The sequence below is a fragment of the Stenotrophomonas sp. TWI587 genome (genome assembly GCF_039674145.1).
Taxonomy (GTDB): domain Bacteria; phylum Pseudomonadota; class Gammaproteobacteria; order Xanthomonadales; family Xanthomonadaceae; genus Stenotrophomonas; species Stenotrophomonas maltophilia_AY.
Window position 1 is genome coordinate 342252 of record NZ_JBDJMW010000004.1, and the last position, 55616, is coordinate 397867.

55 protein-coding genes (2 of these 55 cut by a window edge) are annotated in these 55616 nt (G+C 66.0%); 20 read left to right on the forward strand and 35 right to left on the reverse strand.

All coding sequences use genetic code 11. The annotated features are described in order from the left end of the window. Positions 1–239: the beginning of a sigma-54-dependent Fis family transcriptional regulator gene (locus tag ABE464_RS09030; RefSeq protein WP_346471664.1), read on the reverse strand. The gene continues 1645 nt to the left of window position 1, outside the view; the window shows 239 of its 1884 coding nt (coding positions 1–239); its start codon is at positions 237–239; its stop codon lies off the left edge, out of view. Between the two features lie 238 nt (positions 240–477). On the opposite strand from ABE464_RS09030, the gene adh reads away from it, so the two are divergent. From adh to ABE464_RS09050, 4 genes are all read left to right on the forward strand, one after another. Next, positions 478–2007: an aldehyde dehydrogenase gene (adh, locus tag ABE464_RS09035; protein ID WP_346471665.1), complete on the forward strand. Its 1530-nt coding sequence runs from the start codon at positions 478–480 to the stop codon at positions 2005–2007. Positions 2008–2093: 86 nt separating this feature from the next. Continuing rightward, on the forward strand, positions 2094–3122 hold the full coding sequence (gene adhP, locus ABE464_RS09040) for an alcohol dehydrogenase AdhP (protein ID WP_346471666.1): 1029 nt from the start codon (positions 2094–2096) through the stop codon (positions 3120–3122). 85 nt (positions 3123–3207) lie between these two features. After that, complete coding sequence (locus tag ABE464_RS09045) at positions 3208–3585, forward strand: DUF779 domain-containing protein (protein WP_346471667.1); 378 nt, start codon at positions 3208–3210, stop codon at positions 3583–3585. 56 nt (positions 3586–3641) lie between these two features. Continuing rightward, entirely contained in the window at positions 3642–4037 is a 396-nt protein-coding gene (locus ABE464_RS09050) for a hypothetical protein (RefSeq protein WP_346471668.1), read from the forward strand. Here ABE464_RS09050 and ligD read toward each other — a convergent pair whose 3' ends face one another. The 3 genes from ligD to ABE464_RS09065 all read right to left on the reverse strand — a co-directional run bounded on the left by ligD (position 4038) and on the right by ABE464_RS09065 (position 8023). After that, positions 4038–6584, reverse strand: a complete 2547-nt coding sequence (gene ligD, locus ABE464_RS09055) for a DNA ligase D (protein WP_346471669.1) — start codon at positions 6582–6584, stop codon at positions 4038–4040. It abuts the gene before it with no gap. A gap of 6 nt (positions 6585–6590) precedes the next feature. After that, positions 6591–7532: a Ku protein gene (locus ABE464_RS09060; protein ID WP_346471670.1), complete on the reverse strand. Its 942-nt coding sequence runs from the start codon at positions 7530–7532 to the stop codon at positions 6591–6593. A gap of 95 nt (positions 7533–7627) precedes the next feature. Beyond that, the gene (locus tag ABE464_RS09065) at positions 7628–8023 is read right to left on the reverse strand and encodes a hypothetical protein (RefSeq protein WP_121043771.1); all 396 of its coding nucleotides are present in this window, start codon (positions 8021–8023) and stop codon (positions 7628–7630) included. A gap of 144 nt (positions 8024–8167) precedes the next feature. Here ABE464_RS09065 and ABE464_RS09070 point away from each other — a divergent pair, with 144 nt between their 5' ends. Then, a complete protein-coding gene (locus tag ABE464_RS09070) occupies positions 8168–8512 on the forward strand; it encodes a hypothetical protein (protein ID WP_346471671.1) in 345 nt (114 codons plus the stop codon). 1 nt (position 8513) lies between these two features. Here the strand turns inward: ABE464_RS09070 and ABE464_RS09075 are convergent, their stop codons facing one another. Then, positions 8514–10640 carry a TonB-dependent receptor gene (locus tag ABE464_RS09075; RefSeq protein WP_346471672.1) on the reverse strand — a complete coding sequence of 709 codons (2127 nt, stop codon included), beginning with the start codon at positions 10638–10640 and terminating at the stop codon, positions 8514–8516. A gap of 176 nt (positions 10641–10816) precedes the next feature. Here ABE464_RS09075 and ABE464_RS09080 point away from each other — a divergent pair, with 176 nt between their 5' ends. From ABE464_RS09080 to ABE464_RS09090, 3 genes are all read left to right on the forward strand, one after another. Continuing rightward, positions 10817–12019, forward strand: coding sequence for an amino acid aminotransferase (locus ABE464_RS09080; RefSeq protein WP_346471673.1), 1203 nt, complete (start codon positions 10817–10819; stop codon positions 12017–12019). A 167-nt stretch (positions 12020–12186) separates the two neighbouring features. Next, positions 12187–13203, forward strand: coding sequence for a class 1 fructose-bisphosphatase (locus tag ABE464_RS09085; RefSeq protein WP_346471674.1), 1017 nt, complete (start codon positions 12187–12189; stop codon positions 13201–13203). 109 nt (positions 13204–13312) lie between these two features. Continuing rightward, entirely contained in the window at positions 13313–14023 is a 711-nt protein-coding gene (locus ABE464_RS09090) for a 2OG-Fe(II) oxygenase (RefSeq protein WP_346471675.1), read from the forward strand. Positions 14024–14107: 84 nt separating this feature from the next. On the opposite strand, the gene ABE464_RS09095 is transcribed toward ABE464_RS09090, so the two are convergent. The 17 genes from ABE464_RS09095 to dnaA form a co-directional block, all read right to left on the reverse strand. Next, complete coding sequence (locus ABE464_RS09095) at positions 14108–14317, reverse strand: hypothetical protein (protein ID WP_346471676.1); 210 nt, start codon at positions 14315–14317, stop codon at positions 14108–14110. Positions 14318–14682: 365 nt separating this feature from the next. Then, positions 14683–15045: a hypothetical protein gene (locus ABE464_RS09100; RefSeq protein WP_346471677.1), complete on the reverse strand. Its 363-nt coding sequence runs from the start codon at positions 15043–15045 to the stop codon at positions 14683–14685. A 102-nt stretch (positions 15046–15147) separates the two neighbouring features. Then, positions 15148–16239: a PA0069 family radical SAM protein gene (locus ABE464_RS09105; RefSeq protein ID WP_346471678.1), complete on the reverse strand. Its 1092-nt coding sequence runs from the start codon at positions 16237–16239 to the stop codon at positions 15148–15150. Positions 16240–16524: 285 nt separating this feature from the next. After that, a complete protein-coding gene (locus tag ABE464_RS09110) occupies positions 16525–17268 on the reverse strand; it encodes a pyridoxine 5'-phosphate synthase (RefSeq protein WP_346471679.1) in 744 nt (247 codons plus the stop codon). 4 nt (positions 17269–17272) lie between these two features. After that, on the reverse strand, positions 17273–17533 hold the full coding sequence (locus ABE464_RS09115; RefSeq protein ID WP_346471680.1) for a hypothetical protein: 261 nt from the start codon (positions 17531–17533) through the stop codon (positions 17273–17275). A 68-nt stretch (positions 17534–17601) separates the two neighbouring features. Further along, positions 17602–19062, reverse strand: a complete 1461-nt coding sequence (cls, locus tag ABE464_RS09120; RefSeq protein ID WP_346471681.1) for a cardiolipin synthase — start codon at positions 19060–19062, stop codon at positions 17602–17604. Between the two features lie 116 nt (positions 19063–19178). Next, positions 19179–19592 carry a biopolymer transporter ExbD gene (locus ABE464_RS09125; protein ID WP_046272258.1) on the reverse strand — a complete coding sequence of 138 codons (414 nt, stop codon included), beginning with the start codon at positions 19590–19592 and terminating at the stop codon, positions 19179–19181. A 3-nt stretch (positions 19593–19595) separates the two neighbouring features. Beyond that, entirely contained in the window at positions 19596–20021 is a 426-nt protein-coding gene (locus ABE464_RS09130) for a biopolymer transporter ExbD (RefSeq protein ID WP_046272259.1), read from the reverse strand. Positions 20022–20078: 57 nt separating this feature from the next. Then, positions 20079–20837 (reverse strand): TonB-system energizer ExbB, encoded by a 759-nt coding sequence (gene exbB, locus ABE464_RS09135; RefSeq protein WP_019184055.1) that lies wholly within the window; start codon positions 20835–20837, stop codon positions 20079–20081. A gap of 86 nt (positions 20838–20923) precedes the next feature. After that, the gene (locus tag ABE464_RS09140) at positions 20924–21481 is read right to left on the reverse strand and encodes an energy transducer TonB (protein WP_259260794.1); all 558 of its coding nucleotides are present in this window, start codon (positions 21479–21481) and stop codon (positions 20924–20926) included. A 256-nt stretch (positions 21482–21737) separates the two neighbouring features. Continuing rightward, positions 21738–22931, reverse strand: a complete 1194-nt coding sequence (locus tag ABE464_RS09145; protein WP_346471682.1) for a tetratricopeptide repeat protein — start codon at positions 22929–22931, stop codon at positions 21738–21740. 142 nt (positions 22932–23073) lie between these two features. Then, positions 23074–23880, reverse strand: a complete 807-nt coding sequence (locus tag ABE464_RS09150; RefSeq protein WP_259260731.1) for a M48 family metallopeptidase — start codon at positions 23878–23880, stop codon at positions 23074–23076. Between the two features lie 72 nt (positions 23881–23952). After that, positions 23953–24804, reverse strand: a complete 852-nt coding sequence (locus ABE464_RS09155; protein WP_346471683.1) for a CPBP family intramembrane glutamic endopeptidase — start codon at positions 24802–24804, stop codon at positions 23953–23955. A gap of 73 nt (positions 24805–24877) precedes the next feature. Next, positions 24878–27337 (reverse strand): DNA topoisomerase (ATP-hydrolyzing) subunit B, encoded by a 2460-nt coding sequence (gene gyrB, locus ABE464_RS09160; RefSeq protein WP_346471684.1) that lies wholly within the window; start codon positions 27335–27337, stop codon positions 24878–24880. Between the two features lie 113 nt (positions 27338–27450). Beyond that, a complete protein-coding gene (recF, locus tag ABE464_RS09165) occupies positions 27451–28548 on the reverse strand; it encodes a DNA replication/repair protein RecF (protein WP_346471729.1) in 1098 nt (365 codons plus the stop codon). A 1062-nt stretch (positions 28549–29610) separates the two neighbouring features. Further along, positions 29611–30711, reverse strand: a complete 1101-nt coding sequence (gene dnaN / locus ABE464_RS09170) for a DNA polymerase III subunit beta (RefSeq protein ID WP_019184048.1) — start codon at positions 30709–30711, stop codon at positions 29611–29613. 276 nt (positions 30712–30987) lie between these two features. After that, on the reverse strand, positions 30988–32322 hold the full coding sequence (gene dnaA / locus ABE464_RS09175) for a chromosomal replication initiator protein DnaA (RefSeq protein ID WP_046272260.1): 1335 nt from the start codon (positions 32320–32322) through the stop codon (positions 30988–30990). A gap of 253 nt (positions 32323–32575) precedes the next feature. On the opposite strand from dnaA, the gene rpmH reads away from it, so the two are divergent. From rpmH to ABE464_RS09200, 5 genes are all read left to right on the forward strand, one after another. Next, complete coding sequence (gene rpmH, locus ABE464_RS09180) at positions 32576–32716, forward strand: 50S ribosomal protein L34 (RefSeq protein WP_006404565.1); 141 nt, start codon at positions 32576–32578, stop codon at positions 32714–32716. Positions 32717–32721: 5 nt separating this feature from the next. Further along, positions 32722–33213 (forward strand): ribonuclease P protein component, encoded by a 492-nt coding sequence (gene rnpA, locus ABE464_RS09185; protein WP_088435263.1) that lies wholly within the window; start codon positions 32722–32724, stop codon positions 33211–33213. Next, a complete protein-coding gene (yidC, locus tag ABE464_RS09190) occupies positions 33213–34910 on the forward strand; it encodes a membrane protein insertase YidC (RefSeq protein ID WP_346471685.1) in 1698 nt (565 codons plus the stop codon). The genes rnpA and yidC overlap by 1 nt, the downstream gene beginning before the upstream one ends. A 108-nt stretch (positions 34911–35018) precedes the next feature. Further along, positions 35019–36362 carry a tRNA uridine-5-carboxymethylaminomethyl(34) synthesis GTPase MnmE gene (gene mnmE / locus ABE464_RS09195; RefSeq protein ID WP_346471686.1) on the forward strand — a complete coding sequence of 448 codons (1344 nt, stop codon included), beginning with the start codon at positions 35019–35021 and terminating at the stop codon, positions 36360–36362. 136 nt (positions 36363–36498) lie between these two features. Then, positions 36499–37554: a glycerophosphodiester phosphodiesterase gene (locus ABE464_RS09200; protein ID WP_346471730.1), complete on the forward strand. Its 1056-nt coding sequence runs from the start codon at positions 36499–36501 to the stop codon at positions 37552–37554. A gap of 60 nt (positions 37555–37614) precedes the next feature. On the opposite strand, the gene ABE464_RS09205 is transcribed toward ABE464_RS09200, so the two are convergent. After that, the gene (locus ABE464_RS09205) at positions 37615–38397 is read right to left on the reverse strand and encodes a rhomboid family intramembrane serine protease (RefSeq protein ID WP_346471687.1); all 783 of its coding nucleotides are present in this window, start codon (positions 38395–38397) and stop codon (positions 37615–37617) included. Positions 38398–38494: 97 nt separating this feature from the next. Further along, positions 38495–39454 (reverse strand): TerC family protein, encoded by a 960-nt coding sequence (locus ABE464_RS09210; protein ID WP_346471688.1) that lies wholly within the window; start codon positions 39452–39454, stop codon positions 38495–38497. Positions 39455–39733: 279 nt separating this feature from the next. Here ABE464_RS09210 and ABE464_RS09215 point away from each other — a divergent pair, with 279 nt between their 5' ends. Together ABE464_RS09215 and ABE464_RS09220 are read left to right on the forward strand one after the other, a co-directional pair. Then, entirely contained in the window at positions 39734–40903 is a 1170-nt protein-coding gene (locus ABE464_RS09215; RefSeq protein ID WP_346471689.1) for a class I SAM-dependent rRNA methyltransferase, read from the forward strand. Between the two features lie 90 nt (positions 40904–40993). After that, on the forward strand, positions 40994–42244 hold the full coding sequence (locus ABE464_RS09220) for a dipeptidase (RefSeq protein WP_346471690.1): 1251 nt from the start codon (positions 40994–40996) through the stop codon (positions 42242–42244). A 126-nt stretch (positions 42245–42370) separates the two neighbouring features. On the opposite strand, the gene ABE464_RS09225 is transcribed toward ABE464_RS09220, so the two are convergent. Both ABE464_RS09225 and ABE464_RS09230 read right to left on the reverse strand, forming a co-directional pair. Continuing rightward, a complete protein-coding gene (locus ABE464_RS09225) occupies positions 42371–43783 on the reverse strand; it encodes an amino acid permease (RefSeq protein ID WP_346471691.1) in 1413 nt (470 codons plus the stop codon). Between the two features lie 172 nt (positions 43784–43955). After that, positions 43956–44951 (reverse strand): aldo/keto reductase, encoded by a 996-nt coding sequence (locus tag ABE464_RS09230; protein WP_346471692.1) that lies wholly within the window; start codon positions 44949–44951, stop codon positions 43956–43958. Positions 44952–45053: 102 nt separating this feature from the next. Here ABE464_RS09230 and ABE464_RS09235 point away from each other — a divergent pair, with 102 nt between their 5' ends. Next, positions 45054–45953, forward strand: a complete 900-nt coding sequence (locus tag ABE464_RS09235) for a LysR family transcriptional regulator (protein ID WP_346471693.1) — start codon at positions 45054–45056, stop codon at positions 45951–45953. On the opposite strand, the gene ABE464_RS09240 is transcribed toward ABE464_RS09235, so the two are convergent. From ABE464_RS09240 to ABE464_RS09250, 3 genes are all read right to left on the reverse strand, one after another. After that, the gene (locus ABE464_RS09240; RefSeq protein WP_346471694.1) at positions 45919–46320 is read right to left on the reverse strand and encodes a hypothetical protein; all 402 of its coding nucleotides are present in this window, start codon (positions 46318–46320) and stop codon (positions 45919–45921) included. The two genes, ABE464_RS09235 and ABE464_RS09240, sit on opposite strands and share 35 nt — an antisense overlap. 185 nt (positions 46321–46505) lie before the next feature. Beyond that, positions 46506–47132, reverse strand: a complete 627-nt coding sequence (gene leuE, locus ABE464_RS09245) for a leucine efflux protein LeuE (protein ID WP_070474168.1) — start codon at positions 47130–47132, stop codon at positions 46506–46508. Positions 47133–47193: 61 nt separating this feature from the next. After that, positions 47194–48117, reverse strand: coding sequence for a LysR family transcriptional regulator (locus tag ABE464_RS09250; RefSeq protein WP_346471695.1), 924 nt, complete (start codon positions 48115–48117; stop codon positions 47194–47196). A 90-nt stretch (positions 48118–48207) separates the two neighbouring features. Between ABE464_RS09250 and ABE464_RS09255 the strand changes: the two genes are divergently transcribed. From ABE464_RS09255 to ABE464_RS09270, 4 genes are all read left to right on the forward strand, one after another. Continuing rightward, the gene (locus tag ABE464_RS09255) at positions 48208–49215 is read left to right on the forward strand and encodes a zinc-binding alcohol dehydrogenase family protein (RefSeq protein WP_070426266.1); all 1008 of its coding nucleotides are present in this window, start codon (positions 48208–48210) and stop codon (positions 49213–49215) included. Between the two features lie 37 nt (positions 49216–49252). Further along, the gene (rmuC, locus tag ABE464_RS09260) at positions 49253–50836 is read left to right on the forward strand and encodes a DNA recombination protein RmuC (protein ID WP_346471696.1); all 1584 of its coding nucleotides are present in this window, start codon (positions 49253–49255) and stop codon (positions 50834–50836) included. A gap of 86 nt (positions 50837–50922) precedes the next feature. Next, the gene (locus ABE464_RS09265) at positions 50923–51279 is read left to right on the forward strand and encodes a hypothetical protein (RefSeq protein ID WP_346471697.1); all 357 of its coding nucleotides are present in this window, start codon (positions 50923–50925) and stop codon (positions 51277–51279) included. 56 nt (positions 51280–51335) lie between these two features. Next, complete coding sequence (locus ABE464_RS09270) at positions 51336–51896, forward strand: glutathione peroxidase (RefSeq protein WP_088435249.1); 561 nt, start codon at positions 51336–51338, stop codon at positions 51894–51896. Between the two features lie 57 nt (positions 51897–51953). Here the strand turns inward: ABE464_RS09270 and ABE464_RS09275 are convergent, their stop codons facing one another. The 6 genes from ABE464_RS09275 to ABE464_RS09300 all read right to left on the reverse strand — a co-directional run. Next, entirely contained in the window at positions 51954–52952 is a 999-nt protein-coding gene (locus tag ABE464_RS09275) for a VacJ family lipoprotein (RefSeq protein ID WP_346471698.1), read from the reverse strand. 1 nt (position 52953) lies between these two features. Next, entirely contained in the window at positions 52954–53265 is a 312-nt protein-coding gene (locus tag ABE464_RS09280) for an STAS domain-containing protein (RefSeq protein ID WP_346471699.1), read from the reverse strand. Continuing rightward, entirely contained in the window at positions 53255–53917 is a 663-nt protein-coding gene (locus ABE464_RS09285; RefSeq protein WP_346471700.1) for an ABC transporter substrate-binding protein, read from the reverse strand. Before ABE464_RS09285 ends, ABE464_RS09280 begins: the two co-directional genes overlap by 11 nt. Beyond that, positions 53914–54441, reverse strand: a complete 528-nt coding sequence (mlaD, locus tag ABE464_RS09290; RefSeq protein WP_019183994.1) for an outer membrane lipid asymmetry maintenance protein MlaD — start codon at positions 54439–54441, stop codon at positions 53914–53916. Before mlaD ends, ABE464_RS09285 begins: the two co-directional genes overlap by 4 nt. A 94-nt stretch (positions 54442–54535) precedes the next feature. After that, complete coding sequence (locus ABE464_RS09295) at positions 54536–55285, reverse strand: MlaE family lipid ABC transporter permease subunit (protein ID WP_019183993.1); 750 nt, start codon at positions 55283–55285, stop codon at positions 54536–54538. Then, on the reverse strand, positions 55285–55616 hold the end of the coding sequence (locus ABE464_RS09300; RefSeq protein ID WP_019183992.1) for an ATP-binding cassette domain-containing protein. It continues 457 nt past the right edge of the window; only the last 332 of its 789 coding nucleotides appear in the window; its start codon lies beyond the right edge, outside the window; the stop codon is at positions 55285–55287. Before ABE464_RS09300 ends, ABE464_RS09295 begins: the two co-directional genes overlap by 1 nt.

The window sequence follows — 55616 nt, forward strand, 5'->3', positions numbered from 1 at the left end:
CCATCCAGCTCCGGGCGCGCCAGCCGCCACAGCGTTTCCTGGCGCTGCCGCAGTTCGCGCAGGCGCGCGTCCGGCAGCGGCTCCACCTCCGGCTGCGCATCCACCGAGAGCCCACCGCGCTGGCAGCGTTGCCAGGACTGCAGGATGGTGTCGGGCACGCTGCCGACCGGCGCCGCGCCACGCTCGAAAAAGGAGCGTCGCGCATTGCCGACACGGTGCTGAAGCGGGAGCTGGGACACCTGGATTCTCCAGTGTCGCAATCTGCGACAGTTGTAGCGGGGCCTGTTCCGATAAACACCACACCCGGCGTTACCGCGCAATGACCTGCCGTGGTGCACCGCATCAGTTTCCGAGCCCCGCTCCAATCGGCACGCCGGGTGACGCCATGCCGCACTGCACCACGCCGAACCTGGCATCGTCCTTGCGCTATGGAACAGACCCTTATCGGGCCTGTCCACCGCCATCCGGAGATGCACCATGAATGCCGTCACGTCCGCCAAGCCGCATGCCACCGACCCGCAGTCCATCTTCAAGCCGCGCTACGGCAACTACATCGGCGGGGAGTGGGTGGCCCCGCGCAGCGGCCAGTACTTCGAGAACACCACGCCGGTGACGGGCAAGGTGTTCACCGAGGTCGCCCGTTCCAACGCCGAGGACATCGAAGCGGCGCTGGACGCCGCCCACGCGGCCAAGACCGCTTGGGGCCAGACATCGACCACCGAGCGCGCCAACATCCTCAACAGGATCGCCGACCGCATCGAGGAGAACCTCGAGCTGCTCGCCCACGCCGAAACCTGGGACAACGGCAAGCCGATCCGCGAAACGCTCAACGCCGACGTGCCGCTGATGGCCGATCACTTCCGCTACTTCGCCGGCGCGGTGCGCGCACAGGAAGGAAGTCTGTCGGAGATCGACAAGGACACCATCGCCTACCACTTCCACGAGCCGCTCGGCGTGGTCGGGCAGATCATCCCGTGGAATTTTCCGATGCTGATGGCCGCCTGGAAGCTGGCGCCGGCGCTGGCCGCCGGTAACTGCGTGGTGCTCAAGCCGGCCGAGCAGACCCCGGCCTCGATCCTGGTACTGATGGAAGTGATCGGCGACCTGCTACCCAAGGGCGTGCTCAACGTGGTCAATGGCTTCGGCGTGGAAGCGGGCAAGCCGCTGGCCTCCAACCCGCGCATCGCCAAGATCGCCTTCACCGGCGAAACCACCACCGGCCGCCTGATCATGCAGTACGCCAGTCAGAACCTGATCCCGGTGACGCTGGAGCTGGGCGGCAAATCGCCGAACATCTTCTTCGCCGATGTGATGGCCGAGGACGATGACTTCCTCGACAAAGCGGTGGAAGGCTTCGTGCTGTTCGCCTTCAACCAGGGCGAAGTCTGCACCTGCCCCTCGCGCGCACTGATCCAGGAATCGATCTACGAGAAATTCATGGAACGCGCGCTCAAGCGCGTGGCCGCGATCAAGCAGGGCAATCCGCTGGATCCCAACACCATGGTCGGCGCGCAGGCCTCCTCCGAGCAGCTGGAGAAAATCCTCTCCTACTTCGACATCGGCAAGCAGGAGGGTGCCGAGGTGTTGATCGGCGGTGAGCAGGCCAAGCTCGAGGGCGACCTGGCCGGCGGCTTCTACGTGAAGCCCACGGTGTTCAAGGGCCACAACAAGATGCGCGTGTTCCAGGAAGAAATCTTCGGGCCGGTGGTCTCGGTGACCACGTTCAAGACCGATGAAGAGGCACTGGAGCTGGCCAACGACACCCTGTACGGCCTCGGTGCCGGCGTGTGGAGCCGCGATGCCTCGCGCCTGTACCGCATGGGCCGCGGCATCCAGGCCGGGCGGGTGTGGACCAACTGCTACCACGCCTATCCAGCGCATGCCGCCTTCGGTGGCTACAAGCAGTCGGGCATCGGCCGGGAGAACCACAAGATGATGCTCGACCACTACCAGCAGACCAAGAACCTGCTAGTCAGCTACTCGCCCAAGAAGCTGGGCTTCTTCTGAGCCTGCCCCGGGCTTGATCCCGATCAAGGCGCCGGCATGAGGCCGGCGCCACAGTGCAGTCCTTGGCAATCCACGGAGATCCACCCATGAACAAGACCATGAAGGCCGCTGTCGTCCGCGAGTTCGGAAAGCCGTTGCGCATCGAGGAGGTGGAGGTGCCGCGTCCGGGGCCCGGCGACATCCTGGTGAAGATCGAGGCCTGTGGCGTGTGCCACACCGACCTGCACGCGGTGGACGGGGACTGGCCGGTCAAGCCGAACCCGCCCTTCATTCCCGGCCACGAGGGCGTCGGCCACGTGGTCGCGGTGGGTGCGGGTGTCAGCCACATTCGCGAAGGCGACCGCGTCGGCATTCCGTGGCTGTACTCGGCCTGCGGCTACTGCGAACACTGCCTGGGCGGCTGGGAAACCCTGTGCGAAGCCCAGCAGAACACCGGGTACTCGGTGAACGGTGGTTTCGCCGAGTACGCGTTGGCCAACGCGGCGTATGTCGGGCTGCTGCCCAAGGGCGTGGGCTTCATCGAGGTCGCGCCGATCCTGTGCGCCGGCGTCACGGTCTACAAGGGGCTGAAGGTCACCGATACCAAACCCGGCCAGTGGGTGGTGATCTCCGGCATCGGCGGGCTCGGCCACATGGCCGTGCAGTACGCCAAGGCGATGGGGCTGAACGTGGCCGCAGTGGATATCGATGATGGCAAGCTCGCATTGGCCGAGCGGCTGGGCGCGACGATCACCGTCAACGCACGCAACACCGATCCGGCCGCGTTCCTGAAGAAGGAGATCGGCGGGGCGCACGGGGCGCTGGTCACCGCGGTCTCGCCGAAAGCCTTCGAGCAGGCACTGGGCATGGTCCGCCGCGGTGGCACGGTCTCGTTGAACGGTCTGCCGCCGGGCAACTTCCCGCTGGATATCTTCGGCATGGTGCTCAACGGCATCACCGTGCGCGGCTCGATCGTCGGTACCCGCCTGGACCTGCAGGAATCGCTGGAGTTCGCCGAGCAGGGCAAGGTCACCGCGACGGTCACCAGCGATTCGCTGGAGAACATCAACGACATCTTCGCGCGCATGCAGGCCGGCAAGATCGAAGGCCGCGTGGTGCTGGACATGAGCGCGTAAACGAATGGTGCGCTGCCGAAGTGCATCGGCAGCGCCTGTTTCACGGTAGTGCCGGCCGCTGGCCGGCTCCCGGAGATCCCCGATCATGACCGACCTCCCGCTCCAGGTAATGGCTACCCTCCCAGCGCTGCAGCTGATTGAAACACTGCAGGCCCGCCACGGCGACCTGCTGTTCCACCAGTCCGGCGGTTGCTGTGACGGCTCCTCGCCGATGTGCTTCGCCCAAGGCGATTTCATCGTCGGCGACCGTGACGTGCGCATGGGCGAGATCGGCGGGGCGCCGTTCTACATCAGCCCCGCGCAGTTCGAGTATTGGAAACACACCCAGCTGATCATCGACGTGGTGCCCGGCCGTGGCGGCATGTTTTCGTTGGAGAACGGCGAGGGCGTGCGTTTCCTGGTCCGCTCACGCTTGTTCAGCGATGAGGAGTTCGCCCAGCTCAAGGCCGCCAGCCGGGTCTGAAACACGCTGCGGCAACCCGTCCATAATGGCGACTCTCCCGCCGTGACGTCTCTGCCATGCCTGTGTCGTCCTCCCTGAAGAATCCGTTGCTGTCCGTGCTGGCCGTCGTGTTCGCGTTCGCGGTGATGGTGCTGGTCAACAGCGTCGGTTCCTGGCTGGTGCCGTTGCTGCACATTCCGCCGGGCGGCGAGCCCCAGCTGGCGTGGGACCTGGCCTGGACGATCCTCAGCGGCGTCGCCGCGATCGCCTTCGCCAGCCGCTACGCACCTACCTGGCCGCGTGTGCACGGCGGTGTGGTGTGGGCGGTGATCGCGGCCGCATCGATCTACACCGCGTGGGATTTCGGCAGCGATTTCCCGTTCTGGTTCGTGGTGATCCTGCTGGTGTCGCTGCCGGTGCAGGCATTCGTGGGCATGTGGCTGGGCGCCCGGTTCCGGCCAGCGCGCGCCTGATCAGCTGCCCGGCAGCACCTGCTTCACCTGCGCGATGCCCTCCCACGGGTCCTGCTTCAGGCGCTCCGCGCGCTGCAGTGCCTTCGCCATCGGGAAGGCGTCCGGTGCCGCGATGCGGCCCAGTTCTTCCCAACGCAGCGGCACCGCCACGCCGGCCCCCGGCCGCGCCCGCAGCGACCACGAGCTCACACTGGTGGCGCCGCGCGCATTGCGCAGCCAATCGATGAAGATCACCCCGTCGCGCTTGGCCTTGCTCATCGTCGCCACATAGCGCTCCGGTGCCTGCGTCGCCATGGCCTGCGCAAACGCCTCGCAGAAGTCCTTGGCGTGCGCCCAGTCGGCCTTGGGCTGCAGCGGCACCACCACGTGCACGCCCTTGCCACCGGAGAGCCGGACGAAGCTCTCCAGCCCGGCTTCCTGCAGGCGCGCGCGCACATCGCGTGCGGCGGCCTTGATCTGGGTCCAGTTCACGCCATCGCCGGGATCCAGATCGAACACCAGCCGGTCCGGGTGCTCGGGATCCTCGACAGTGGCGCCCCACGGATGCAGCTCCAGGGTGTTCATCTGCACCAGCTGCAGCAGCCCCTCCACATCCTCGACGTACAGGTAGTCCTCGCGTCCACTCTTCTGCTCCAGCGGGATCGCCTTGACCGCACCGCCCAGGCCGGTGCCGTGGTGTTTCTGGAAGAAGCAGGGTTTGTCCACGCCGTCCGGGCAACGCAATACGGACAGCGGACGGTGCGCCACCTCAGGCAGTATCCAGCGCGCCATGCGCCGATAGTAGTCGGCCACCTCGCCCTTGGTGATCTTCGCCTTGGCGAACACCACGCGCTCGGGATGGCTGATCGCCACGGCGCTTTCTTCCTGCGCAGCCGCAGGTGCCTTCTTTCGCCCGCTGGTTCTGGTCGTAGCGGAGGCGACGGTAGTGGCAGCGGCGTCCAGATCCTTCGGCTGTTTATCCTCGCGCAGCCGCTTGAAGCTGGCCTGGCGCAGCAACCCTTCCTTGGCCCAGCCACGGAAGGCGACTTCCGCCACCAGCACCGGCTTCACCCAGTGCACGCTGCGCGCGGTGAACGGCACACGCACGGGCAGTTCCACCACTGCGTCCTTCACGGTCAGGGGCGTGAGTTGCTTGGTCAGCGCGCGCAGCGCGGCATCGTCGAAGCCGGTGCCGACGCGGCCGACATAACGCAATCCGCCCTTGTCCGGGGTGGCCATCAGCAGCGAACCGAAGCCACTGCGCGATCCCTTGGGCTCGGTAAAGCCGACGATGAGGAACTCATCGGTGTTCTCGTGCTTGATCTTGATCCAGTCACGCGACCGGGCGTTGACGTAGGGCGCCTCGATCCGCTTGCTGATGATGCCTTCGAAGCCGGCTTCGCCGCTGGCGGCGAATACCGCCGGGCCGTGATCGCGCACGTGGTCGCTGTAGGCCAGGGTGTCCGGCTTGCTGCCCAACAGGTCCTTGAGCAGCGCCTTGCGCTCCAGCAGGGGGACGCGGCTGACATCCACCCCGGCGATGCCGGGCATGTCGAACACCACATAGCGCAGCGGCTGCTTCGCAGTGCCGTCGATGACCTTCTGCAACGCGGTGAAATCACTGCGGCCCTGCGCATCCAGCACCACCAGTTCACCGTCCAGGCGTAGATCGCGCACCGGCAGCCGTTCGATCGCCTGCACTACTTCGGGGAAATCGTCGGTCCAGTTCAGCCCGCCGCGCGAGCGCAGCGACACCACGCCTTCGCGCACGTCGGCCAGCAGGCGATAGCCATCCCATTTGATCTCGTGCAGCCACTGCTCGCCGTCCGGCGCCGTGGCACGGTGGTCGGTCAGTTGCGGCTTGAAATCATGCGGGTAGGGCTTTTCGCGTGCGCCTTCAAGCGCCAGCGCGCGTTTGGACCAGCGCGCATCGGCTTTGCGTGCGGCGCTGCGCGTCGCCGCCTTGGCCGGGGCGGTCTTCCTGGCCGGGGCGGCCTTCGTTTTGCTGGCAGCGGCGACCTTCCTGGTGCCCGTGCGCTTGGCGGCCTTCGGTGCCGGCTCCAACAGATCATCGGCCTCCATATCCCTCGCCTCATCGTCATCGCGTTTGATCAGCAGCCACTGGTGCTGCTTGCCCTTCATCGCGGTGCGCACCAGTTTCCAGCCGCCCTTGAGCCGCTCACCGTGCAGGACGAAGTCCACCTTGCCGGCCGCGATCGCCTCCAGCGGATCGCCATCGCAGGCCCAGGTGCCGTGGTCGTAGACGTCCACATGCCCCGCACCGTAGTGGCCGCTGGGGATATCGCCGGCGAACGTCGCATAGGACAGCGGGTGATCCTCCACCTCCACCGCGAGCCGTTTTTCGCCGACACGCAGCGAGGGGCCCTTCGGTACCGCCCAGCTCTTGAGCACGCCGTCAGCCTCGAGCCGGAAGTCGTAATGGCGCGAGCTGGCATGGTGCAGCTGCACGACGAAGATCGGCCGACGCGCCGGGGCACCGCGGCGCTCGGCGTCCGGCTCGGGGGTGCCATCGAAGCGACGCTTGCGGCGGTATTCCTGCAGGGACACCTGGGCTTACCCCGCTTTGCGCGCGGGTGCACGCTTGGTGGTTTTCTTGGTCGCTTTGCCTGCGGTCTTGGTCGCCTTTTTGGCCGCCGTGGGTTTGGCGACCTTGGCCGTGGCCTTCTTCGCCGCTGTCCTGGTGGCGGCCGGCGTGCGCTTCTTGGCATCCAGGCTCTTCTGCAGCAGCGACATGAAATCGACCACGTTGGTTGCATCGTCCTCGCGCGGGACCGGCTCTTCCTCCACCTTGGTGGTGCCGCCCTTGGCCTTGATCCGCTTTTTCAGCAGCGTGTGCAGTCGCTCGCGGAATTCATCATGGTACTCATCCGGCTTCCACTCCCCGGACATCGACTCGATCAGCTGCTCGGCCATGGCGGTTTCCTTGCTGTTGATCCGGTACTCGGACAGGCTGCCGCTGGGCAGCTTGTAGTCTTCCGGGTCCACCAGTTCCTGCGGATAGCGCAGGATCATCAGTACCAGCGCATCGCCATGCGGCATCACCGCGCACAGGTACTCGCGGGTACGCACCACCACCCGCGCGATGCCGACCTTGCCGGTACTGCGCAGCGTCTCGCGCAGCAGCACATAGCCTTTCTCGGCTTTCTTGGCGGGCACCAGCAGGTAAGGCTTCTCGTAGTAGCGCGGATCGATCGTGCCGGCATCGACGAAGGTCTCCACCTCGACCGCCTCGTGACTTTCCGGCGCAGCCGAGCGGATGTCGTCCTCCTCCAGTACGACGTAGCTGCCCTTGTCGTACTCGTAGGCTTTGACGATGTCCTTCCACGGCACTTCCTCGCCGGTATCGGCGTTGACGCGCTCGAAGCGGATCGGCTTGCGGTCGCGCGAATCCAGCATCCGGAAGTGCAGATCGACGTTGCGTTCGCCGGACATCAGCGACACCGGGACATTGAGCAGCCCGAATGACAGCGTGCCGGTCCAGATCGGTCGGGCCATGGTGGCGCCACTCCAACACTACAGGGAGGGCAGCTGTACCGCGCGGCACGTGAAACGCCCGTGTCCGGCCCGTGCAGGCCGGCTGCACGCCGCGGCTACTGCAGCAGGCCGTGCACTGCCGCGGCTGGCATGTGGTCCAGGGCCAGCCACGCATCTTCGACCACGGCGCGGGCCTGGTGCCAGCCCAGTCGCGACTGCCCGCGCATCTGTTCCCAGTGCTCGGCCAGCTCGCCATCGGTGTCATCGGCACCGCGCGGCCAGTCCGCGTAGTGGGTGGTCAACGCGAAGGCATAGGCGGGGTACAGGTCGCGCCAGCTGCGGCGGCCGTGGCTGCGGCGCTGCTCGTAATCGCTGCGCATGTACTGCAGGTAGTCCTGTGCAACCGCCTGCGCGTCTTCGGCGCGGTCGCGGCGCGCGCGGCGCCCGCTCCGTTCCGGCTGCAGGTAGGCGTTGAACAACGCAGGTGCGGCACGGCGGTCCAGGCGGGGCATGACACGACTCCGACAGCGGTGGGGGAGGCAGGAATAGACCCGCCGCCGTTATCCAGCCGTGACAGATTCGTTGACGCACCGGGATTCGCAGCGACTTCACCCGCCGCGCGCTGTAGTGGGCTGCACAGCAACTGGAGAACTCCCATGCCACGCGACCCCCTGCGCGACGCCACTGACCCGGTCCCGGGCGAGCAGCGCGCCAAACATGACAACCAGGACGCCGAGAACCGCGGCGCCGATATCCGCCCCTCGGCAGACGCCGATGCTGCGGCCGAGCGTCCGGGCGAGGTGGCCCCGCACACTTACCGCGACCGCAAGGATTCCCAGCCGGGTGCCCAGGGCCCGGCCGGTCATCACCGCCGCGAAGATGAATACCAGCGCCGCCAGCGCAAGGAACACGCCAGCGACAACCAGGACGAGGCACTGGAAGAAACCTTCCCGGCCAGCGACCCGACCTCACCCTTTGTGCCGGCCAAGCCGCCGCGCTAGGTCACGGCGCCCACTGCCACTGCAGCCCCACGTTGTAGCGGCGGTCCGGGCCGGGTTCGAAGAAGCGCTGGTTGCCATCGTTGACGATCACCGAGCCGATGTAGCGCTGGTCCAGGGCATTGTCCACCCGCGCAAACGCACGCAGCGTGCCCTGTGCGGTGGTCCAGCGCCGCGATACCTCCAGGTTCAACAGGGCATAGCCCGGCGCGCTGTCGGTGGCCAGATCGTTGACCACGGTGTCGCTGGAGGCAACCACCTCGGCCGCCCACTGCCACGGGCCCGGGCGGTACTGCACCCGTGCGTTCCACTGCTGCCTGGGCACGCCCGGCAGGCGTGAGCCGGCCGTTACCGTGTTGCAGCCAGCGGCCGCGCACAGCGCATACGGATCACGCACGGTGGCCTCGATCCAGGTGTAGGCCAGCGAAAGATCCGCCTGCGCCCCCAGCGGCTGCACATAGCTGGCCTCCGCGCCCTGGCGGCGCGTGCGACCGATGTTGCGATAGGTGCTGCGGCCGCCGCTGTTGCTCGCCACGGCCAGCTCGTCATCGGTATCGGCGCGGAACAGCGCCGCCTCGACCTGCGCGCCACTTTGCCCGTGCCACTTGCTGCCGACTTCCAGGTTGCGGCTGCGGGCGGCCGAGAGATCCAGCGCCAGCCCGGCCTGGCCATCGGCGCGGTAGCCCAGCTCGTTGAAGGTGGGCGTTTCGAAGCCACGTCCGGCCGACGCGTACAGCCGCCAGGCATCGCTGGCGCGGAACACCACGCCGGCCACCGGGGTGGTCGCTTCGTAGCGCCGCGAACCGCTGTCGTCCGGATTGCCGGTGGTGATGTAGTGGTCGTTGGACCGGAAGCGGACCGTGCTGTGGCGCACCCCGAGCAACAACGACCAGCGCGGCGCCCACTGCCACCACGCCTGCGCGAACTGGTCCACGTTCTCGACCCGGTCGCTCTGGTCGCGGCGCAGGCGGCCCTTGATGCCGACCTGATCGCCGACGAAGTTCTCGTAACCGCGGCGATCCTGCTGCTGACGGTCGGCATTGGCGCCAATCACGATGTCCAGCGGGCGTCCTGCCCAATCACCACGCCAGGCCCAGCGCGCGTCGAGGCCGCCGTAATCACCATCCAGATCGATCACCCCGCCGGCATGCAGCGGGTTGGCCTGCGGCGCCGGCGGGATCGCCAGGTACTGCTCCACGCTGCGCTGGCCGGCATAGCCCATCGCGCGCCAAGTCTGCGCGCCCTCCGTTCGGGTGAACACCAGCCCGGCCTGGGCCTGGCGCACGGATTTGCGGGTGTTGTACTGGGTGGCCACCGCAGTGGCCTGGCGCGGGTTCTCGCGCACCTGGGCGCGGGTCAAGCCGAGTGGATCCTGCGCGTCGGGCGCATCGAAGTAGTTCAGGACCAGATCCAGCTGGCCGCCGCCGACATCCGTGCCCAAGCGGGCGTTGACCGATTCGCGCCGGGCCTGGCTGTGATCGCGCCAGCCATCGGTGCGGAAGTGGTTGGCGGCGACGTTGTAGCGGATCGGCCCCTGCATGCCACGCAGCTGGGCGCCGGCGCTGAGGGTGTTGTCGCTGCCGGTATCCAGCCGCAGGCGCCACGGGTCGCCCTCGGCGCCGTCCGCGCTCCACACCTGCACCACGCCGCCGGACGAGTTGCCGTACAGCGCCGAGAACGGCCCCCGCAGCACCTCCACGCGCTGCGCCGAGAGCAGGCTGGCGTGGGAGAGCTGGCCCTGGCCGTCGGGCATGGTGGCCGGCACACCGTCCACCAGCACCCGCACGCCACGCACGCCGAAGGTCGAACGCGCGCCGAAGCCGCGGATCGAGAGCTGGGTGTCCTGCGCGTAATTCTGGCGATCACGGGCGACCACCCCGGGAATGCCGTTGAGGGCCTCGGAGAGCTGGGCCAGCGGCCCGGTACGGTCTTCGTCCACCCAGACGGTCGTCAGCGAGGCCGGCAGATCGATATCGGCCACCTGGGCCACGCGCGCGGCCTGGACCTGGACGGTCGGCAGGCGCTCGATCGGGGCGGGCGGGGCGGGGGTGTTCTGGGCCTGCGCCAGCGATGGCAGCAACACGGCCGAGGCCAGCGCACAGTGGCGGGCCAGCGGGGTAAGACGGAGCATGCGGGGCGGGATCCTCGGTGAATGGGCGTGCCGCACGCCATGGTACGGAAGGCGACGTGACGACAGCCTCGGCGCCCTCGGCGGGGCTTTGTTACGATGGGTCGGTTTTGGCTGATTCTGCCGCCAAATCTGCGTCGCGCCACCCTCCCCCTTCCGTCATCCGAATGAGTACCGCCGTGTCCTTCTTTGCAAATGTGGAACTGGTCCCAGGCGACCCGATCCTGGGCCTGACCGAGGCTTACAACGCCGACAGCCGTCCGATCAAGGTCAACCTGGGCGTGGGCATCTATTACGACGAGAGCGGCCGCATTCCGCTGCTCCGCGCCGTGAACAAGATCGAACAGCAGCTGGCCACTGACGCCAAACCGCGTGGCTACCTGCCGATCGACGGCCTGCCGGCCTACACCCAGGCCACCCGCGAGCTGGTCTTCGGCAAGGACTCGCCGCTGCTGGCCGCCGGCCGCGTGGCCACCTCGCAGACCATCGGCGGCAGCGGTGCGCTGCGCGTCAGCGCGGACCTGCTGCACAAGCTGCTGCCGCACGCCACCATCGCCATCAGCAACCCGAGCTGGGAAAACCATCGCGCGGTGTTCGGCGCGGCCGGCTTCGACGTGGTCGATTACACCTACTTCGATGCCGCCACCCATGGCGTGGACTTCGACGGCATGCTGGCCGACCTCGGCAAGCTGCAGCCGGGCACCGTGGTGCTGCTGCACGCGTGCTGCCACAACCCGACCGGTGCCGACCTCACCGTCGCGCAGTGGAAGCAGGTGGCTGAGCTGCTGAAGGACCGCCAGCTGTTCCCGTTCATCGACATGGCCTACCAGGGCTTCGACAAGGGCATCAGCGAAGATGGCGCCGCCGTGCGCATCATCGCCGAGGCCGGCATCGACAGCTTCGTGGTCGCCAACTCGTACTCCAAGTCGTTCTCGCTGTATGGCGAGCGCATCGGCGCGCTGTCGGTGGTCGCCCCGGACGCGAACGCGGCCAAGGCCGTGCAGTCGCAGGTCAAGCGCATCATCCGCACGATCTACTCCAGCCCGTCCAACCACGGCGCCGCGCTGGTGGCCGGCGTGCTCAACAGCGTTGAGCTGCGCCAGGTGTGGGAAGCGGAACTGACCGAAATGCGTGAGCGCATCCACGCCCTGCGCCATGGTCTGGTGGAGAACCTGGTCGCCGCCGGCGCACCGGAGTACGCCTTCATCAACGACCAGGCCGGCATGTTCTCGTACTCGGGCCTGAGCCGCGCCCAGGTGGACCGCCTGCGCGACGAGTTCGCAATCTACGCCGTCGGCACCGGCCGCATCTGCGTGGCCGCACTCAACCAGGGCAACCTGGAGTACGTGGCCAAGGCCGTGGCGACCGTCAGCAAGGGCTGAGCTCCATTGCCCCGGTGAAGCAGAACGGCCGCCCTGCGCGGCCGTTCTGCGTTACGGCGTCCGCAGCCCGCTGCATGTCGTGGGAACGGTTACGGCTGCCCGCGCCTCGTAATGGCTCCGGCGAAGGGCGACAATAGGCGCTTCCCCTCTGAAGGCCGCCTGATTCCATGTCCCAGACGTCGCTGACCCGCTATCTGATCGAAGAGCAACATGCCGGCCGCATCAACGCCGATCTGCGCCAGCTCATCGCTGTCGTGGCCCGCGCCTGCACCAGCATCTCCATCGCGGTCAGCAAGGGCGCGCTGGGCGGCGTGCTCGGCGAAGCCGGTACCGGCAACGTGCAGGGCGAAGCGCAGAAGAAGCTGGACGTGATCAGCAACGAGATCCTGCTGGAAGCCAATGCCTGGGGCGGCCACCTCGCCGCCTGCGCCTCGGAAGAAATGGATCATTGCCAGCCGGTGCCGGACACCTACCCGCGCGGTGACTTCCTGCTGCTGTTCGATCCCCTTGATGGCAGCTCCAACATCGACGTCAACGTGTCCGTCGGCACCATCTTCTCGGTGCTGCGCTGCCCGCCGGGTACCGAGCAGCCCAACGATGCCAGCTTCCTGCAGCCGGGCACCGCGCAGGTCGCGGCCGGCTACTGCATCTACGGGCCGAGCACGCAGATGGTGCTCACCGTCGGCCACGGCACGCACGCGTTCACCCTGGACCGCGAGAAGGGCGAGTTCGTGCTGACCACGCCGGACATGCAGATCCCGGCAGACACCCAGGAATTCGCCATCAACATGTCCAACCAGCGGCATTGGGAAACCCCGATGCAGGGCTACGTGCAGGACCTGCTGGCCGGCAAGGAAGGCGCGCGCGGCAAGAACTTCAACATGCGCTGGATCGCCAGCATGGTGGCCGACGTGCATCGCATCCTGACCCGCGGCGGCATCTTCATCTACCCGTGGGACACCAAGGATCCGTCCAAGGCCGGCAAGCTGCGCCTGATGTACGAAGCCAACCCGATGGGCCTGCTGGTCGAACAGGCCGGCGGCGCCGCCACCACCGGTCGCGTGCGCATTCTCGACATCCAGCCCGATCAGCTGCACCAGCGCGTGCCGGTGTTCCTCGGCTCGCGCAATGAAGTGGAACAAGCCACCCGTTACCACCGCGAACACGACAGCGCGGCAGGTTGATTTCCTACACAGGGCTGGCCGTCAGGTCAGCCCTGTTGATACGTGGCAACGGCGTGACATCGGCCACGGCAGCGGTCACCATCGGCCATTCGTGCCCACGGATGACCCCATGACTGCCGACGCGCCGCTCGATTTCATCGAAGTAATCCACAACGCCGTCCCCAACGAGGTCTGCGCGGCCCTGCAGGCCCAGATGCGATCCAGTGCGCAGTTGCAGCCGGGCGAAGTGGGCAGCGGTGTGTTCCCGGAACTCAAGCACAGCAAGGATCTTCGCATCAGCGGGCGCCCCGAGTGGCGGCAGGCCGAAGCAGTGCTGCAGCAGGCGGTTTTCAAGGGTTTGCTGACTTATCTACGCCGTTATCCACAGGCCTTGATCTCGCCATTGATGTTGCAGATCCAGGACAGCCAGGGCCAGCCGCGCCGGTTGGCGGCCGAGGATTTCCCCGACATGGACGACGCCACGCTGTCCGACCTGGCCCGCACCTGCCTGCGGCCCGGTGCCATCAATCTGCAATGGTATGCAGCGGGCGAGGGCGGCTATCCGTACTGGCACTGCGAGCTGTATCCGCGCGATCCGGCCGGCGAAACACTGCACCGCCACCTGCTGTGGACGCTCTACCTCAACGACGACTTCGACGCTGGCGAAACCGAGTTCCTGTTCCAGGGCCGCAAGGTCGCGCCGCGCACGGGCAGCCTGTTGATCGCACCGACCGCGTTTACCCACACGCACCGGGGCAACCGGCCGCAGGGTGGGGACAAGTTCATTGCGACGAGCTGGGTTCTCTTTCAGAGTGCGCAGAAATTGTTTGGTGGGAATTGATCAGCGCGCGCTCTCAATCAGCACGTGAGCAGGCAGCGCCGGTTCTCATCTGCGAAGGCGATGCGATGCACTCAAAAGCCTGGATCACTTTCGGCGGTGCGCGCTTGTACGCAGCATCGTCATGACGGTCACGACACTCAGGAACAGAGTGAACAAGCCAAAGAAAGCCAGCGCGTACTGGTGCACGCCGGTAAATTTCCCGTCTGCAATCCTGCAGAGAGCATTCACTCCCGTCGCAATCGTGATCAGGACGAGTACCACGAGATTTACCATCCTCCAGTGATGGTCCAGCATGTGCCTCCTCCTTGGCTTGAGTTCAACGTTTCGATCAACGCCCTTCCACTCTATCCGTTCAAATGCTTGCCCGTTGAGCAAAGGTTCGCGCTAACCCGCGTCATCGATCACCCGGCGTATCGGAACGACTCACGCGGCCTCGGCGAGTGGAAACCGTCGCTCCCACGGTTCCAAGGATCGCCAACGACAACCCAACCAGCTCCTCTTCGCCTAGAGGAACACGGTAGGCAACTTTCAGCCCCGTAAGTACCACGAAGTTCACTGGGAGCATCCACATGAAGGCGATCCCAAGCCGATGAATCCATTTCATTCCAACGCGGTCTCCTTGCAGTCACAGGCACCGGGTGACACGGGCAGCCCATGCGTTACCAAGTCGCCAGCACCACCACTATGGCTGCAACCAGCACGGCCAACACCATCACCGTGATCAGCACATTGCGCCCGGTGCGCTTCGCCTTCGCCTTCAACCCGGCCAGCACGTCCAGATCCAGATAGAGACGATCAGCGCCCGCGTCGCGGATGACGCCGTTGTCGCGGTAGTACTTCAGCGCTACCTGCAATGCAGGGTCGATGCTGTCCGCCGCGATCGCGCTCTGCGGCGCCAGCGCCTGATGGCCGGTGAAGTGTGCGATCAACGCGTCGCGCTGCTGCTGCACCGCGGCGGTGATGGCGGCGTTGATCGCGATGTTGGCCGCGTTCGACGCGGCCGAGGTGGCTGCCGATGACATGTGGTTCCCCCTGGATATCCGATATGGACGTCAGGCCACCGCGGCGCGGTGCCTTGGCCCGATTGTTGGGCGGGCGCGCCCTAAAGTCCATCGGGGGGCTGATCAGAACAACGAGCCCTGCGGTGACTCCGCCCGCGGCGGCAACGGCCGCAGGAAGCGGGTGCAGTCCAGCTTCGGCCAGTGGCTGTGCTGCGCATCGAAGCCCAGGCGCTTGCGGGCCAGCTTGAAGCGGTTGGACAGCAGGTCGGCGTAGACCCCTTCGCCGCGCATGCGCGTGCCGAACTGGCTGTTGTAGTCCTTGCCGCCACGCAGCTGGTTGATGGTGCTCATCACGTGCGTGGCGCGGTCTGGATGGTGGGTGTCGAGCCAGTCGCGGAACAGCGGCGCCACTTCCAGCGGCAGGCGCAGGAGCACGTAGCCGGCGGTGGAGGCACCGGCATCGTGGGCGGCCTCGAGCACGGCTTCCAGTTCGGCATCGTTGATCCACGGGATCACCGGCGCGACCATCACCCCGACCGGGATGCCGGCATCGCTCAGGCGACGCATCGCGCGCAGCCGTGCATGCGGAGCCGAGGCGCGTGGTTCCAGCCTGGCCGACAGGTGCGGGTCCAGCGAGGTCACTGAAAAGTGCACGCTGACCAGGTGCTTTTCCGCCAGCGGTGCGAGCAGGTCGATGTCACGCTCGACCAGCGCGTTCTTGGTGATCAACGAGAACGGGTGCTGCGTTTCCAGCATCACCTCGATCAGCTGGCGGGTGAGCTTGAGCTTGCGCTCGATCGGCTGGTAGGCGTCGGTGTTGATGCCCAGCGCAATCGGCTGCGGCACGTAGCCGGGGCGCGAGAACTCCTTGCGCAGCAGTTGCGGCGCATTGGTCTTGGCGAACAGCTTGGTCTCGAAGTCCAGACCGGGCGAGAGATTGAGATAGGCGTGCGAGGGTCGGGCGAAGCAGTACGAGCACCCATGCTCGCAACCGCGGTACGGATTGACCGACTGGCTGAAGCCGACGTCCGGCGACTTGTTGCGGCTGATGATGCTGCGGGCGGTCTCGGCGCGCACTTCGGTGCGCAGACGCGGCGCGGCGAACTCCTCGCTCTCGTCCGGCGCCCAGCCGTCGTCCATCGCTTCGCTGACGGTGACCTCGAAACGGCCCGCCAGGTGCGTGCGGGAACCCCGGCCTTTGATCGCAATACCCATCGTCAAAGGCTATCGCCTGGAGGTCTCAGGGAATGAGACGTCGTGGCGTCGGAACGGCGGGGATGGGAGATATCCATGGTTAGTAGTATTACTAACCACAGGCGCAAAGGGAAGTGGGAGCCGCGCCAGGCAAGGGTCGCCGGGGGGGCGGACCGATTTGATCCCCAAAATTATCCACAGGGCCAAGGCGCGTGCATGGCGTGTCCTGTCACCCGGCGGCTGAGCCGACCAACGGTCGGCTCTACCTGGTACCGGGCGCCTTGCGCGGCAGGGAGATGCGCCGCATCAGAGCAGCCGCAGATACCCCTTCACCGTGGCATCCAGCCCGTCGTACAGCGCCTCGCTGATCAGGGCGTGGCCAATGGAGACCTCCAGCACGTCGGGCACCGCCTGCAGGAATGCCGCCAGGTTGTCCTGCGACAGGTCGTGCCCGGCGTTGACGCCCAGGCCGGCCGCGTGGGCGCGGCGGGCGGCATCGGCGAACACGGCCAGCATGGCCGAGGCGTCACCGGCGGCATGCGCCTCGGCGTAGGGACCGGTGTAGAGCTCCACGCGGTCGGCACCGATGGCCGCGGCTTGGGCGATGTCGGGGTTGCCTGCGTCCACGAACAGGCTGACCCGGCAGCCGTACGTCTTCAACTCGGCAATCAGCGGGCGCAGGCGCTGCGCATCACGGCCGAAATCAAAGCCGTGGTCGGAAGTGAGCTGGCCGTCGCTGTCCGGCACGAGGGTGGCCTGGGCGGGGCGGGTCTGCGCGCACAGCGGCAGCAGCCCGGGGTAGCCCTCACGCGGGGGCGCGAACGGGTTGCCCTCGATGTTGAACTCCACGCCGCGCTCGGCCGTCAGCGCGGACAGGACCAGCACGTCCTCGGCGTGGATGTGGCGGCGGTCCGGGCGCGGGTGCACGGTGATGCCGTGCGCGCCGGCATCCAGGCAGGCACGGGCGGCCTGCAGCACGTCCGGGTCGGTGCCGCCGCGCGAGTTGCGCAGGACGGCGATCTTGTTCACGTTGACGCTGAGTTGGGTCATGGCACTACGAGGGGTCGGACTCACCCTGAGCGGTCGGGGTACGCGCCTGGAGGGCGAGCTCCCGCAGCCGACGGAGTTCGTTGGGATCGGTGATGGCCGCGCGGGTGGACTGCACATCGCCGAAGCGGGCCACGTAGAGGCCGCGGACCCACGCCAGCAGGAACACCAGGGTGCCCAGCAGCGACAGCGCCATCAGCCCCATGTGGGGGGTCTTGAGCGCCATGCCGAAACAGGCCAGCGCGAACAGCAGGAACAGCCAGTACATGTCGTTCTCCCCGATTGACCGGGCCAGTGTAGCGCTGGCGCCGGGTGCGGTTCCACGGGGAGTGACGGCTACAGCAGCGGCGAGGCCAGGCGGGCGAACGCCTCGGGGACACGGTGTCGCCACAGCGAACGCTGACGATCGTTGTAGACCGGTGAGGCGCTGCTGTACTCGGCGAGCAGGATCTCGGCGAGCGCCGCCACCCGGCCGGTATCGCTGATCATCATCGACAGCTCGAAATTGAGCCGGAAGCTGCGGTGATCGAAGTTCGCACTGCCGACGATGCACACGTCGTCATCGGCAATGAAGGCCTTGGTGTGCAGCATGCGCGGGCCGTACTCGTAGATCTTGACCCCGGCCTGCAGCAGTTCGTCAAAGTAGGAGCGCGCGGCCTGGGTAACGAACCAGGAGTCGCTCATCTTGGGTACCAGCAGGCGCACGTCCAGCCCACCGAGCGCAGCGGAGGTCAGCGCCATGCGTGCGGCCTCACCGGGCACGAAGTAGGGCGTCACCAGCCACACCCGCTCTTTGGCCTCGTGGATCGCCGCCACGTGCAGCCGGTGGATGGTCTCCCATGAGGAGTCCGGTCCGGACACCAGCACCTGCGCATTGATGCTTCCCTCACTGCGGCTGGGCATGCTCTCCGGCCACAACTGCGCGATGTTGAAGCGCGCCGGCTCCTGGCCGGTGGCGTAGATCCAATCCTCGATGAAGACCAGCTGCAGGCTGCGCACCACGTGGCCGCGCAGGCGCATGTGCAGGTCGCGATATGCATCCGGGCGGACGCTTTCGTCTTCCTCATCGGTGATGTTGATGCCGCCGGTGAAGGCCTGCAGGCCATCGATGATGACCAGCTTGCGGTGCGTGCGCAGGTTCAACCACGGCCGCTTGAAGGGCTTGAGCAGCTGCCGCGGATGGAACCAGACCACTTCGGCACCGGCATCCAGCAGCGGCTGCAGGAAGCGCTTGCGGATGGACGACGAGCCGACCGCATCCAGCAGCAGCCGCACGCGTACACCGGCGGCGGCACGCTCGGTCAGCGCATCGCGCAGCGCGGTGCCGGCGTGGTCTGGATTGAAGATGTAGTACTCCAGATGCAGATGATCTTTCGCCGTGGCGACTGCAGCGAGCAATGCGCTGTAGGTGGCGGCACCATCGACCAGCCACTCCACTTCGGTGGCCGAGCTCGGTGACAGCCCGGTGGTCGCCTGGGCGATCTTGGCCAGCTCGGTGCAGTCCGCATCCGGCGGGCAGACGCTGCTGTAGTGCTCCATACCCGAGCGCGAACGACCGCGGCGCAGGCGTTGCCGTTTCACCTTCTGCGGGCCGAGCAGGTAATAGATGAAGAGCCCGAGGTAGGGCAGGGCAGCCAGCGAGAGGATCCAGCTCAGCGTGGCGACCGGCTCACGCTTCTGCAGCATGATCCAGCCGATCAACCACAGCAGGTAGAGGATGTAGGCGGCCACCAGCATGGGGCGCAGGTGGGGAATGGCATCGAGCCAGTCCCCGAAGACGTCGAAGGTTGCGAGCATGGCCGGATCATAACGGGCCAGGTGCCGATGGCGCGTATCGACGCGACGGCAACGCAAAAAAAACGCCCCTGTTTCCAGGGGCGTTTTCCAGTCGCGTCATGACTGCGTCTTGCGTATTACTGCTGTACGAAGCCGATCTTCTTCATCTGAGCATTCTTCGCGGCAGCCAATACCTTGGCCATCACGTCGTACTCGGAGTCCGGGCTGGCATCAATGCGCAGTTCCGGCTGGTTGGTCGGATCGCGCTGCACTTCCTGCTCCATACGCTGCTGCAGTTCGCCCACAGCCACCGGGCTGTTGTTCCACGACACCTGGTTGCTGGCGTCCACCTTCAGCTCGATCGGCGGCGGCGGTTCGACAGTCACCGGCGGTGGGTTGAGCACTCGCTGCGGCAGGTCAACGGCGATCGGGTACGTCATGATCGGCGCGGTGACGATGAAGATGATCAGCAGCACCAACATCACGTCCACCAGGGGCGTGACGTTGATGTCGGCCATGGGGCCTTTGTTACCACCAGTACTGAACGCCATGGCTTACTGCCCCTTTACTTTGGTGGCGACGAAGCCCACGTCGAGCATGCCCTGTTCCTGCGCGACCTTCGTCATCTCATTGATGACGCGCATCTTGGTGGTGCGGTCACCACGCAGGTTGAGGGGCGGCTGCGGGGTCTGCTGGGCGGCGGTCGCCAAGCGCGACTCAAGAGTCTGCTTGTCGATTTCCTCGTCGTTCCAGTAGATCGAGCCGTCTTCCTTGACTGCCAAGGTGATCGGGCTCGCCCGCTTTTCAGCGTCTTCCGGATTCTGCACCAGGTTGGCCTCAGGCAGATCCACCTTGACCTTGTGGGACATCAGGGGCGCCGTGATGATGAAGATGATCAGCAGCACCAGCATCACGTCCACGAGGGGCGTAACGTTGATGTCGGCCATGGGGCCGCCGCTGTTACCACTACTGAAAGCCATAACGGGCTCCGTCTAGATCGTGTTGACTACGTTCTCGCTGGGTGACGCGCGTCGCTATTAGCGAACGCGCGAACCGGTGGCGAAGAAGTCGTGCAGGTCGTGAGCGAACGTATCGAACTTGCTGATCGTGGCGCTGTTGATCTTGCTGAAGAAGTTGAAGGCGAACACGGCCGGGATAGCCACGAACAGACCGATGGCGGTCATGATCAGTGCTTCACCCACCGGGCCGGCGACGGCGTCGATCGAGGCGGAACCGGTGGCACCGATCTTGATCAGCGCGCCGTAGATGCCCCACACGGTACCCAGCAGACCCACGAACGGAGCGGTTGCGCCGACGGTGGCCAGCAGGGTCATGCCCGACTGCAGGTTGTTGCTTTCGCGGGTCACGGCCTGACGCAGGGCGCGATCGACGAACTCCGAACGGCTCAGGTTCTCACCCAGGCCACCCGAGGTGCCGCCTTCCGAACGCTGGTGGTGCGCAGCAGCCTGTGCAGCGTCCAGAGCGATCTTGGAGAAGGGCTCCGAAGCCGGCTGTTCTTCCATCGCACGGATGGCGTCCTGAGCGTTCGGGGTATCCCAGAACAGGCTCACGACCTTGTCGGCAGCTGCCTTCAGACGGGTGGCGCGGAAGATGTTGATGACGGTCCAGTACCAGGACATGGCCGACATGATGATCAGGGTCAACAGCACGACCCAGGAGACGGCGAAGTCACCCGGCTGGGTGGTCATCTCGTGGATCAGGTGCTCGAAGCCCATCTGCGACAGGGCGTTGGAGTTGCCCCCGGCAGCAGCGGCGATGAAAAGTTCCTGCAGCATGACGCTTACCTTTGTTGTGTGTGGTGATAAAGGGTATTGCTAGAAATAACCGCTAGAGGCGGTGGCCGGCGGGCCACCGGCCACTATCAGTTCAGCGCAAAGTTGACCGGGACGCGAACGCGACCTGCGACCTTCTTCCCGCCCGATTCCGCGGAACGGAAGCTCCACTTGCGAGCTGCTTCCATGGCGGCGCGGTCAAGGTCACGGTTACGGCTGGACTTCTCGACCGACACATTGGTGACGTTGCCATTGGCATCGACGTCAATGATCAGGATGACTTCACCCTGGATACCAGCACGGAACGCGGCCGGCGGGTAACGCGGGGGGTTCATGTTCTTCGACGAGATGTCGACGCTTGCCTCAATGGTGCTCGGCGGCTGCGGCGGCGACGGCGGCGAAGGCGGCGTGACGATGTCGGTCGGACGCGGGTCCGGGATATCGACCACAGGGGCCTGCGGCGGCGGCGGAACCGGGGACGGCTTCGGCGGCGACAGGTTTTTCACCGGCGGCGGCGGGGTGTCATCCGGCGGCGGCGGCGGCGGCGGCGGTGGGGGCGGCGGCGGAGCGTCGACCAGGGTCACCATGATGTTGCGTTCTTTCTCCGCAGCGGCCTTGGGAGCCACAGCCGGGATCAGAAGCATCATGAAGGCGGCGAGATGCAGTGCGATTACAAAAGCGATACCCACGATACGCGGCCAGGAGAGGCCGGTGTCATCGCGTTGTTCGTACCTGTGAACGACTAGTTGTTCCGTCATGCGCCAAGAGCTCATTAGTGGGGCCGGGTACCCGGGGACAGGTAGCCCATGATCAGCGGTGCATGACACCGCAGGAACCTCCAAGCTTATACCAATCCTGAGCGCCTGCGCATCACTCGTGCAGGCATTCAGGCGTTATTCCTACTTACTTCAGGTTGATGATTTTCTTGGCATCCGCCTGGTTCTTCACACCCTTCGCCAGCGCTTGCTGGGCGGCCTGCTTGGCCTCCGGAATGCGACCTTCCGAATGCAGCACGCGTGCCAGATTCAGGTAGGTCTCGCCGTCCTTGGAAAGCGGGGCAGCCTTCTGCCACGCCTCGATCGCCTTGTCCGCCTGCTGCGGCTCAGAGTAGTAATACGCCTGAGCCAGCGCCAGGTACACCTGATAGTCAGGCTTCAGGATGTTTTTCTGCAAGCCATCATTGATAACGGCAATGACGTCCTTTTCTTTGTTCTCGCTGTTGGCGTAGATCGAGTAGAGCTGCTTGTACTCGCGCTCGTCGGTCAGCTGGCCGGCGCTGTACAGCTTGCCCATGATCGCGCCCGCCTGGTCCATCTGGTCGGCCTGCATGTACATGCTGGCCAGGTTCAGCTGGGCCTTCTTGTCATTCGGGTTCTTGGCGGCGAGCGCCTCGGCCTGCTTGACCGCTTCACCGGTCTGGCCTGCTTCGGCCATGGCGGCCATCAGCAACTGGTTCCAGCTGTCCTTCGGCTCGGTGGCGCCGGCGATGGCCTGCTGCAGCACCGGGATCGCCTCGGCGTAGCGCTCGGCCTGGTACAGCGCCTGACCCTTGGCCACGAGCTCTTCGGGCTTGGTGGACTTGGTCTCGGCGAAGTACTTGTCCAGCGTCGCCAGGCCTTCGTTGATCTGGTCTTCCTGCAGCTGCAGCTGGCCCAGCATCAGCATCGACTGGTAGTGGCCGTTGTTGTCCAGGCCACCAAGCTGCAACACCTGCTCAAGGTACTTCTTGGCAGCGGCGACGTCGTCGAGCTGGTAGGCAGCCTGCGAGGCGAGCTGCGCGGCCAGCGACTTCTCGTAGGTGTTGGCGGCGGGGTTGGCCAGGATCTCTTCGGCCTGCGCGCGCGTCTCCGGGAACTTCTGGTCGTTGTAGCTGTCAATGAGCTTCTGCAGCTTCGGGCCGAGTTTGGCCGACGACTTCTGCTCCGGCTCCTGACGGGTCGCGTTCGGATAGAGCACTTCGGCCTTCGCCTGCTTGCCGCCGCGGTTGCCACGCTCCGAGGAACGGGACTGGGCGAACGCATCGGTGACCATGGCGCCACCGATAGCGGTCGCGATGAGGACGGAAAGGACGGCTTGCTTGTGGTTGCTGAAAATCATCTTTCACCTCGATCGAACCGCCGCGGCGGCATCAAAACGGACTGTCAGAAAAATCTGAGCCGCCAAACGTATCAGAAACTGATGGCGTGAGAAATCGTTTCCGATGCTGCAATACAGCATCTTTTGGTCGTATCCGGGCGCATCAACCGCACTTTGGCCTGCGCCCGGCCGCCTGGGCTTGTTGGTATACACCACTCAGGGACGGCGCGTCTCGCTGCAGTTCACGGATGCGGTTGGCGGGGTCGGGGTGGGTGGACAGCCATTGGGGCGAGCGCCCGCCGCTGGCGGCCATCATGTTCTGCCACAGATCCACCGCCTGGGCGGGGTTGAAGCCGGCCTCGGCCATCAAGCGCTGACCGACGATATCGGCCTCGCTTTCCTGGGTCCGCGAGCCGGGCAGGAGGAAGGCGGCCTGGGCGCCAGCGCCACCCAGCTGGCTGACGGTACTGGCCGCGCCTTCACCGTATGCGGCGCCCGCCAGCGCGCCCAGAACCGACAAGCCGGTCTGCGCGCCCATCTGACGGGTGAGGCGTTCTTCGTGGTGCCGCGAGATGACGTGGCCGATTTCATGGCCGATCACGGCAGCCAGCTGATCCTGGTTTTTGGCGACGGTGAAGATGCCGGTATTGACCCCGACCTTGCCGCCGGGCAGGGCGAATGCGTTGGGCTCCTTGTCGACCATCAGCGCCGTTTCCCACCGTACGCCACGGTACTGAGCAGGCAGCTGGGCGACCAGCGCATTCACTACGCACTGAACGTAGGCGTTCTGCTTCGGATCGGTACTGAGCGTGCCTTTGGATTTGGTTTCAGTGAACGCCTGCGCGCCCAACTGATCCAGTTCGGCCTGTGAAACACCGCCGACCATCTGACGACGGCCGGTTGGCGAGGTGGTGGTGGCGCACGCGCTCACCAGCATGGCAATGGCAATTCCCAACAGCACTGGTTTCATGTGCGCTCCCCCGTGTTCATGTAGGCAGTGTGGAACGTGGCGACGTAAATTTTCGTCAAGCCGCGTGATCAATCATTGCACGCCCAGAAACATCAGCGCTGCCAGGGCGATGCCGTTGTTCAGTGCATGCGCGGCGATCGGCGCCCACAGCGTGCCGGTGCGTTGGTAGAGCCAGGCAAAGGCGGCGCCCATGCCGCCATAGACCAGCCACAACTGGGCGATTTCCCATGGGCCATTGGCGCTGGTGCCGGGGATTTCATGCACCAGCGCAAAGGCCAGGCTGCTCAGCACGATGCCCAGCACGGGGCGACCGGCCTGCCAGAGGCGGCCGAACAGCACGCGGCGGAACAACAGCTCTTCATACGCAGGGGCGAGCACCACGGCAAACAGCGCGAGGAACCATGGGAAGCGCGTCATCGCCTGTTCCATCAGCGCCAGATTCGTCGGCACCGGTTCGATGCCGGCCTGTTTGGCCAGCCACGCGATGAGGTTGCTGCCGATGATCACACCGGTGGCGACCAGGAGCGTCCAGCCCCAGGTCGACGGGCGGCCTGCAGCCTGGAAAGACAATGCACGTTCGGCGGGCGTGGCCCGGCGGCGGAAGAAGTACAGCACCAGCGCAGCGCCGCCGGTAGCGCTCAGCGCCATCAGGATCTGGGCGAGGGCACCGGGTTGGCCCAGCTGCTGGGTAAGACCGGCTACGGCGGAGGCATCGGCGCCGTCGCGAGCCGCTTGGTATCCGATGATCGCGCCGCGATACAGCCCCCAGATCAGCCCACCGATCAGACTCAGGGACAACAGGACTGCGATGCCGATGCCCAGATCGATGAAGAATCCCGCGAGCGGGGAGCCCGGCTTGCGCGGTGACGACGGGACGGCGGGCGGCAACGGAGGCGTCATGGACGCCGGGGTGGTAGCGGACATCGGATTCCTGGCATCGGGGAGCGATGGCCGGCCGGATGCAGGTCGCATCCGGGCCGGCCCTGTCCCGATTGTGTCAGATATCCAGGTTGGCGACCTTCAGCGCATTGTCTTCGATGAAGTCGCGACGCGGTTCGACCACATCACCCATCAGCGTGCTGAAGATCTGATCGGCCGCCACGGCATCCTCGATCCGCACCTGGAGCAGGCGACGGGTGTCGGGATTGACCGTGGTGTCCCACAGCTGCTCCGGATTCATTTCACCCAGACCCTTGAATCGCTGGATCTGGCGGCCCTTCTTGGCCTCATCCAGCAACCAGTTGCGCGCTTCGGCAAAGCTGCCGATCTCGGCCGACTTGGCACCACGACTGATCTTCGCCCCGGCGCGAACCAGGCCGTGCAGCAGCAGAGAGGACTGGTGCAGCGCACGCAGTTCACCGGTTTCAAACGCGCCCAGCGGGAGCACCTGGATCAGCTGCTCGCCCATGTGGCGACGGGTGACCAGCACGGCGGCCGGTCGCTCGTCGGTGGGTTCCTGCAGTTCCAGCGAATAGCGCGGCGAGCCGAGGCTGCCCTGGTTGAGGCGGGTTGCCAGCGCAGCCAGACCTTCGTCGGCGCCGGCCTTGCGCAGGTGCTCAAGATCCATCGGCGTGAAATCGATCAGTGCTTCGAGCACCTGGCGATCATAGCGATGGCTGTTGCGTGCGATGGTTTCCTGCGCCGACGCGTAGGAGAGCAGCAGCTTCTCCAACGCCACGCCTTCGATGCCCGGCTCGCTCTCGGCCGGGATCAGCGAGGCATTTTCCACCGCACTGCTGGCCAGGTACGCATCCAGCGCCGGGTCGTCCTTCAGGTACAGCTCCTGCTTGCCCTGCTTGATCTTGTACAGCGGCGGCAGGCCGATGTAGATGTGACCGCGCTCGATCAGCTCCGGCATCTGACGATAGAAGAACGTCAACAGCAGCGTACGGATGTGCGCGCCGTCGACGTCGGCATCGGTCATGATGATGATGCGGTGGTAGCGCAGCTTGTCCGGGTTGTACTCGTCGCGGCCGATGCCGGTGCCCAGCGCGGTGATCAGCGTACCGACCTGGTCCGAGGCGAGCATGCGGTCGAAACGGGCACGTTCCACGTTGAGGATCTTGCCGCGCAGCGGCAGTACTGCCTGGTTCTTGCGGTTGCGGCCCTGCTTGGCCGAGCCACCTGCCGAATCACCCTCTACGATGAACAGCTCGGACAGCGCCGGATCCTTTTCCTGGCAGTCGGCCAGCTTGCCCGGCAGGCCGGCAATATCCAGCGCGCCCTTGCGGCGGGTGAGATCGCGCGCCTTGCGCGCCGCTTCACGGGCACGCGCCGCGTCCACGATCTTGCCGGCGATCGCCTTGGCTTCGTTCGGGTTTTCCTGCAGGAACTCTTCCAGGCGCTGGCCGAAGGCACTTTCCACGGCCGGGCGCACATCCGAGCTGACCAGCTTTTCCTTGGTCTGGCTGGAGAAGCTCGGGTCGGGCACCTTCACCGACAGCACCGCGATCATGCCTTCGCGCATGTCATCGCCGGTCAGGTTGATCTTGGCCTGCTTGGCGATGCCGTTCTGCTCGATGTAGTTGTTGAGCACGCGGGTCAGCGCGCCGCGGAAGCCAGCCAGGTGGGTACCGCCATCCTTCTGCGGGATGTTGTTGGTGAAGCAGTACATCGTTTCCTGGTAGGAATCGGTCCACTGCAGCGCCACGTCCACCACGATGCCGTTGGATTCGCCGGTCACCGAGATCACGTTCGGGTGCAGCGGCGTCTTCAGCTGTGCCAGATGCTCCACGAAACTGCGGATGCCGCCTTCGTAATGGAAGTCATCGCGGCGGCCATCGCCGCGCTCGTCGACCAGCACGATCTTGACGCCGGAGTTCAGGAACGACAGTTCGCGCAGACGGCGGGCGAGGATGTCGTAGTGGAATTCCACGTTGTCGTGGAAGGCCTTCACCGACGGCCAGAAGCGCAGCGTGGTGCCGCGCTTGGTGCTGGTTTCGACCTGCTTCAGCGAGTTGACCGCAGCACCATCCGCGAATTCCTGCTGGTAGTGGAAGCCGCCCTGGTAGATATCCAAGACCAGCTTCTGCGACAGCGCGTTGACCACGCTGACACCCACGCCGTGCAGACCGCCGGAGACCTTGTAGCTGTTGTCGTCGAACTTGCCGCCCGCATGCAGGACCGTCATCACGACCTCGGCCGCGGACACTTCGCGGTCGAGCTTCTTGCTCATCTGCTCATGCTTGCCGGTCGGGATGCCGCGCCCGTTGTCCGACACCGAGACGGAGCCGTCGGCGTGGATCATCACCGACACGTGATCGGCGTGGCCGGCCAAGGCTTCATCGATGGAGTTGTCGACGACCTCGAACACCATGTGGTGCAGACCGGTGCCGTCATGGACGTCGCCGATGTACATACCAGGACGCTTGCGGACAGCCTCGAGGCCTTCCAGAGCGGTGATGCTGTTGGCGTCGTAGTTGCCGCTGTTTGCGGGGATGTTCTGTTCTTCAGTCATTGCGCTTGCCGTAGGCTCCGCAGGTCGGGCTGCCGCGGTGAGGCGGGGCGCCGAGTAATAAGGGGTTGCAACAGCAATTATACCAGCCGGGCACCGTGGCCCCTGGGGGACCACTATGGCACAGGCAGGACCTGTCCATGTTCCACGTGGAACCGGGTGATATCTGTCGCGTCGACCAGCGCAGCCGGTACCTCGGTGGCGGTAATGAATATCTGCGCCGGGCCGGCCTTCAGTCGTTCCAGCACCCGCGACTGGTGATGCCGGTCCAGTTCTGAGGACAGATCGTCCAACGCGATCACCGGCCACTCGCCACGCTGCTCGGCATAGTCCTCGGCCTGCGCCAGCAGGCAGGTGAGGGCGGTGAGCTTGGCTTGCCCGCGTGAGAGGGCATCCCGGCCGGGAATGGTCTCGAATCCGACGCTCCAGTCCGCCCGATGCGGGCCGACCGACGTATAGCCAGCCATGCGGTCACGTTCCCGGGCCAGAAGCAGGGCGTCCGACAGCGATACCTCCTGCTTGCGCCAGCCAGGGCTGAGGCTGAGTGACTGAATCCCCAGATTCGGGGCCAGTACGGCAGCAAGTTCCACGGTTCTTTCCTGCAACCGCTCCAGGTAGTGCTGGCGACGGGTGGTCAGCGGTTCACCGGCCTCTGCGAGCTCGCGATCCCATGCATCCAGCGCGTGCGGATGCCCGCCTTGTTTGAGCAGGGCATTACGCTGCTTCAGGGCCCGCGAGTACCGCCGCCAGATGCCCATGAAGTCTGGTTCCACGTGGAACAAACCCCAATCCAGGAATCGTCGACGGGGTTCGCCGCCGCCACTGACCAGCGCGTGGCTACCGGGTTCAAAGGTCACCACGGCCAACGCCGCACAAAGGGTACCCAGCTGTGCGACGTCTTCGCCGTCCAGGCGGCCTTTCCATTCCTGGCCACTGTGACGAAGCCCGGCCTTGCGGCGGGTTGGGGTATCAGCACCTTCGCGCTGCTCATCCCATTCCACGAACACATCCAGCGCCTCCTGGCCCTGGCGCACCAGCCCATCCCGGACACGGCCCCGAAAGCTGCGCCCGTACGCCATGACGTGCAACGCCTCCAGGACACTGGTCTTGCCGGCGCCATTGTCACCGGTGATGAGATTGATGCCCGGTTGCGGTGCCAGTTCGACGGTAGCGAAGCGGCGGACCTGGTGCAGGGACAGACGGCGGATGTGCATGCGGACGATCAACGCCGCACAGAGCGGCAGACGGGTAGGGGAATCGATCAGCTTACTGCATTGCCCGGGTTCCACGTGGTGGATCGCCGGCATGCGAGTGGGCTGCGGTGCAGTGGATAGGACCTGATCCAGCCGCAGCACCACCCAAGACGGGTTGTTACGGACGTACGACGGGGAACAACAGCGATAGGCACGGTGCCGTGTGCGACGTGTCACGTGGAACGCCTCCGCCGACGTCTGGCCTGCTCCAGAAACCCGTTCGAATTTCTTCAAATCCAGGGCGCCCGCAGCACCTTGGTCCAGCAGATTTCAAGAAATCTGCGCTGATTTCTGCGCTTCCGAACGGGTCCCTCCGCGCGTCGAGGGTGATTCTTTTGAATTCTGCACTGGCGACAAGCACCGGCATGGTCAGAAGGAACAACATCCGCGCAGACCCAAACGAGACTGTCCACACCCGGCATGTATGACTTATGCACAACCCATGGGCAATCTGTGGATAAAAAAGGCCTTCTGCAGACCCCGGAAAGATACCCACAGGATCACCCCCAGGCTCAGGCCCTGTTTTACCGGGGGTTTCGAGGCTCTATTTCCTTTCAAAACCAACCACTTAACCTACTTTTCAACCAAATCTGGCCCTACCACCACCACCTAGCTTTAGATTTATATACAGTTTTTAAAAGCATAGAGCTGTGATCCAGGCCTTCAAAAGCTGCCTCCCGCGGCGCTCCGGTGCGGGAAGGAAATCCAGTGGGTTCACACGGTTCGATGTACAACAGACGACAGACAACGAAGTAGTACATCGATGAGGCTGGGACACATCGGCATTCGACGAAACTTGCTACATCAGCGTCTGCTTGGATCAGCGTCGGCGGCGGGCACCGGATTCCTCACCACCACCGCTCAGCGTTGTGGAAGCTGCCGATAAGGCATTCGCTTGGAGAATCATCAATCCGTGGAATGAATGCTCCACGTGGAACATCCCCTATTGCGCCCAAAAAGAAACCCGGCAATGCCGGGCTTCTCAACACCACTCGGTTCCACGTGGAACCTGCGCGTCTCAGGTCACAGACGCAGCGGCATCACCACATGACGCGACTTCTCGCTGCTGGCCTCACGGACCAGGGCAGAGGAGTTCGAATCGCGCAGCTGGATCACGACATGCTCGTCGCGCAGGGCGGACAACGCGTCCAGCAGGTAGTTCACGTTGAAGCCAATGGCCAGATCGCTGACCGTGGTATCGGCTTCGATCTCTTCCTGGGCTTCTTCCTGCTCCGGGTTGTGCGCGCTGATCTTCAGGTTGCCCGGCGAGACTTCCACGCGGATGCCGCGGTACTTCTCGTTGGACAGAATCGCGGCGCGCTGCAGCGAGGCACGCAGGGCTTCGCGGTCCACCTTCACTTCACGGTCGGCACCGATCGGGATCACAGCCTCGTAATCCGGGAACCGGCCGTCGATCAGCTTGGAGGTGAAGGTCACATCGTCGCGCTTGACGCGAACGTGGCTGCGACCGACTTCCAGCTCGATCTCGCGATCGCCGCTTTCCAGCAGGCGCTGCAGCTCGGTCACGCCCTTGCGCGGGACGATGATCTGACGCTTGGCGCCGCTGGCTTTTTCCAGCTCGGTCTCGCACAGCGCCAGGCGGTGACCGTCGGTCGCCACGGTACGCAGGGCATCGCCACGCAGGTCGAACAGCAGGCCGTTGAGGTAGTAGCGCACGTCCTGCTGGGCCATCGCGAACGCGGTGCGTTCGATCAGCTCCTTCAGGGTCGCTTCGCCGATGGCCACGCGTTCGGTGGCTTCGACTTCGTCGACAGACGGGAAATCGTTGGCCGGCAACGTTGCCAGGGTGAAGCGGCTGCGCCCGGCCTGCACGGTGATCTTGTCACCGGTCTGCGAGACGGTGATCCGGCTGCCGTCGGGCAGGGCGCGGATGATCTCGAACAACTTGCGGGCGGGGATGGTGGTCTCGCCGTCCTGGGCATCTTCCACCGCGATCCGCGACACCATTTCCACTTCCAGGTCCGTACCGGTCAGCGACAGCTGTCCGTTCTGGACCTGAACCAGGAAATTAGCCAGAACCGGCAGGGTCTGGCGGCGTTCGACCACGTTGACGACTTGTGCCAACGGCTTGAGAAAGGCTTCGCGCTGCAGTGTGAAACGCATGTGGTTCCGTGCCCCTATGCTTTAAAAAAATGTGGGATAAATCAAAAGCTTGGTGGTGCTGGTAGGGCCAGAATCGCGGGAAAACGCGACTAAGCCTTTGTAAACAATAGGGTTTTTGACTGCGAAACCCTCTGCATTACTAGCCCCCAAGGGGTGGGGAAAGGTGTGGATAACTTTACCGTCGAATCGACCGGCTTTTTTATCCACAACCTATACCTCGCTTACTACCGGATTCTGCACCGTTTTATGCGATGACGCCTTAGCGGCGTACATGCATCATTCGCTCAACTTCCGGATCAGCTTGTCCCAGTCTTCCCGCAACTTGCCGTCCGCTTCCATCAACGTCCGGATCTGCCGGCAGGCATGCAGCACCGTGGTGTGGTCCCGGCCGGCAAAGGCGTCGCCGATTTCCGGCAGGCTGTGCTCGGTCAGTTCCTTGGTCAGGGCCATGGCAACCTGACGGGGACGGGCCAGCGACCGGGTCCGACGCTTGGACAGCAGATCCTTGATCTGCAGCCCATAGTAGTCGGCCACGGTTTTCTGGATGTTGGGAATGCTGATCGCCTGCTGCTGGGCGCGAAGCAGGTCGCGCAGGGTTTCCTGGGCGAAATCAGTGGTGATCGCACGGCCGGTGAAGTTGGCGCGTGCGGCCAGGGTATTCAACGCACCTTCGAGGTCGCGGACATTGGAGCGCATCTTCTTGGCAATCAGAAACGCCACATCGTCGGGGATATCGGTGCCACGCTCGCGGGCCTTGGCCAGCACGATCGCTGCGCGCGTCTCGAAGTCCGGCGGCTCGATCGCCACCGACAGGCCCCAGGCCAGACGCGACTTCAGCCGTGCTTCCAGCCCCTCGACTTCGCGCGGGTACCGGTCGCAGGTCAGGATGATCTGCTGCTTGCCGTCGAACAGGGCGTTGAACGTATGGAAGAACTCTTCCTGGGTACGGTCCTTGCCGGCGAAGAACTGGATGTCATCGATCAGCAGCGCGTCCACCTGCTGGAACTGGCGCTTGAACTGGTCCATGGTCTTTTCCTGCAGCGCACGGATCATCGCGCTGAAGAACTGTTCCGAACGCAGGTACAGCACCTTGGCCGCCGGGTTGGCCTGACGCATCGCATTGCCGGCCGCGAACATCAGGTGGGTCTTGCCCAGGCCGGTACCGCCGTACAGCAGCAACGGGTTGTGGGCCCGGTCGCCCGGCTTCTGGGCCGCCTGGAACGCCGCGGCCAGACCCAGCTGGTTGCTGCGGCCTTCCACGAAGTTGGCGAAGGTGTAGTGCGAATCCATGTTGCCGGCGAACGGCACCAGGGGTTCCGCCGGCGCCGCCGGCGCGGACAGGCCCGGAATCGGCGCGATCTGCGCCTCTACCGGACGCGGACGCGAGCCGATTTCAAGAAAAACGTCGCCGAAACCGGCGAAGTGCGCCAGCAGTTCCTTGATGCGCGGCAGATACAGCTCGCGCACCTGGTCGACGATGAAGGCGTTTGGCGCATAAAGCACCAGGCTGTCCGCGCGCAGATCTGCCTGCAGCGGCTTCAACCAGGTGTGAACATCCTCGGGCGGAAACTCCGCTTCGAGGCGTTCGAGGGAACGAGACCAGGCATCCATCGGCAATAATCGTCTGGGGCCAGCGGATAGGCGAACAAAAGCGCCGCACCGCAGGCCGGAAGGGGGGAAGAATGGATGGCGCAGACTACCACCGACGAGGGGGGCCGGGAATGGTTGTCCCAAAGTTATTCACAAAACGATCCACAGCTATTGCACAGCCCGGTGAATTCCCGTAGTGACAGACACTTGACGGGACCTCGATGAGGTCTATAGAATTTCCGGTTCTTTCCGTCCCCTTCATATAGAGGCCCGCATGGCCACCAAGCGCACTTTCCAACCCAGCAACCTCAAGCGTAAGCGCGACCATGGCTTCCGTGCCCGTATGAAGACCGCTGACGGCCGCAAGATCCTGTCGCGTCGCCGCGCCAAGGGCCGTAAAGTCCTGAGCGCTTGATTGCAATGCCGCTTCCCGCGGCAGACGCAATCCTGACTGTGAGCAGTTCCGACCCGCGCAAGCGATTTCCTCGCTCTGCGCGGGTTCGTACGCGTGCCGAATATACAACGGTCTTCAACGGCGCCCGCCGTGTGTCCGATCCGCTGATGACCCTGCACTGGCTGAAGAGCGATACGCCAGCCAGGTTGGGTCTTGCGGTGTCGCGCAAAGTCGATCCCCGAGCCGTGGGTCGCAACCGAGTGAAGCGTGTGCTGCGCGATGCCACACGCCACGTACGGCCGTGGATGAGTGCCGGCGATTACGTCGTCGTTGCCCGCAGTGCCGCCCGTACCGCCAGCAATTCAGAACTCCGCCAGGCCTTTGAACGCCTGCTGCGCCGCCTTGGCGCATTGCCCATGCCGGGCGCGGACGGCACAATGCCGCCGCCCCTGGGCGTTGCACCCCTTTCCCAGTCCGAGCCGGCATTGCGTGCCGGCCCCGTCGAGCCTGCACGCTGATGAACCAGACCCGTGTTTTCCTGATTTTTGCCTGGCTGATGGTGGCCGTGTTGCTGTGGATGGAGTGGGGCCGCGACAAGGCCGCGCCGCCGACCCCGGCCGTGGCCACCCAGACCACCCAGGCCAGCGTGCCAGGTGCGGCTGCCGGCAGTATCCCCGGCGCGCCCGTGCCGCAGGCGGATGGCTCCCTGCCGGCGGCGCAGCCGACCGCACAGACGGAGGCCGGTCCGGCCCGCGTGACCATCACCACCGACGTCCTGCGTCTGGTGCTGGACGGTGGCACGGTGCTGGATGCCGAACTGCTGCAGTTCCCGCAGACCAAGGAAGAAGGCAGCCCGCCGGTCCGCCTGCTGACCGAAGAGGCGACCCACCCGTACCGCGCGGTGAGTGGCTGGATCAGCGAAGACAAGACCATGCCGGTGCCGGCCGCCAACGGCTTCAAGCTGGTCGGCGACAACCACGACTTCGTGCTGGCCAAGGGCCAGGACGAGGTGACGGTGCCGTTCGAATGGACCGGCCCGAACGGCGTGACCATCCGCCGTACCTACTCGCTGGGTCGCAATGAGTACGCGATCACGGTGAAGGATGAAGTGGTCAACGGCGGCAGCGCCCCGTGGAGCGGCTACGTGTTCCGCACCCTGGACCGCACCCCGACCATCCTCTCGCGCAGCATGACCAACCCGGACTCGTTCAGCTTCAACGGCGCGACCTGGTTCAGCCCGCAGGACGGTTACGAGCGTCGCGCGTTCAAGGATTACCTGGACGACGGCCACCTCAACCGCACCATCACCGGCGGCTGGCTGGCGATGCTGCAGCACCACTTCTTCACCGCGTGGATTCCGCAGGCCGATCAGGCCGCGCAGTACTCGCTGGCGCAGAACAACGGCCGTGATCAGATCGAAGCGCGTGGCCCGGCCTTCACCGTGGCCCCCGGCCAGCAGGTCAGCACCGAAGCCCGCCTGTGGGTCGGCCCGAAGCTGGTCAACCTGATCGCCAAGGAAGACGTGAAGGGCCTGGACCGCGTGGTCGACTACAGCCGCTTCTCGCTGATGGCGATCATCGGCCAGGGCCTGTTCTGGGTCCTCAACCAGGTCCACAAGGTCGTCAACAACTGGGGCTGGGCGATTGTCGGCCTGGTGGTGCTGCTGAAGCTGGTGCTGTATCCGCTCTCGGCCGTGCAGTACAAGTCCGGTGCCAAGATGCGTCGCTTCCAGCCGCGCATCGCGCAGCTCAAGGAACGCTATGGCGATGACCGCCAGAAGTTCCAGACCGCGATGATGGAGCTGTACAAGAAAGAGAAGATCAACCCGATGGGCGGCTGTCTGCCGATCCTCATCCAGATGCCGATCTTCTTCGCGCTGTACTGGGTGCTGGTGGAATCGGTGGAACTGCGCCAAGCCCCGTGGCTGGGCTGGATCCAGGATCTGACCGCACGTGACCCGTACTTCATCCTGCCGGTGATCAACGTGGCGGTGATGTGGGCCACGCAGAAGCTGACCCCGGCACCGGGCATGGACCCGATGCAGGCCAAGATGATGCAGCTGATGCCGCTGGTGTTCGGCGTCATGATGGCCTTCATGCCGTCCGGTCTGGTGCTGTACTGGGTCGTCAACGGCGGCTTGGGCCTGCTCCAGCAGTGGTGGATGACCAAGCGTCATGGCAGCGATCCGCTGCCGGTCGTCACCGCCAAGAAGTAAGCTGCACAGGAGACCCGCCGCAAGGCGGGTTTTCTGCATCTGCGGCCCACTCAACCGTGCGGTCCGTAGAATGCCCCCTGATTCCCCGCACCCTGCAGTGAGCTCGACATGACCCATGCCCCCGACACCATCGTGGCCATCGCCACCGCGCCTGGCGCTGGCGGCGTGGGCATGCTGCGGCTGTCCGGCCCGCAGGCGCGCCCCATCGCCGAAGCCATCGGCGTGCGCGCGATGCAGCCGCGGCACGCGCATTACGCGCGCTTCCGCGATGCGGTCGGCGAGGTGATCGATGACGGTATCGCCCTGTGGTTCCCGGCGCCGAACAGCTTCACCGGCGAAGAAGTGGTGGAACTGCAGGGGCATGGCAGCCCGGTGGTGCTCCAGCAGCTGGTCGCGCGCTGCATCGTGCTGGGGGCGCGCCAGGCGCGGCCGGGTGAGTTCAGCGAGCGGGCCTTCCTCAATGGCAAGCTGGATTTGGCCCAGGCCGAGGCGATTGCCGATCTGATTGCCGCCAGCGATACCCGCGCAGCGCGCGCGGCCCGCCGCTCGCTGGACGGCGTGTTCTCGCGCCGCGTGGACGAGGTGGCAAAACAGCTTGTTCTGCTGCGGATCCACGTGGAAGCGGCAATCGATTTCGCCGACGAACCGCTCGATACCCTCGGCGGCGCGCAGGTACGCAGTGGCCTGGTCTCCGCGCTGCAGGCACTGATCCGGCTGCGCGACGATGCCGAACGCGGGCGCAGACTCCGCGATGGCCTGCACGCCGTGCTGGTCGGGCCGCCGAACGCGGGCAAGAGCTCGCTGCTCAATGCACTGGCCGGCAGCGAGCGGGCGATCGTCACCGACATCGCCGGCACCACCCGCGACACCCTGCGCGAAACCATCCGCATCGATGGCCTGGAACTGACCCTGGTCGACACCGCTGGCCTGCGCGAAGGCGGCGATGCGATCGAGCGCGAAGGCATGCGTCGCGCCCGCGAAGAAATGCAGCGCACCGACCTGGCCATCGTGGTGGTCGATGCGCGCGACCCGCAGGCCGGCCGCGACGCGGTGGGCGACAGCATCGCCGACGTGCCGCAGCAGCTGTGGATCCACAACAAGAGCGACCTGCTGGACGCGATGCCGGTCGATGTCCCTGCGGACGTGGTGCATGTCTCGGCCGCGACCGGTTTCGGCTTGGATCAGTTGCACGCGCGCCTGCGCGCGCTGGCCAGCGGCAGTGCCGGCGACAGCGTGGACGGTGAGTTCTCCGCGCGCGCCCGCCATGTAGAGGCGATCGGTCAGGCCATCGGCCATGCCGAGCGCGCCGAAGCGGAGCTGGTCCACGAGCACCTGGAGCTGGCGGCGGAGGAACTGCGTCTCGCGCATGAGGCACTGGGCGAGATCACCGGGCGGATGAGCGCGGATGATCTGCTGGGGCGGATTTTCTCGAGCTTCTGTATCGGCAAGTAGGCACGCGGCCTTTCTTCCCGCTGTCACAGCCTTGCAGCAGACTGACCGTGATCTTTATCGACAGGGATTTGCAGTGTCCAAGCAGTTGTGGGGATGTGTGTTGCTGGTGTCGCTGGCCGTGGCACCATCGGTGGCCATGAGCGCTGAATCGTCTTCCTCCACGCCGGCCAAGGCCGCCGTCTACGGCCATCGCGGTGCCAGTGCGCTGCTGCCCGAGCACACGCTCGCCGCGTACGCGCAGGCCATCGCCGACGGCGCCGATTACATCGAGCCGGACCTGGTGATGACCAAGGACGGCGTGCTGGTATCGCGCCACGAGAACGAGATCGGCGGCACCACCGATGTGGCCGCGCACCCCGAGTTCGCCAGCCGCAAGACCGTCAAGACCATCGATGGCGAACGCATCGAAGGCTGGTTCACCGAAGACTTCACCCTCGCCGAACTGAAAACGCTCTACGCCCGCGAGCGCTTGCCGCAGCTGCGCAGCACCGCCTTCGACGGCCAGTTCCGCATCGCCACGCTGGACGAGATCATCGCCTTCCTGGTGCAGCAGGCCGGCCGCGCCAACCGCGGCATCGGACTGGTGCCGGAGATCAAGCACGGTACCTACTTCACGCGCATCGGCCTGCCGATGGAAGACAAGGTGGTTGCCGCACTGCAGGGCAATGCCTACACGCGCGTGGCGCCAGTGACGATCCAGTCCTTCGAGGTCGGCAACCTGCGGTACCTGCGCGGCAAGCTCGGCCGCGACAGTAATATCCGCCTGCTGCAGCTGCTCGGCGATCCCAAGCAGCAGCCCGGTGATGTACTCGCGGCCAAGGGCAGCCAGCGCTATGCCGACCTGATCACCCCGGCCGGGCTGCGCGAAGTGGCCACCTATGCCGACGGCATCGGCCCGAGCCTGCGCATGGTCATTCCACTGGATGCGCAGGGGAAGCTGGGCACCCCGACCTCGCTGGTGCGTGATGCGCATGCAGCCGGGTTGATGGTGGTGCCGTATACCTTCCGGCCGGAAAACTACTTCCAGGCGGCGGAATTCCGCAAAGGCGAGCCGAATGCGCGAAATGCGGAAGGCTCGGTTGCCGAGATGCGCGCCTATCTGGCTACCGGTATCGATGCGTTCTTCACCGATGACCCGGCGCTGGGCCGGCGCGCGGTGGATGGGGATGGGACGACCGCAGCGAATCCCTGAGCGTGTAGCGCCACGCGATGCGTGGCGCTACCGTGGCATGCCATCAGAGGGCGCTGCCGGTCAGTCCAGCGATGACCCTTCATCGCGCCGCCGGAACGGCAGCACCACGAAGTCGCGGCCCTCGCGCGGTTGCCACAGCACCGGCACGCGGGTCGGGGAGGGCGGCTCCAGATCGGCGTCGCGCGCTGCGTCGAACTCGTCCTCTTCCTCGTCCTCCCAGCTGTAGCGTTTGCGCGGTGCCATCGGGTCGGCGAGGCGGAACAGCAGCGCGCTGATGATGCCGGCAAAGGCACCGCCCATGTGCGATTGCCAGGACACGCCCGGCTCGTGCGGCAGGATGGTCAGCAGCATGCTGCCGTAGAACAGGAAGGCGATCAGCCCCGCGGCGATCGCTGGCCGGTCGCGCCGCAGCAGGCCGAGCACGAACACCAGGAACATCAAGCCGTGGGTGATGCCACTGGCGCCCAGATGGCGGCTACCCAGATCGCCGAGCAGCCAGGCACCGAGCCCCGAGCCGACCCACAACAGGGGCAGCGCGCGCAGGGTTGCCTTGGGATAGACGCTGCCGGCCAGGGTGCCGAGGATCAGCAGGGCCGCCGCATTGGCGCCCAGATGCTGGATCGAGCCGTGCAGCAGCGGTGCACCGAGGATGCCGAGCAGGCCGGCCTTGTCCAACGGGGCCACGGCCCAGGGACGCCAGTCGAAATGGCCTTGGGCGGTGTAGACCGCGACCAGCAGCAGCACGAAGGCCAGGCTCAGGTTGAACGCCCGCAGTACACCACCACGGTCGTTGCGGGACGGGACCGGCGGCGCGCCGGTGGGCTGGGGCAGGTTGGCGTTCATACCCTTAGGGATGGCGTCGCCCCGGATGAACACAAGGGCAACGTCGTGGGAGAGAGAGGTACCGCCTGCGGGACAATCCCGCAGGCGGCACGGTCGGTCAGGCGTGGCCGTCTTCCTTCGGCGGGTTCTTCAGGCTCAACACCACGGTCGCGGCGATGATGACCGCCACCACGCCCAGCGAGATCGGGGTCGGGATCTTGAAGATGTCGATCAGCATCATCTTGATGCCGATGAAGGCCAGCACCAGGGCCAGGCCGTACGGCAGCAGGTGGAAGCGATCGGCCATGCCGGCCAGCAGGAAGAACATCGCGCGCAGGCCCAGCACCGCGAAGACGTTGGAGGTCAGCACGATGAACGGGTCGGTGGTGATCGCGAAGATCGCCGGGATGCTGTCCACCGCGAAGATCACGTCGGTCACCGCGATCAGGATCAGCACCACGAACAGTGGGGTGTACCAGCGCTTGCCATCGCGCATGACGCTCATCGCGTTACCGGCGTAGTCGGGCAGCAGGCGCAGGTGTTTGCGCATCCAGCGCAGGGCGGGGTTGGTCTCCAGATCCGGCTCACTGCCGGCCGAGAACCACATCTTCCAGCCGGTGAAGAGCAGGAACGCGCCGAACACGTACAGCAGCCAGTGGAACTTGGTCAGCAGCACGCTGCCGGCGAAGATCATGATCGTACGCAGCACGATCGCACCCAGGATGCCGATGATCAGCACCTTCTGCCGCTGTTCCTCGGGCACCGCGAAGTAACCCATGATCATCAGGAACACAAAGATGTTGTCCACGGCCAGGGCTTTCTCGACCAGGTAACCGGTCAGGAACTCCAGGCCGACCTTGTTGGCCACCACCTGGCCGGCGGTCTCGTTCAGGTAGTACCAGAGGCCGCCATTGAAGGCCAGGGCCAGCACGACCCAGCCGATGGACCACCACAGGGCTTCCTTGAAGGTGACCTTGTGTGGGCCGCCGTGTCGCATCAAGACGAGATCGACCAGCAGCGCGATGATCACCACCGCGCCGAAGCCGCCCCACAACCACACATTACCGATCGTCTGCATTGGGTTTGTCCGTTGGAAAAATAGATTGCCTCAAGCCGGACGGCGAGGATCTGCAACGGAGGATCGGGGGGATCCAGGGACAGAGCTTCGCCATACGGCGAAGGTCTCGCTCGCAGTCCCGATGGGTGGGACTGCCGTTGCACCGGAGCCTGCGGGCTCGAATTGACGGCGACAACGTCTGGGAGCTACTCCCCTTCTGAGGCCGATTCTGCGGGGTGCCGGGGCCGGCGTCAAATGGTGGCCTGCCGACCGGGGCCGGGGGCCGTTTACAATACGCATATGAATACCCCCCTTCCCGTTGTCCGCCTCAAGAACGCCTGGCGCTCCAGCCACCCGTGGATCTTCCAGAAACTGGTCGAAAAGCCGGCCGTCCGTCCCAAACCCGGTGCCATCGTCGACGTCGTCGGCGTGGACGGGGAGTGGATCGGGCGTGGCTTCTACAACGGTCATTCGCGCATTGCCGTGCGCATCCTGGAGACCGATCAGGGCATTCCGGTCGACGCCGGCTGGTTCTCGCGCAAGATCGCCCAGGCGGTGTCGCTGCGCCGTGAGGTGCTCAAGCTGGACGAGATCTCCGATGCCTGGCGCGTGGTCCACAGCGAAGGTGACGGTCTGTCCGGCCTGGTCGTGGACCGCTATGGCGACCTGGTCGTGGTCGAATTCTTCGCCGCCGGCATGTTCCGCCACCGCGAGTGGGTGTATGAGGCCCTGCGCGAACAGTTCCCGGGCTGCCGTTTCCACAGCTTCGCCGACGAGCACGTGCAGAAGCAGGAAAGCTTCGACTTCCACGGCAACACCACCACCGAAGCCTCGGTGATCACCGAGTACGGCGTGAAGTTCCGCGCCGACCCGGCCGGTGCGCACAAGACCGGCTTCTTCGCCGATCAGCGTGAGAACCGCCAGTGGCTGAGCCAGCAGGTGGAAGGCAAGACCGTGCTGGACCTGTGCTGCAACACCGGTGGGTTTGCGGTGTATGCCGCCGCGCGCGGTGCGGCCGAAGTGGTCGGCATCGATATCGATGAAGACGTGATCGCCATCGCCAAGGGCAATGCCAAGCTCAACAACGTGCGCCCGAAGTTCATCCAGTCCGACATCTTCCCGTGGCTGCGCGATGCCTCCAATCGCGGCGAGCAGTACGACGTGGTGATCCTCGATCCGGCCAAGATGACCCGCGACCGCGATCAGGTCATCACCGCGCTGAAGAAGTACCTGGACATGAACAAGCTGGCGCTCGGCGTGGTCAAGCCCGGTGGCCTGCTCGCCACGTTCTCCTGCACCGGCCTGGTGGCCGAGGATCAGTTCCTGGACATGCTGCGCCGCGCCGCGTTCTACGCCGGCCGCACCATCCAGATCCTCAAGGTGGCGGGCGCCGGTCCGGATCACCCGTTCATGGCCCACGTACAGGAATCGCGCTACCTCAAGGCGGTGTTCTGCCGCGTGGTGGATTGAGAAGCACCAGGATCCCGGCCACGTTCGGCACTACCGTTTGTTGTCCTCTCGGCGCTATGGTCTGACGCTTCCCAACCAAGGTGAGGCGTCATGACGTTGCGCAGTCTGTCTTTGCTGGTTTCGCTGGCGTTGTGCACGCCGCTGGCCGCCCACGCGATCACGTTCACTCCGCAGGAGCTGGCCAAGGCGTCCACGCTGCAGCAGCGGCTGCTGACCCTGGACAGTCACCTCGATACGCCGGCCAACTTCCACCGCGACGGCTTCGACATCACCCAGCGGCACGCCCACAACGCGCTGTCGCAGGTGGATTACCCGCGCATGGTCGAAGGCGCGCTCGATGGCGGCTTCTGGGCGATCTACACCGACCAGGGCGACCGCAGCGCGCGGGCCCACCAGCATGACCGCGATGCCGGCCTGCTGCGCCTGACCGAAATCCGCGAGATGCTCGCCGCGCATCCGGACACCTTCCAGCTCGCGCTGACCGCCGCCGATGCCGCGCGCATCAAGGCTGCCGGCAAGCGCGTGGTCTACATCAGCATGGAGAACGCCAGCCCGCTGGTCGACGATCCCACGCTGCTCAGCTACTACCACCTGGCCGGCCTGCGCCTGCTCAGCACGGTGCACTTCGCCAACAACGAGTTCGCCGATTCGGCCACCGATCCCAAGGGCGCAGAGTGGAAGGGTCTGAGTCCGGCCGGCAAGGCCCTGGTGGATGAAGCGGTGCGACTGGGCATCGTCATCGACCAGTCGCACGCCTCCGATGCGGTGTTCGATGATCTGATCGAGCGCATGCCGGTGCCGTTCGTGCTCTCGCACAGCTCTTCCAAGGCGATCTACAACCATCCGCGCAACCTCGACGATGCGCGCCTGAAGCAGCTGGCCAAGGCGGGCGGGGTCATCCAGGTCAACGCGTATGGTGGCTATCTGATCGACACCGGCAAGAGCGAGGCGCGCAAGGCGGCCGAAGCGGCGCTGATGACGCAGCTGGGCACCGACTACGACGGCATGAGCATCCAGCAGGGTGTCGCGCTGAAGAAGGGGCTGGAGGAGATCGACCAGCGCATCCCGCTGCGCAAGGCCACGCTCGACGATTTCTTCGCCCATTTCGAACACATCCTCACGGTGGTTGGCCCCGAACACGTGGGCATCGGGCTGGACTGGGATGGCGGCGGTGGGCTGGCCGATCTGCAGGACGTGAGCGAGCTGCCGAAGATCACCGCATGGCTGCTGCGCAAGGGCTACAGCGAGCAGCAGATCGCCGGCATCTGGGGCGGCAACCTGCTGCGCGTCATGCAGCAGGCGCAGGATCACGCCGCCAAGGTCGCCGCCGCGAAGTCTTGAGTACAGGGGGCATCACGCGCGCTACCCGACAGCGCGGCTTCACCAGCGCCCGCAAAGAAAAAGGCAGGCCCAGGGCCTGCCTTTCTCACATCCGCTCATCGCCGGCCCGGTAGCCGGCGCAATCGCTCAGCGCTTGCCCAGCACCGCATGGCGACGCCCGTAAGCGAAGTAGGCGATCAGGCCCAGAACGTTCCAGCCCAGGAAGTACAGCTGGGTCGTGCTCGGCAGGCTGAAGAACAGGTACACGCAGCCGATCATCGCCAGCGGGCCGACCACGTAGGCCAGCGGCGTACGGAACTTGCGCACGCGATTCGGTTCGCGCTTGCGCAGCACCACCAGGCACAGGCCCACCGCAGTGAACGCGGCCAGGGTGCCGGCGTTGGCCAGCGCCGCGATCTCATCCAGGCGTGCCACGCCGGCCAGCGCGGCGACCAGCACGGCGGTGAACAGCGTGGTGGCGATCGGGGTGCCGGTACGCGCGCTGACCTTGGACAGGCCGCGCGGCAGCAGGCCATCGCGCGACATGACGAAGAAGATGCGGCTCTGGCCGTACAGGAAGGCGAGCAGCACGGTCGGCAGCGCGATCACGGCGGCGGCGCCGATCCACTTGGCCGCGCCCGGGCTGCCCAGCTCACGCAGGATCAGCGCCAGCGGCTCGGCGCTCTGGCCGAAGATCGTGTAGCTCATCGCACCCACCGCGGCCAGCGCCACCAGCACGTAAATGATGGTGCAGCCGACCATGGAGCCGATGATGCCGATCGCCAGGTCGCGCTCGGGCTTCTTGGTTTCTTCAGCAGCGGTGGAGATCGCATCGAAGCCGTAGAACGCGAAGAAGATGATCGCGGCGGCCGCCATCACCCCGCGTTCCACGCCGTCGGCGCCCAGCGACTTGACGAAGCCGAATGGCATGAACGGCTCCATGTGGCCGGTATCGAAGTGCGGCAGGGCGATCGCCACGAACACGGTCAGCGCGATGATCTTGATCACCACCAGCACCGCGTTGAGGGTCGCGCTCTCTTTGGTGCCGGCCATCAGCATGCCGGCCACCAGGAAGGTGATCAGCACCGCCGGCAGGTTGATGAAGCCGCCTTCCACGTGCGGGCCGGCGGTCAGCATCAGGGGCAGGTCGATGCCGAAGCCGTGCAGGAAGCCGACCGCGTAGCCGGACCATCCGACCGCGACGGTACTGACCACCAGCGAGTACTCCAGGATCAGGCTCCAGCCGACCACCCAGGCCACCACCTCGCCAAGCGCGCTGTAGCTGTAGGTATAGGCGCTGCCGGCGGCCGGCATCATCGTCGACAGCTCGGCGTAGGACAGGGCCGCGCAGGCGCAGACCGCACCGGCGATGGCGAAGGAAATCAGTACGGCCGGGCCGGCCAGGTTCGCGCCGACACCGATCAGGGTGTAGATGCCGGTGCCGACGATCGCGCCGATGCCCAGCGCGATCAGGTGCGGCCAGCTCAGGGTCGGGATCAGTTGCCTGCCGGCTTCATGGACGGTGACAGTGTCTAGGGACTTGCGCCGGAGCAATGACATGGGGCCTCGCGGTGGATGACTGTGAACGACAAGTCTGCGAGTTTTACCGAACGCGGCGCAGCATTACTACTGCCAAGCGTCGTAAGGAGCTGCGCGGCCCGCATGACTGAGGCGAAGGTGACGAAAGCGGCACAAAGATCCACGCCTACTCCCAGTGGCAGCCGATGCCACCTCAGCGGTTCAACGTCGCCATGGCCGCCGGGGCATAGCGCGCGCCGGCGGCGGCATGGGCCGGGAAGATCGCATCGATCCGGGTCAGCTCGTCGGCACTGAGCTGCACCTGCAGCGCGCCGAGGTTTTCCTCCAGATAGGCCAGCCGCTTGGTGCCCGGGATCGGGACCAGATCCTCGCCCTGTGCCAGCACCCAAGCCAGGGCCAGCTGCCCGGGCGTCACGCCCTGGGTCGCGGCCATCGCGGTTACCGCATCGACCAGGGCCAGGTTGCGGTCGAAGTTCTCGCCCTGGAAGCGCGGCGACTGGCGGCGGTAATCATCGGCGTCGAAATCGGCCGGACTGCGGATCGCGCCGGTCAAAAAGCCCCGGCCCAGCGGTGAGTAGGGCACGAAGCCGATGCCGAGCTCGCGCACCGTCGCCAGCACACCGTTGTCCTCCGGATCGCGCGACCACAGCGAGTACTCGGTCTGCACCGCGGTGATCGGGTGCACGGCATGGGCGCGGCGGATCGTGCCGGCCGAGGCTTCGGACAGGCCGAGGAAGCGCACCTTGCCCTGGTCGACCAGGCGGGCCATCGCGCCCACCGTGTCTTCGATCGGCACCGTGCCGTCCACGCGGTGCTGGTAGTACAGGTCGATGTGGTCCACGCCGAGACGCTGCAGGCTGGCCTCGCAGGCGGCGATCACGTACTCGGGGCGGCCATCGACGCTGCGCGCGGCCGTGTCGCTCGGCTCCAGCCGGATCCCGAACTTGGTGGCGAGAAACACCTGGTCGCGGCGGTCGGCGATCGCCTTGCCGACCAGTACTTCGTTGGTGTGCGGGCCGTACATGTCGGCGGTATCGAGCAGGGTGACACCCTGCTCCAGCGCGCGGTGGATGACCGTGATCGATTCGGCATCGCTGCCGCGGCCGCCATAGAAGGCGCTCATGCCCATGCAGCCCAGGCCGAGCGCGGAAACGGTGGGGCCATCGCGGCCAAGGGTGCGGGTCTGCATGCGGTACTCCAGTGGGAAGGGCGGGAACGTGCCCAGCATCCTCTTCCGGACTATGTGGATAAACTGGCTGCTCCTGCATCGTCCTTGAAGCCTGCCTTCACAATGAGCGCCCAGCATCCCCTGCCTGCCGTGGTCGCCTTCGCCCGCGTCGCGCACCATGCCAGCTTCACCCGCGCGGCCGACGAGCTGGGCGTGTCGCCTTCGGCGCTTTCGCAGACCGTGCGCGCGCTGGAAGCCCGCCTCGGCGTGCGGCTGCTGCAGCGGACCACACGCCGCGTCGGCCTGACCGAGCAGGGGGCGCGCTTCCTGGCGCAGGTACGCGAGGGCCTGGCCCGGATCGACGCCGCGTTCGAAGACCTGGATCAGGTGCGCGATGTCCCCGCCGGCAAGCTGCGCATCAACGTGCCGCGGATCGCCGCCGAACTGCTGGTACTGCCCCATCTGCCCGGCTTCCTGGCGCGTTACCCCCAGATCGAGGTGGAGCTGTTCGTGGAAACCGCGCTGACCGATCTGGTCGCCGGCGGCTTCGATGCCGGCATCCGGCTGGGCGAGAGCCTGGCCCGCGGCATGATTGCGGTGCCGATCGGGCCGCTGGAACGCCAGGTGGTGGTGGCCACGCCGGACTATCTGGCCACGCACGGCGTGCCCGCGACCCCGGCCGATCTGGTCGCGCACGAGTGCATCGTGCACCGGCTCAGCACGGGCCGGCGGATGGCGTGGGAGTTCACCCGTGAGGGGCGTGACTTCGAGGTGGAGGTGGCAGGCCGGCTGGTATTCAACGACGCCGGCCTGATCCAGGCCGCAGTCACCCGGGGGATGGGGTTGGCGCAGGGCTTTGAAGCGCTCTACGCCGGCGATGTGGCGGCCGGCCGCCTGCGATGCGTGCTGCAGGACTGGCAGCAGCCGTTCGCCGGCTTCCACCTGTATTACCCCGCACGCGAGCAGATGGCGCCCAAGCTGCGGGTGTTCATCGACCATCTGCGTGAGGTGATGCGGCGCTGACGCGCGCGGCTGGGCCGGTGCCGGGCAGCAGGGCGCGTGCCCAGTCTGCCTGCGGTGGATGGCCCTGTGGATAGATCACCTGCGCATCCCCGGGGAAGCGCTTGCAGCACAACACGCCGTCGGCATCGAACAGACGCCAGCCCTGCGCCGCCGCTTCGGCCTCGGCGATGCGATGGCGCAGCCCAAGCACCAGGCTGGCGTGGCAGTCGAACAGGCACGTACGCAGATCGATCCGGTCCAGCGGCTGAAGCCCCGCGACGATGCGGGTCACGGCGGGATGGGCCAGATCGATGCGCCGGGTGTGCATGCCGAGCAGGCGCTCGTCATGACCGCTCAGGTGCTGCACGAAGTAGACAGGTGGCGGCATGGGTCCCCGCAGTGTTGCGCACGCGCCGGTGAGGCGACGTTGGACGATGGCGCCGATTGGACACCTCGCCGGTACGCAGGGGAATCTCAATGTTTGAATGAAAACCGAGCGTCGCGATGATGCTGCCTATCCGCGGCCGAACGCGACGCGCGCTGTCGTCGTGCACCACGCTTGCGTGCAAGGGCTCAGCCGCTCACGCCCAGCCGCACACCGAACCCGACCAGGAACACCCCCGCCACGCGCCTCAGCCAAAGCCCGACACGCGGGTGCTGCAGAATCCGACGGCGCAGCAGGTTGCCCACCCCGATCAGCACCGAGCAGTAGGCCAGCCCCATGACGAAGATGATCAGCGCCATGGTCGCAAACGTCACCACACCCTGGTGCCGTGCCGGATCGATGAACAACGGCAGGAAGGCCATGTAGAAGATGATCGCCTTCGGGTTGAGCAGGTTGATCAGCACCGCCTGGCGGAAGTAGTGGCCCGGCGTGAGGCGGATGCCACCTTCCTCGCCCTGGGCGCGCGGTGCGCGCAGCAGGCCGATGCCGATCCACACCAGGTACGCCGCGCCGAGGTACTGCACCGCGTGGAACACCAGCGGGTTGGCCTTGAGCAGCGCCGCCACACCGGCTACCGCCAGCCACATCAGGATCTGGTCGCCCAGCAGCAGGCCGAACAGCGCCGTGTAACCGCCGCGCACCCCGCCGCGCCCGGTGGCGGTGAGCAGGGTGAAGGTGCCTGGGCCCGGCAGTGCAAGGAACACCAGCACGGCAGCAACAAAGGTCCACAGATCCTGGATGCCCATCCACGGCATGGCGGCGACTCGACTACGGGGGGAGGGGCATTGTCCGGCAGCCGCGCGCCGGGCGATAGCGTCAGCGCGCGCCGGCCGGCAACCCGGCGAGCAGCGGCTGCAGCCGTTGCGCGAACATCGCATGCAGCTGCCGGATGGCGGGCGAGAACTGCTTGCGGTGCGGGCACACCAGGTTCAACGGAAGACTGTCGCCGGCCCCGTCCAGCAGCACCTGCAGGCGCCCGGCCTGCACATCGGCGCAGATATCCAGCCACGACTTGAACACGATGCCTTCCCCCGCCACTGCCCAGCGCCGGACCACGTCGGCATCGTCGCAGACCATGTTGCCGCGCACCGGGATCACCGTGCGCCGACCATCGGCCTCGAAGCTCCAGCGGTCATAGGCACGCCCAGCGAGTTGATAGAGCAGGCAGTGGTGCTCCTTCAGCGCTTCCAGGTTGTCCGGCGTACCGTGTAGGGCCAGGTAGTCCGGTGATGCGGCCAGCACCCGGCGATTGCCGGGCAGCAGGGGCAGGGCGACATAGCTGGCGTTGTCGAAGCGGCCCAGGCGGAAGGCGATGTCGACCGGATCGCGGAACACATCGGCCACCTGGTCGGACAACTGCAGGCGCAGCTGCAGCTTCGGGTGCGCGGCGCGGAACTCGGTCAGCCATGGCAGCAGCAGGTTGCGGCCCAGATCCGAGGGTGCGGCCACCTGCAGCGTGCCGCGCAGTTCGGCATCCTCGCCACGCACCCGAGCCTCGCCCTCGCGCAGCGCGGCCAGCACCTCCTGCGCATAGGGCAGGTACAGCGCGCCCTCGGCGGTCAGGCGCAGGCTGCGGGTGGAGCGCACGAACAGGCGCAGGTCCAGCTCGCGTTCCAGCCGCGCCACCGCCGCAGCAACCTGGCCGGGCAGCAGATCCGCCTCGCGTGCGGCGTTGGAAAAGCTGCCCAGCGCGGCGGTGCGGACGAACAGGGCGAGGTCGTCGAACCGGATCATTTTCATTCCTGCAGTGAAAGTGCTGCCCGATTTTGCGCCTTTCTCCACCCCGCCGTGAAGCGCACGCTGTCCGCCTTCCCCACTGGATCTCCCCCGATGAAAGCCGTCGCCTATACCCAGCATGGCCTGCCGATCAGCGACCCCGCCGCGCTGGTGGACATCACCCTGCCGATCCCCACGCCTGGCCCACGCGACCTGCGGGTCGAGGTCCGGGCGATCTCGGTGAACCCGGTCGATACCAAGGTCCGCAACGGCGTGGCGGTAACCGAGCCGCGCGTCCTCGGTTTCGACGCGGTCGGCATCGTGGATGCGGTCGGTGACGAGGTGACCCTGTTCCAGCCCGGCGATGCGGTCTTCTATGCCGGTGCGATCGGCCGTGCCGGCAGCAACGCCGAGTACCAGCTGGTGGACGAGCGCATCGTCGGGCACAAGCCGGCGAGCCTGGATGACGCTGCCGCCGCGGCGCTGCCGCTCACCGCGATCACTGCCTGGGAGCTGCTGTTCGACCGCCTGCGCATCCCCGAGAACGGCGGTGAAGGCCAGACCCTGCTGGTGATCGGCGCGGCCGGTGGCGTCGGCTCGATCCTGGTCCAGCTGGCCCGCCAGCTGACCCGCCTGACCGTGATCGGCACCGCCTCGCGCCCGGACACCCAGGACTGGGTCTACGCGCTGGGCGCGCACCATGTGATCGATCACACCCAGCCGCTGGGCGAAGGCCTGCAGCGCCTGGGGATCGCCGAGGTCAGCCACGTCGCCAGCCTGACCCATACCGACCAGCACTACGACCAGATCGTCGCCGCGCTCGCCCCGCAGGGCCAGCTGGCGCTGATCGACGACCCGGGCCAGCTCGATGTGATGGCACTCAAGCGCAAGAGCCTGTCGCTGCACTGGGAATCGATGTTCACCCGCTCCAGCTTCAACACCCCCGACGTGCAGCGCCAGCACGAGCTGCTCGAACGCGTTGCGGCGCTGATCGATGCCGGCGTACTGCGCACCACGCTGGGCGAGCACTACGGCCGCATCAACGCCGCCAACCTGCGCCAGGCGCATGCCCTGATCGAAAGCCACCGCGCCCGCGGCAAGCTCGTGCTTGAAGGTTTCTGACGCAGCCAATGAGACCGCCGCGGCCTACACTTGCCGCATGCAAACCGAATTCCTCATTCTCGGCGCCCTGGTGTGTGCCGTCCTCGTGCTGCAGCTGCTCGCGCTGCTGCGGCGTTCCGGCCATGGCGACCTCGAACAGAGCCTGCGCGAGGAGGCCCGGGTCGGCCGCAGCGAACTGCGCGAGCAGCTCGAAGGCCTGGGCCGCCAGCAGGACGCGCGGCTGGAAAGCTTCGCGCGCGCGCTGACCGATCTGTCCACCCGTACCGATCAGCGCCTGGACCTGTTGCGCGACGCGCTGGGTGAAGACGCGCGCAAGGCCCGCGAGGAAAGCACGCTCAGCCAGCAGCGCACCGGCGAGCTGCTGGCGCTGCGCATGCAGGACGTGCGCGCGCAGCTGGAAGCGTTCGGGCACCAGCAGCAGGCGCGCATCGAAGCGTTTGGCCAGCAGCTGGTGGAACTGACCACCCGCACCGACAACCACATGGCCGCGCTGCGCCAGGCCCTGGCCGACGATGCACGCCTGGGCCGTGAGGAAGCCGGGCAGTCCCAGCAGCGCCTGGCCGAATCGCTGGGCCTGCGCCTGCAGGAGATGACCCAGCGCAACGAGCAGCGCATCGGCGAGATGCGCGCCACGCTCGAGCAGCAGCTCAAGAGCCTGCAGAGCGATAACGCCGAAAAGCTCGACCAGATGCGCGTGACCGTCGACGAGAAGCTGCAGACCACGCTGGAAACCCGCCTGGGTGCTTCGTTCCAGCTGGTCTCCGAACGACTGGAGCAGGTCCAGCGTGGCCTCGGCGAAATGCAGCAGCTGGCCACCGGCGTGGGCGACCTCAAGCGGGTGCTGACCAACGTCAAGAACCGTGGCAGCTGGGGCGAAGTGCAGCTGGACAACATCCTCGAGCAGACGCTGACCCAGGAGCAGTACGGGCGCGGTGTCAAAGTGCGCCCGGACAGCAACGAGATCGTGGATATCGCGGTGCGCCTGCCGGGCCGTGGCCACGAAGACACCCCGGTGTGGCTGCCGATCGATTCCAAGTTCCCGCGCGAGGATTACGAGCGCCTGCTCGATGCGCAGGAACAGGGCGATGGCGAGGGGGTGCGCGTGCAGGGCGCGCAGCTGGAGCGCGCGATCCGCATCCAGGCCAAATCGATCTGCGACAAGTACATCGCCCCGCCGCACACCACTGATTTCGCGGTGATGTTCCTGCCGACCGAAAGCCTGTACGCCGAAGTGATCCGCCGCCCCGGCCTGATCGACCTGCTGCAGCGCGACCACCGCGTGGTGGTGGCCGGCCCGACCACCGTCACCGCACTGCTCAACAGCCTGCAGATGGGCTTCCGCACGCTGGCGATCGAACAGCGCTCCAGCGAAGTGTGGGGCCTGCTGGGCGCGGTCAAGAGCGAGTTCGGCAAGTTCGCCGGCATCCTGGAAAAAGCCGAGAAGCAGATCACCACGGTGGGCCGCAGCCTCGGCGAAGCCAGTCGCAAGACACGCACGATCGAGCGCCGCCTGCGAAGCGTGGAAACGCTGGGCAGTGAACAGACCCAGGACCTGCTTGGTGACATGAGCGGCGAGGACGAGGACGTGGCCGGCGACGAAACCAGCGCCACGCAGGACTAAGCGCCGACGCCGCGCATGCACGCGATCGCGCATGCTGCGTGGCACGTTCTTTTGCCTGCCTTCTTACGCCTTTCAAGGAACCGCCGATGCGCCTGCCCCTGATGCTGTCCCTCCTGTTCGCCCTGGCCGGGTGCAGCAGTACCCCACCTGCCGACACCACCGCGGCGACACCGACAACGCCCAGCGCCGCCGAATGCACCGCCGCCGGTGGCAGCCTGCAGCCGCTGGGCCGCCTGCAGCGCGTGCAGTGCGTGGTGCCCTACGCCGATGCCGGCAAGGTCTGCAGCGCCAAGGCCGACTGCAGTGGCCAGTGCCTGGCCACCCTCGATGTCGCGCCGGGAACGGCCACGCGCGGTGTCTGCCAGCGTGATGTCAGCCAGAACTTCGGCTGCCGCCAGCGCATCGATGGCGGCGTGGCGCTCGGCACGATCTGCGTCGACTGACTTACCAACGGCACGGCTATGCTGTGCCTCCCCCGATGCAACGCAAGGAACCCGAAGTGAGCCAGACCGTCTACGACATCCCCGTGACCACCATCGAAGGCCAACCGACCTCGCTGGCCGACTACCGCGGCAAAGTGCTGCTGGTGGTCAACGTCGCCTCCAAGTGCGGCCTGACCCCGCAGTATGAAGGCCTGCAGGCGCTGTACGCCGACAAGCAGGCCGCCGGCCTGGAAGTGCTGGGTTTCCCGGCCAACAACTTCCTGGCCCAGGAGCCGGGCAGCGAGGCGGACATCCAGCAGTTCTGCCAGCTGGAATACAACGTCAGCTTCCCGATGTTCGCCAAGATCAGCGTGGCCGGTGAGGACACCCATCCGCTGTACCAGCAGCTGACCGCTGCCCAGCCGGCCGCCACCGGCGAAGGCCCGATGCGCGAGAAGCTGCAGGGCGCCGTGGCCAAGTATCCGGAGCTGGTGGTCAATGCCGCCCCGGGCGTGCTGTGGAACTTCGAGAAGTTCCTGATCGGCCGCGATGGCCAGGTCATCGCCCGCTTCGCCCCGGACGTGCCGGCTGACGATGCCCGCCTGGTGGCCGCGATCGACGCTGCGCTGGCGGCCTGATCGGCTGACGCGGGAACAAAAAAAAGCCCCGCTTCGGCGGGGCTTTCTCGTGGGGGATCAGTTACCCCAGTTCGGCATTGGCATCGCATCGACCGGGATCGGCGCGTCCGGATCGTCCTTGCCGCGCGCATGCTTGCCGCGCAGGTCGTTCTCGATCTGGTAGTTGCGGCGCTGCAGCCACGCATCGCGAACGAGCGAGTATTCGTCCACGGCGTTGTCGCGCATGTCGTCCACCGCCAGCAGCTGCGAACGCATGTCCACCAGCTGCAGGCCCTGCAGGCCGATGCGGATCTTGTCCTCTTCGATCGTGCGGATCGGCGAGAGCGGCATGTCGCCGGCCAGGCCGAACACATCGCGCACGGTACGCGGGCCGAAGAACGGCAGTTCCACGTAGCGCGAACGGCGCCAGCCCCACGTGCCCAAGGTCTGGCCGAAGTCTTCCTTGCGACGCGGCACCATCGCCTTGCTCGCCGGATCGAACAGACCGCCGATACCCAGCGTCGAATTCATCAGGAAGCGGCCCAGGCTGTCCCAGGCATCATCCGGACGACCCTGCAGCAGCTGGTTGGTGATCGTCACCGGCGCGCGCAGGTTGCTGAAGAAGTTGCTCACGCCGGTGCGTGCGAAGCGCGGCACCACGTTGGTGTAGGCCACCGCCAGCGGGCGTGCGACCGCACGGTCGACCACGTTGTTGAAGCTGTGCACCTTGCGGTTGAACGGTTCCCACGGATCGTACGGCGCGCCGCTGGGCTCGGTGCCGTCTGCGGTCGGGGCCGGACCACCGTACAGCGCGGCGAAGTCGTCCTCGGCATTGGTCGGCGCGGTGCCACCGGTGACCGGCGCGGCGGCCGTATCGGTGCTGCCCTGGGGTGCCGGGGCGGCGGTGTCGACGACCGCGTCGGCCGGTACCGCAGGCGCATCGGCCACATCGGTCGCCGGTGCCGCCGCAGGGGCGACCTCGGCACTGACCGGTGCGCTGTCGCGCGCGGGTTTGCCGGCACAGGCGCTCAGGGCCAGCGCCAGCACAAGGAGGGGGAGGGTGCGTATGACGTTCATGTCAGCTCGCCGCAGAAAGGGCATGGAAATCCAGGGTGGGTGCCAGCCGGTAGGCGGCACTGAGGTCGGTGAAACCGTCCGGGCTGCCGACGATCGTCGGCGCGGTCCCGTTTGCACGCAGGCGTGCGGCCAGCTCGGCCAGCAGCGCCAGGCCGGCGCTGTCGAGCCGGCTCACCGCCGTCAGATCCACCTGCTGCACGCCGTCCAGCGCGGTCAGCGAAGGCCACAGGGCCGTCACCGCCGCACGGTCGAGCAGCCCGCTGAACACCAGCGAGGTGCCGTTGCGCTGCACGCTGGCGCTGTTACTTGCCACGCGGGGCCTGCCCGGCCTGCATGCTGCCGTTGCGCAGGTCGGTGGCCACCTGCTGGATCGACTTCTGGCGCAGCGGGGCGTCGAACTGGGTCTTGAAAGTCTGCACGTAGGAGATGCCTTCGATCATCACGTCGAAGATCTTCCACTGGCCGTTGACGTTGCGCATCAGGTAGTCGACCGGGGTCGGCTCGTTGCCGGCGCGGATCAGCTCGGTGGACACGCGCACGCCGCGGTTGCCCGGCAGCGGCGACTCGCTCTTCAGGCGGAAGGTCGGCTTGCCCTGGATTTCGAGCAGGGCCGAGCCGTAGCGCTGCATCAGGTTGTCGGCCATGGCATCGGCGAACAGCTTGACGTCGGCATCCGAGGCGCCGCGGCCGTGCACACCCAGCACCAGGCGGGCGGCGTAGTCGCGGTCGAAGGTCTTGTTGAGCTCGCTGTTGATGAAGTCACGCAGCACGGCCGGGTTGGCCCGGAACTCGGTGCGGCGCTGCTGCAGCGAGGTCAGGATGCGGGTGCTGGCGTCCATCACGGCCTTGCCGGCCTGGCCCTGCTGGACGGCGGCGGCCGCCGGGGCAGCCTGGGCGAAGGAGAGCGAGGGCGTGGCGGCGAGCAGGGCCGAGGCCAGCAGCGCCGGGATCAGGGTCTTTTTCATGGTTGCGGTTCCGTTGCAGGCGCGGGCGCGCCGTTGCCATCGTGGGAGTCAGCGCCACCGGTGTTGGCCGGACCGCTGAACATGTACTTGCCGACCAGCTGGAGCAGGTCCACCGCCGGCTGGGTGAAGACGATCTCGTCGCCGGACTTGAGTACGTCCGGATCTCCGCCCGGCTGCAGTCCGATATAGCTCTCGCCGAGCAAACCGCTGGTGAAGATGCCGGCCGAGGTATCGGCGGGCAGATCCTTGAACTTGCCGTCGAGCTTGAGGGTCACGATCGAATCGAACTTCTGGGGATCCAGTTCGATGCCCGAGACCTGCCCGATGGTCACGCCACCGATCTTGACCGGGGCCTGCTTGCGCAGCTGGCCGATCTGGGTGAAGCGCGCCTTGAGTTCGTAGCCGCTGCCACCGGTGCCCCACCGTTGATTGGTGGAGGCCACGGCCAGCACCAGCAGCGAGGCCAGCGCCAGCAGCAGGAACGCGCCGACGGAAAATTCGAGTCTGGGACCGCGGATGGCCATGGGATATCTCACTGTTCTTTGTCAGGTGCCTGGACAGGTGTCCGGGCGGGAAGTCTTTGCGTACCGAAAAAGCGCACCGACCAACGGTTGGTACCTACTGGAACATCATGGCCGACAGCACGAAGTTGAAGACCAGCACCAGCAGCGAGGCGTTGACCACCGCACGCGTGGTGGCGACCGAGGTGCCTTCGATGGTGGGTTCGGCATGGAAACCGACATAGGAGGCCACCAGGGCCGCCGTGCCGCCGAAGATCGCCGACTTCAGCATCGCCACGCCGAAGTCGTCCCAGAAGTCCACGCTGTTGCTCAGCGCCGACCAGAACACGCCATTGTCCAGGCCGAGCACGTGCACGGCCTCGAAGTAGCTGGCACTGATCGCCAGTGAACAGAAGATGCCGGTCAGCAGCGGCACGGTCAGTACCGCCGCCCAGAAGCGCGGGGCAACGACCTTGGCGACCGGGTCGATCGCCATCAGCTCCAGGGCCTTGATCTGATCGGTGGCGCGCATCAGGCCCAGCTCGGCGGCGATGGAGCTGCCGGCGCGGCCGATGAACAGCAGCGCGGTCAGCACCGGGGCCAGTTCGCGATACAGCGACAGGCCGAGCAGGGTGGACAAGGCATCGGCGGCGCCGAAAGTGGTCAGCGTGCGGTAGCCCTGCAGCGTCAGCACCAGGCCCACGAAGGCACCGCCCACGGCGATGATCGGCAGCGAACGTGCGCCGATCTTGTAGATCTCGCGGGTCAGCTCGGCCAGGAAATCGGCGGTCGGCAGCGAACCGCGCAGCACCGTCAGCGAGAACAGGCCGGCGCGACCGAGCGAGCGGGTGGCGTCAACGAACGGCATCAGGCAACCCTCGCACGCGGCGCGGCATCAAACGGGATCGGGCCGTCCGGCTCACCATGCAGGAACTGCCGCAGCAGCGGATCCTGGCTGGATTCGAGCGCGGCCGGGCTGCCCTGGAACACGATGCCGCCGTTGGCGATCGCGATCACCTGGTCGCAGATCGGCAGGGTCTCGTGTACGTGGTGGCTGACGATGATGCTGGTCAGCCCCAGGCTGTGATTGAGGCGCTGGATCAGGCTCATGATCACACCCGAGGCGATCGGGTCCAGCCCGGTCAGCGGCTCGTCGTAGATCATCAGCGGCGGATCCAGCGCCAGCGCGCGCGCCAATG

What these genes read in the sequence shown, in the direction of transcription:
- ABE464_RS09145 (WP_346471682.1), bottom strand. Translation starts at nt 22,931, where the DNA reads ATGATTTTCAGCAACCACAAGCAAGCCGTCCTTTCCGTCCTCATCGCG.
- ABE464_RS09150 (WP_259260731.1), bottom strand. Translation starts at nt 23,880, where the DNA reads ATGAAACCAGTGCTGTTGGGAATTGCCATTGCCATGCTGGTGAGCGCG.
- dnaN (WP_019184048.1), bottom strand. Translation starts at nt 30,711, where the DNA reads ATGCGTTTCACACTGCAGCGCGAAGCCTTTCTCAAGCCGTTGGCACAA.
- ABE464_RS09045 (WP_346471667.1), top strand. Translation starts at nt 3,208, where the DNA reads ATGACCGACCTCCCGCTCCAGGTAATGGCTACCCTCCCAGCGCTGCAG.
- ABE464_RS09105 (WP_346471678.1), bottom strand. Translation starts at nt 16,239, where the DNA reads ATGGGTATTGCGATCAAAGGCCGGGGTTCCCGCACGCACCTGGCGGGC.
- ABE464_RS09295 (WP_019183993.1), bottom strand. Translation starts at nt 55,285, where the DNA reads ATGCCGTTCGTTGACGCCACCCGCTCGCTCGGTCGCGCCGGCCTGTTC.
- ABE464_RS09130 (WP_046272259.1), bottom strand. Translation starts at nt 20,021, where the DNA reads ATGGCTTTCAGTAGTGGTAACAGCGGCGGCCCCATGGCCGACATCAAC.
- mnmE (WP_346471686.1), top strand. Translation starts at nt 35,019, where the DNA reads ATGACCCATGCCCCCGACACCATCGTGGCCATCGCCACCGCGCCTGGC.
- ABE464_RS09215 (WP_346471689.1), top strand. Translation starts at nt 39,734, where the DNA reads ATGAATACCCCCCTTCCCGTTGTCCGCCTCAAGAACGCCTGGCGCTCC.
- ABE464_RS09140 (WP_259260794.1), bottom strand. Translation starts at nt 21,481, where the DNA reads ATGATGCTTCTGATCCCGGCTGTGGCTCCCAAGGCCGCTGCGGAGAAA.
- ABE464_RS09285 (WP_346471700.1), bottom strand. Translation starts at nt 53,917, where the DNA reads ATGAAAAAGACCCTGATCCCGGCGCTGCTGGCCTCGGCCCTGCTCGCC.
- ABE464_RS09095 (WP_346471676.1), bottom strand. Translation starts at nt 14,317, where the DNA reads ATGCTGGACCATCACTGGAGGATGGTAAATCTCGTGGTACTCGTCCTG.
- ABE464_RS09235 (WP_346471693.1), top strand. Translation starts at nt 45,054, where the DNA reads ATGAGCGCCCAGCATCCCCTGCCTGCCGTGGTCGCCTTCGCCCGCGTC.
- mlaD (WP_019183994.1), bottom strand. Translation starts at nt 54,441, where the DNA reads ATGGCCATCCGCGGTCCCAGACTCGAATTTTCCGTCGGCGCGTTCCTG.
- ABE464_RS09155 (WP_346471683.1), bottom strand. Translation starts at nt 24,804, where the DNA reads ATGTCCGCTACCACCCCGGCGTCCATGACGCCTCCGTTGCCGCCCGCC.
- ABE464_RS09255 (WP_070426266.1), top strand. Translation starts at nt 48,208, where the DNA reads ATGAAAGCCGTCGCCTATACCCAGCATGGCCTGCCGATCAGCGACCCC.
- ABE464_RS09230 (WP_346471692.1), bottom strand. Translation starts at nt 44,951, where the DNA reads ATGCAGACCCGCACCCTTGGCCGCGATGGCCCCACCGTTTCCGCGCTC.
- ABE464_RS09210 (WP_346471688.1), bottom strand. Translation starts at nt 39,454, where the DNA reads ATGCAGACGATCGGTAATGTGTGGTTGTGGGGCGGCTTCGGCGCGGTG.
- ABE464_RS09265 (WP_346471697.1), top strand. Translation starts at nt 50,923, where the DNA reads ATGCGCCTGCCCCTGATGCTGTCCCTCCTGTTCGCCCTGGCCGGGTGC.
- ABE464_RS09070 (WP_346471671.1), top strand. Translation starts at nt 8,168, where the DNA reads ATGCCACGCGACCCCCTGCGCGACGCCACTGACCCGGTCCCGGGCGAG.
- ABE464_RS09205 (WP_346471687.1), bottom strand. Translation starts at nt 38,397, where the DNA reads ATGAACGCCAACCTGCCCCAGCCCACCGGCGCGCCGCCGGTCCCGTCC.
- rpmH (WP_006404565.1), top strand. Translation starts at nt 32,576, where the DNA reads ATGGCCACCAAGCGCACTTTCCAACCCAGCAACCTCAAGCGTAAGCGC.
- ABE464_RS09110 (WP_346471679.1), bottom strand. Translation starts at nt 17,268, where the DNA reads ATGACCCAACTCAGCGTCAACGTGAACAAGATCGCCGTCCTGCGCAAC.
- yidC (WP_346471685.1), top strand. Translation starts at nt 33,213, where the DNA reads ATGAACCAGACCCGTGTTTTCCTGATTTTTGCCTGGCTGATGGTGGCC.
- ABE464_RS09275 (WP_346471698.1), bottom strand. Translation starts at nt 52,952, where the DNA reads ATGAACGTCATACGCACCCTCCCCCTCCTTGTGCTGGCGCTGGCCCTG.
- dnaA (WP_046272260.1), bottom strand. Translation starts at nt 32,322, where the DNA reads ATGGATGCCTGGTCTCGTTCCCTCGAACGCCTCGAAGCGGAGTTTCCG.
- ABE464_RS09065 (WP_121043771.1), bottom strand. Translation starts at nt 8,023, where the DNA reads ATGCCCCGCCTGGACCGCCGTGCCGCACCTGCGTTGTTCAACGCCTAC.
- ABE464_RS09075 (WP_346471672.1), bottom strand. Translation starts at nt 10,640, where the DNA reads ATGCTCCGTCTTACCCCGCTGGCCCGCCACTGTGCGCTGGCCTCGGCC.
- adh (WP_346471665.1), top strand. Translation starts at nt 478, where the DNA reads ATGAATGCCGTCACGTCCGCCAAGCCGCATGCCACCGACCCGCAGTCC.
- exbB (WP_019184055.1), bottom strand. Translation starts at nt 20,837, where the DNA reads ATGCTGCAGGAACTTTTCATCGCCGCTGCTGCCGGGGGCAACTCCAAC.
- adhP (WP_346471666.1), top strand. Translation starts at nt 2,094, where the DNA reads ATGAACAAGACCATGAAGGCCGCTGTCGTCCGCGAGTTCGGAAAGCCG.
- gyrB (WP_346471684.1), bottom strand. Translation starts at nt 27,337, where the DNA reads ATGACTGAAGAACAGAACATCCCCGCAAACAGCGGCAACTACGACGCC.
- ABE464_RS09090 (WP_346471675.1), top strand. Translation starts at nt 13,313, where the DNA reads ATGACTGCCGACGCGCCGCTCGATTTCATCGAAGTAATCCACAACGCC.
- ABE464_RS09085 (WP_346471674.1), top strand. Translation starts at nt 12,187, where the DNA reads ATGTCCCAGACGTCGCTGACCCGCTATCTGATCGAAGAGCAACATGCC.
- ABE464_RS09240 (WP_346471694.1), bottom strand. Translation starts at nt 46,320, where the DNA reads ATGCCGCCACCTGTCTACTTCGTGCAGCACCTGAGCGGTCATGACGAG.
- cls (WP_346471681.1), bottom strand. Translation starts at nt 19,062, where the DNA reads ATGCTCGCAACCTTCGACGTCTTCGGGGACTGGCTCGATGCCATTCCC.
- ABE464_RS09115 (WP_346471680.1), bottom strand. Translation starts at nt 17,533, where the DNA reads ATGTACTGGCTGTTCCTGCTGTTCGCGCTGGCCTGTTTCGGCATGGCG.
- ABE464_RS09220 (WP_346471690.1), top strand. Translation starts at nt 40,994, where the DNA reads ATGACGTTGCGCAGTCTGTCTTTGCTGGTTTCGCTGGCGTTGTGCACG.
- rnpA (WP_088435263.1), top strand. Translation starts at nt 32,722, where the DNA reads ATGCCGCTTCCCGCGGCAGACGCAATCCTGACTGTGAGCAGTTCCGAC.
- ABE464_RS09200 (WP_346471730.1), top strand. Translation starts at nt 36,499, where the DNA reads ATGAGCGCTGAATCGTCTTCCTCCACGCCGGCCAAGGCCGCCGTCTAC.
- ABE464_RS09100 (WP_346471677.1), bottom strand. Translation starts at nt 15,045, where the DNA reads ATGTCATCGGCAGCCACCTCGGCCGCGTCGAACGCGGCCAACATCGCG.
- leuE (WP_070474168.1), bottom strand. Translation starts at nt 47,132, where the DNA reads ATGCCGTGGATGGGCATCCAGGATCTGTGGACCTTTGTTGCTGCCGTG.
- ABE464_RS09060 (WP_346471670.1), bottom strand. Translation starts at nt 7,532, where the DNA reads ATGGCCCGACCGATCTGGACCGGCACGCTGTCATTCGGGCTGCTCAAT.
- ABE464_RS09250 (WP_346471695.1), bottom strand. Translation starts at nt 48,117, where the DNA reads ATGAAAATGATCCGGTTCGACGACCTCGCCCTGTTCGTCCGCACCGCC.
- rmuC (WP_346471696.1), top strand. Translation starts at nt 49,253, where the DNA reads ATGCAAACCGAATTCCTCATTCTCGGCGCCCTGGTGTGTGCCGTCCTC.
- ABE464_RS09050 (WP_346471668.1), top strand. Translation starts at nt 3,642, where the DNA reads ATGCCTGTGTCGTCCTCCCTGAAGAATCCGTTGCTGTCCGTGCTGGCC.
- recF (WP_346471729.1), bottom strand. Translation starts at nt 28,548, where the DNA reads ATGCACATCCGCCGTCTGTCCCTGCACCAGGTCCGCCGCTTCGCTACC.
- ABE464_RS09125 (WP_046272258.1), bottom strand. Translation starts at nt 19,592, where the DNA reads ATGGCGTTCAGTACTGGTGGTAACAAAGGCCCCATGGCCGACATCAAC.
- ABE464_RS09225 (WP_346471691.1), bottom strand. Translation starts at nt 43,783, where the DNA reads ATGTCATTGCTCCGGCGCAAGTCCCTAGACACTGTCACCGTCCATGAA.